This window comes from Streptomyces sp. C, from assembly GCF_000158895.1.
Lineage (GTDB): Bacteria > Actinomycetota > Actinomycetes > Streptomycetales > Streptomycetaceae > Streptomyces > Streptomyces racemochromogenes.
Map to the genome: position 1 here is coordinate 1,245,701 of NZ_GG657750.1, position 43,035 is coordinate 1,288,735.

Below are 43,035 nucleotides of genomic sequence, written 5' to 3' on the forward strand. Positions count from 1 at the left end.
CGCTGGTCACCGTACGGCCCAGGCGGCGATCCGGCCGCGCACCCAGTCAGCCACCGGGGCGACACCTTCGGGGCCGCGCAGGGACTGGAAGGCGACGGGCAGGTCGCCGCGCTGGGCGGCGGCGTCGCGGGCCATGCGTTCCAGGTCGGAGCCTACGTGGGGGGCGAGGTCGGTCTTGTTGACGACGAGGAGGTCGGAGGTGGTGACGCCGGGGCCGCCCTTGCGGGGGATGTCGTCGCCGCCGGCCACGTCGATGACGAAGATCTGGGCGTCGACCAGGCCCCGGGAGAAGGTGGCGGTCAGGTTGTCGCCGCCGGACTCGACGAGGATCAGGTCGAGGGGGGCGCTGCCGAGGAAGGCCTCCTCCAGTTCCTCCACGGCCTCCAGATTGGCGGAGATGTCGTCGCGGATGGCGGTGTGGGGGCAGGCTCCGGTCTCGACGGCGCTGATCCGCTCGGGGGGCAGGACGGCCTCGCGGAGGAGGAACTCGGCGTCCTCGCGGGTGTAGATGTCGTTGGTGACGACGGCCATGGACAGTTCGGTGCGCAGCGCGCGGCAGAGGGCGGCGACGGTGGCGGTCTTGCCGGAGCCGACGGGTCCGCCGAGGCCCACGCGCAGGGCGCGGCGGCTGCCGTCGGCGCGCAGCGGGGCGGCGCCGTGGGTGTGGCGGTGGGGGTAGGTCACGTCGTGGTCGAGGTGCACGGCAGTTCTCCAGGAGGGAAGGGGTGGGGGCGCTCGCGCTCAGGAGGCGAAGAGGCGTACCGCCCAGTCGGCATGTGCCTGTGCCGCGATTTCCAGCAGCGGTGAGGAGGCCGCGGGCAGGGCGTCCGCGCCCTCGGTGCGGGCGAGCTCGGCCGCACCGGCGGCCCGGGCGGCGACGGCGTCGAGGTCGGGGGCGAGGCGGGCGAGTACGGCGCTCGCCTCGAAGGGGTCGAGGCCCAGCAGCCGTACCGTCGCCGTGGCCGGCCCGCTGACGCTCTCGTACGCCGCCACCTGCGCGGCCTCCGGCGCCCCGAGCCCGGCGGCCCGGGCGGCGAGGCCGAGCACCACGGGCTGGTGCGCCCCGCGCGGGAAGGCGGCGGCCAGCGCGTCGAGTTCGGCGGCGGGCCAGGTGGCTCGGGCGGCCCGCAGCAGCTGCCGGCCGAGCCGCCGCGCGGCGGCGCGCAGCGCGGGCGAGGGGGTGCGGGCGTCGGCGGCGGCGTCGAGTGCGGCCGGGTCGAGGCCGAGGGCGGCGGCCGCGGCCAGCCCGGCGGCGGTGAGTCCGGCGGTGTGCAACCGGCCCCGGCAGAACTGCTCCAGGGTGGCGGCGTCGTGGATGCGGCCGGCCTTGCAGGCGGCCTCCGCCCCGCCGGAGTGGGCGTGCCCTCCGGCGGGGAAGCGGCCGTCGGCGAGCACGAGCAGCGCGGCGAGGCTCATCGTCGGGAGCCCGTCGGACGTCGGGAGACCATCAGGAGTCGGGAGCCCATCAGAAGAGGAAGTATCTCTGTGCCATGGGCAGTTCGGCAGCGGGTGCCGGCTCCACCGCCTCGCCGTCGATGGTGACGGTGAAGGTGTCGGGGTCGACCTGGACCCGGGGCATCGCGTCGTTGTTGCGCATGTCCGCCTTGCCGAGCTTGCGGGTGTTCTCGATGGCGGTGAACCTCTTGCCGAGGCCGAGGCGTTCGGGGAGGCCGTCGTCGAGGGCGGCCTGCGAGGTGAAGTTGAAGGAGTTGAGGGCGGGCGCGCGTCCGATGCCGCCGTACATGGGCCGGGGCAGGACCGGCTGCGGGGTGGGGATGGAGGCGTTGGCGTCGCCCATCTGCGCGTACGCGATCTGGCCGCCCTTGACGACGAGCTCGGGCTTGACGCCGAAGAAGGCGGGGGTCCACAGCACCAGGTCGGCGAGCTTGCCGACCTCGACGGAGCCGATCTCCCTGGCGAGGCCCTGGGCCACGGCGGGGTTGATCGTGTACTTGGCGACGTAGCGGCGGGCGCGGTGGTTGTCGGCGGGGCCGTCGCCGGGGAGGAAGCCGCGGCGCTGCTTCATCACGTGGGCGGTCTGCCAGGTGCGGAGCACGACCTCTCCGACGCGGCCCATGGCCTGGGAGTCGGAGGAGATGATGGAGATGGCCCCGAGGTCGTGGAGGACGTCCTCGGCGGCGATGGTGGAGGGCCGGATCCGGGACTCGGCGAAGGCGAGGTCCTCGGGGACGGCCGGGTTGAGGTGGTGGCAGACCATCAGCATGTCGAGGTGTTCCTCGACGGTGTTGAGGGTGTGCGGGCGGGTGGGGTTGGTGGAGCTGGGCAGGACGTTGGGCTCGGAGACCACGGTGATGATGTCGGGTGCGTGGCCGCCGCCCGCGCCCTCGGTGTGGTACGAGTGGATGGTCCGCCCGGCGATGGCCGCGAGGGTGTCGGCGACGAAGCCGGCCTCGTTGAGGGTGTCGGTGTGGATGGCGACCTGGGCGCCGGTCTCGTCCGCGACGCCCAGACAGGCGTCGATGGCGGCGGGGGTGGCGCCCCAGTCCTCGTGGATCTTGAAGCCGAGTGCTCCGCCGCGCAGCTGGGAGAGCATGCCCTCGCGGGACGTGGTGTTGCCCTTGCCGAGCAGGCCGATGTTGACGGGGTAGGCCTCCAGGGCCGCGAACATCCGGGCCAGGTGCCAGGGGCCGGGGGTGACGGTGGTGGCCTTGGAGCCCTCGGCGGGGCCGGTGCCGCCGCCGACGAGGGTGGTGATGCCGGAGGCGAGGGCCTCGTCGACGACGGTCGGGGAGATGAAGTGCACGTGGGCGTCGATGGCGCCGGCGGTGAGGATCTTCCCGTTGCCCGCGATGATCTCGGTCTCGGGGCCGATGACGAGTGCGGGGTCGACGCCGTCCATGGTGTCGGGGTTGCCGGCCTTGCCGATGCCGCAGATGCGGCCGTCCGCGATGCCGATGTCGGCCTTGACGACGCCCCAGTGGTCGAGGACGACCACGCCGGTGATGACCGTGTCGGGGGCGCCCTCGGCGCGCGTGGTGCGGGCCTGCCCCATGGACTCGCGGATGACCTTGCCGCCGCCGAAGACGGCCTCGTCGCCGGAGTTGCCGGGTCCGCCGCTGAGGTCCCGTTCGATCTCGACGAAGAGGGCGGTGTCGGCGAGCCGGATCCGGTCACCGGTGGTCGGCCCGAAAAGGTCGGTGTAGGCCCGGCGGGAGAGTTCAGCCATCGAGCGGCCCTCCGGTCTCGCCGCGCAGTCCGGGCACGGTGCGCAGTCCGCCGATGGGTACGAGTTCCACGGCGACGGGGATGCCCGGCTCGAAGCGGACGGCGGTGCCGGCGGCGATGTTCAGGCGCAGGCCGTGCGCGGCCCGCCGGTCGAAGTCGAGGCCGGGGTTGGCCTCGGCGAAGTGGTAGTGGGAGCCGACCTGTACGGGCCGGTCGGCGGCGTTGAGGACGGTGAGACGGGTGACGGGGCGGCCTTCGTTGAGGCGCACCGGGCCGTCCCCGTGGACGATCTCGCCGGGGATCATGCTGCTGCTCCCCCTCAGACGATCGGGTCGTGGACGGTGACGAGCTTGGTGCCGTCGGGGAAGGTGGCCTCGACCTGGACGTCGTGGATCATCTCGGGGATGCCCTCCATGACCTCCGCCCGGGTGAGCACGGTGCGGCCGGACGCCATCAGCTCGGCCACGGTCCGCCCGTCGCGGGCGCCTTCGAGGAGGTGCGAGGTGATCAGGGCGACGGCCTCGGGGTGGTTGAGGCGCACCCCGCGCGCCCTCCGCCTCTCGGCCACGTCGGCGGCCACGTGGATCAGGAGTCTCTCTTGTTCGTGTGGTGTCAATTGCACCTGTATCACCAAGCTTCCGGGACATGGTCGTCGTCGCGCCGGGGAGTGACCGTACCGGCCGTCAACTCTTTGTTGACCTGCGCTTATCCGTGCCAAGCGTCTCTTGCCCAACACAGGACGAGGCTTTCCGTCCCGATCACCGCCGCTTTACCGGAGCGTGGGTGATCATTGGCGGAAGAGCGAGGAACACACCGTAGGGCGCGTATTTTTCCGCCGAGTTAACCCACGTTTCGGGAAGGCTCTCGGTTCAATGCCGCCCCGGTCCCGGCGGGGCGGTTCGTATACGGCCGCCGGGTTCAGCAGCCCCTGAGGGTGCGCGCGGAGGCGTCGGCGGGCCAGGGCAGGGCGATCCACACCGTCTTGCCGCCGTCCTCGGTGGGGGTGACCGAGAGCCGGCCGCCGGCCTCGGCCGCGAGCCAGCGGATGATGACCATGCCGCGGCCGTTGTCCTGCTGGACGGCGGCGGGGAGCCGCTTGGGCCAGCGCGGGTGGCTGTCGGTCACTCCGACGCGCAGCCATTCCTCGCGTTCGAGGCGGACGTCGACGGTGAAGGTGGGCGACTGGCCGAAGGTGTGCTGCACGGAGTTGGTGGCGAGTTCGGAGACGATGAGCCGGACGGTGTCCGCGGTGCCCGCGTCCTCGGGCAGTCCCCAGTCGGTCAGTACCCGCGCCACGTAGCGGCGGGCGGCGGCCACCGACACCGGATCGCTCGGCAGAGTGACGGATGCTTCCAGCTGATCTGCCATGGCGACGTCCCTTTCCCACCGGGACGGAGCCGCCCCGGATCTACGCTGAGCGCCAGAGTGCCACCCATCGTGCCGCCGTTTCCGCCGTTCCCCCAAGATATGCATATATCTGTCGCTCAATGCGGTGAACTCTGCTACGGAAGAGCGTATTTGGACGGCAGACTGGTGCGAGGTGTGCCGGTGGAAGGAGAGCGGGTATGCAGCACGGTCCCGCGGTACGTCGGCGCAAACTCGGCGAGGAGCTGCGTGCCCTGCGCGACCGCTCCGGGCTCACCAGCGGCGAGGTGGCCCGCATCGTCGGCTGGCACCAGTCGAAGGTCAGCCGGATCGAAACGGGCCGCAGTGGTGTGAAGACGGAGGACATCCGGCTGCTGCTGGACGCCTACGGGGACGTGGTGAGCGCCCAGCAGCGCGCGCTGCTGGAGGCCCTGGGCGCCTCGGCGGCCGGTCCGGCGGCGAGCGGGGACGCGGCGCGGGGGCGGCAGTGGTGGCACGACTACCGGGGCCTGCTCCCGCAGGAGTACCGGGACTTCATCAGCCTGGAGGCCGGGGCCCGGTCGGCGCGGACCGTCGAGCTGTCGGTGGTGCCGGGGCTGCTCCAGACCCCGGACTACGCGCGGGCGGTGACCCGGGCCGCGCTGGGCGGGCTGCCGGAGCCGAAGGTGGACGCGCTGGTCGACGTACGGCTGGCCCGGCAGGCGGTGCTGCGGTCCGATCCGCCGCTGGAGCTGAGCGCCGTGCTGGACGAGGCGGTGCTGCGCCGGCAGATCGGCGGGCCGGGGGTGATGGAAGAGCAGCTGCGGCATCTGGTGGAGGTGGCGAGGCTGCCCCAAGTGCGGCTGCAGGTGCTGCCGTTCACCGTGGGGGGCCATCTCGGCCTGACCGGACCGTTCGTGATTTTCTCATTTCCGAACATCGCCGATCTGGATGTGGTGGTGCTCGACCATTTGACGAGTAGCCTCTATCTGGAGCGGAAGGAAGACCTAGAGGCGTACAGCGCCGCGTTCCGCACCATCCAGGCGCACGCCCTCCCGCCCCATGACTCGTCGGATCTGATCAGCTCTATCGCTGACGACGCGTAGAAGGAGGCACCCCCGTGTCCGCAACCCCCTTATCCACCAGCGGACTTCTGAACAGCGCGCGGTGGCGGCGGAGCAGCCGCAGCACCGGAATGAACAACTGCGTGGAAGCCGCCGCCCTCAGCGGCGGCCTGCTGGCCGTCCGCGACTCCAAGCGGACGGACGGCCCGGCCGTGCTCTTCACCGGGCCGGCCTGGGACGGCTTCCTCGCCTCCGTAAGGGCGGACGTGCGCGTGTGACGTGACGCCTAGCGGTCCGTGGCCCCGGCCGGAGCGGTCGCGAGGACCGCGGCGACGGCCCGACTGATCTCGTCCCCCGTGAGATCCGCCCGAGCCGTCAGCCGCAGCCGGGAGATGCCGTCCGGCACCGACGGCGGACGGAAGCACCCCACGGACAGACCTGCCTCGCGGCAGTCGGCGGCCCAGCGCAGTGCCGCCGAGGCCGACGGGGCCCGAACCGACACCACGGCCGCGTCCGGCCGGGCCGCGGTCAGGCCGGACGCGGTGAGCCGCCCGTACAGCTCGGCGGCCACCTCCCGGACCCGGGCCGCGCGCTCCGGTTCCCGGTGCAACAGGCGCAGGCTCGCCAGCGCCGCACCCGCGGCGGCCGGGGCCAGACCGGTGTCGAAGATGAAGGCGCGGGCCGTGTTGACCAGGTGCCGGATGACCTTGGCCGGCCCCAGCACCGCGCCGCCCTGGCTGCCCAGCGACTTCGAGAGGGTCACCGTGGCGACCACCCCCGGCGCGCCCGCGAGCCCGGCGGCGTGCAGCGCGCCGCGGCCGCCCTCGCCCAGCACCCCCAGCCCGTGCGCGTCGTCCACGACCAGCGCGGCGCCCTCGGCCCGGCAGGCGGCGTGGTAGCCGTCGAGCGGGGCGGCGTCCCCGTCGACGGAGAACACCGAGTCGGTCACCAGCAGCGCCCGGCCCCCGTGCCCGGCCAGGGTCTTGCGGGCCGTCTCCGGGTCGCCGTGCGGGGTGACCGCGACCTCGGCCCGCGAGAGCCGGCAGCCGTCGACGATCGAGGCGTGGTTCCCGGCGTCGGAGACCACGAGCGTGCCGCGGCCGCTGAGCGCGGTGACGGCGGCCAGGTTCGCGGCGTACCCGGACGAAAGCACCAGAGCGGACTCGAAGCCCGTGAAAGCGGCGAGCTCCCACTCCAGTTCGGCATGAAGTTCGGTCGAGCCCGTGACCAGGCGTGATCCAGTGGCACCGGCACCCCAGCGCTCGGCCGCGGCACAGGCACCCCGCACGGTCTCCGGATGCCGGGACAGCCCCAGGTAGTCGTTGCTCGCCAGGTCCAGCAGGGGCGAGGAGGCGGGCCTCGGGCGCAGGGTCCGCACCAGCCCTGCCTGCTCTCGGACGCGCTCCGCGCCGTCGATCCAGGCGAAGACGTCCTCGGGTTGCGGGGTGTGCTGGGTCATCGGCGGTCCTCGCGTCGCGTCTCGCGATGTGTCTCGCGTTTTGTCGGCAGTCGACAGATCTGCTCGACCCTATCGGCCGTGACGCGAGGGGCTGGTGTGGCGATCCACACACCTCCTTCCGGCCATGTTGTCCGATCTCTCCTTGGCCGGGAGTGGTCGCGTGGGACAGGATCGGGCGCATGGACCTGCTGAACACCCTGGTGGAAAAGGGACTGCGGCGCGAGCTGCCGACCCGCGAGGAGGCGCTCGCCGTACTGGCGACCTCCGACGACGAACTGCTCGACGTGGTGGCCGCTGCCGGCAAGGTGCGCCGCCAGTGGTTCGGGCGCCGCGTCAAGCTGAACTACCTGGTCAACCTGAAGTCGGGGCTCTGCCCCGAGGACTGCTCGTACTGCTCCCAGCGCCTGGGGTCGAAGGCCGAGATCCTCAAGTACACGTGGCTGAAGCCCGAGGAGGCCTCCCAGGCGGCCGCGGCCGGCGTCGCCGGCGGCGCCAAGCGGGTCTGCCTCGTGGCCAGCGGCCGCGGTCCGACCGACCGTGACGTGGCCCGCGTCGGCGAGACCATCGCCGCCATCAAGGAGCAGAACGAGGGCGTCGAGGTCTGCGCCTGCCTGGGCCTGCTCGCCGAGGGCCAGGCCGAGAAGCTCCGCGAGGCGGGTGCGGACGCCTACAACCACAACCTGAACACCTCCGAGGCCACGTACGGCCAGATCACCAAGACGCACACCTACGCGGACCGCGTCGACACGGTGCAGAAGGCGCACGCGGCGGGCCTGTCGGCCTGCTCCGGCCTGATCGCCGGCATGGGCGAGAGCGACGAGGACCTGGTCGACGTCGTCTACTCGCTGCGCGAGCTGGACTCGGACTCCGTCCCGGTCAACTTCCTGATCCCCTTCGAGGGCACCCCGCTGGCCAAGGAGTGGAACCTCACCCCCCAGCGCTGCCTGCGGATCCTCGCGATGGTCCGCTTCGTCTGCCCCGACGTGGAGGTCCGGATCGCCGGCGGCCGCGAGGTGCACCTGCGCTCGATGCAGCCGCTCGCGCTGAACATCGCCAACTCCATCTTCCTCGGCGACTACCTCACCAGTGAGGGCCAGGCCGGGCAGGCCGACCTCGACATGATCGCGGACGCCGGTTTCGAGGTGGAGGGCGCCGGTACGACCACCCTGCCCGCGCACCGCGCCGACGCCGCGGCCGCCGCCCCCGCGGGCGGCACGTGCGGTTCCGCGGCCGGCGGCTGCGGCTCCGCGGCCGACGCCGACGCCGAGTCCGGCGCCGGGGCCCACGGCTGCGGCTCCGCCTGCGGCGGCTGCTCCGGACACGCCGCGGAAACGCCGGCGCCCGCCCAGGCGGAGGCCGGAGAGGTCCGTTCGGACCTGGTGGCGGTACGCCGCCGCGGCGCGGGGACGGACATCGCCCCCAATGCGTGACCAGTTCCCGCTGCACGACCCGCTCGACCCCGCGTCGGACACGGCGGACCTGCTCGCCCTGGACCGGCAGCACGTCTGGCACCCGTACGGCCCGATGCCCGGGCGGCAGGAGACCCTCGTGGTCTCCTCCGCCTCGGGGGTCCGGCTGCGGCTCGCCTCCCCCGCCCAGGGGCGGGAGGAGCTGGTCGACGGCATGTCCTCCTGGTGGTCGGCGATCCACGGCTACAACCACCCCGTGCTGAACGAGGCCGCGACCTCGCAGCTGGGCCGGATGTCGCACGTCATGTTCGGCGGGCTCACCCACGAGCCCGCCGTCCGGCTGGCCGCCCGGCTGGTGGAGATCACCCCGGCGGGGCTGGAGCACGTCTTCCTCTGCGACTCCGGGTCGGTGTCCGTCGAGGTCGCCGTCAAGATGTGCCTGCAGTACTGGCGTTCGCTGGGCCGCACCGGCAAGACCCGGCTGCTGACCTGGCGCGGCGGCTACCACGGCGACACCTGGCAGCCGATGGCCGTGTGCGACCCCGACGGCGGCATGCACGAGCTGTGGCAGGGCCACCTGCCCCGGCAGGTCTTCGCCGACGCACCGCCCGGTGACTTCGACACCCCCGTGGACCCCGCGTACGCGGACCACCTGCGCTCGCTCGTCGCCGCGCACGCCGACGAGCTGGCCGCGGTGATCGTGGAGCCGGTGGTGCAGGGCGCGGGCGGCATGCGCTTCCACCACCCGGGCCACCTGCGGCTGCTGCGCGAGCTGTGCGACGAGTACGGGGTCCTGCTGATCCTGGACGAGATCGCGACGGGCTTCGGCCGTACGGGCGCGCTCTTCGCCGCCGACCACGCGGGCATCACCCCGGACGTCATGTGCCTGGGCAAGTCCCTGACCGGCGGTTACCTCACCCTCGCGGCCACCCTGTGCACCGAGCGGGTCGCCGACGGGATCTCGCAGGGCGAGGTCCCGGTGCTGGCGCACGGGCCGACCTTCATGGGCAACCCGCTCGCCACGGCCGTGGCCCTGGCCTCGATCGACCTGCTGCTCGGCCAGGACTGGGCCGGCGAGGTCAAGCGGATCGAGGCGGGCCTGCGCGAGGGCCTCGCCGAGGCCCGCGCCGTCCCCGGGGTCAAGGACGTACGCGTGCTCGGGGCCATCGGCGTGATCCAGCTCGACCACCCGGTCGACGTGTGGGCGGCCACCCGGGCGGCGGTCCGCGAGGGCGTCTGGCTGCGCCCGTTCCGCGACCTGATCTACACCATGCCCCCGTTCGTCACCGGCGACGCCGACGTGGCCCGGATCTGCCGCGCGGCCGTCGCAGCGGCGCAGGAAGGCTGAGATGACCGTAATCGTCGTGTCCGGAACGGGCACGGAGATCGGCAAGACGGTGGTCACCGCGGCCGTCGCGACCGCCGCCCTGGCCGCGGGGCGTTCGGTGGCGGTGCTCAAGCCCGCCCAGACCGGGGTAGGCCCGGACGAGCCCGGGGACGCCGCCGAGGTCGTACGGCTCGCCGGCCCGGCCGTGACCGCGCGGGAACTGGCCCGCTACCCCGAGCCCCTGGCCCCGGACACCGCCGCGCGGCGCTCCGGGCTGGCGACGCTGACCCCCGCCGGGATCGCGGAGGCGGCCGCGCGGCTGGCCGCCGAGCACGACCTGGTGCTCGTGGAGGGCGCGGGCGGGCTGCTCGTGCGCTTCGACGAGGAGGGCCACACCCTGGCGGACGCGGCGCGGCTGATGGCGGCGCCGGTGCTGGTGGTGGCCCCCGCGGGGCTGGGCACGCTGAACACCACCGACCTGACGGCGGAGGCCCTCGCGGCCCGGTCCGTCCGCGCGCTCGGGGTGGTGGTCGGCAGCTGGCCCGCCGCGCCCGACCATGGCCTCCCGGTGCAACCTCGCCGACCTCCCCAAGTCCGGCTCCCGCTGCTGGGGGCCGTCCCGGAGGGGTCCGGCGCCCTGGAGCCCGCCGCCTTCCGCGCGGCCGCGCCGGGCTGGCTGGGCGCCCCGCTGGACGGCACCTGGACGGCGGAGTCCTTCCTCGCCGAGTGGCCCGCCTGATCTGACGCGCCGACGGAGCCGGTCGCGGGGTCAGTGGCCCCCCGCCGGCTCCTTGCAGCCGCCCTCCAGGTACACCCCGTGCGCCTCGACGCGGGCGGGGTCCGCCGCCCGCCCCGACACGCACGGGCCGGTGCCGGGGAGCATCAGCGCGAAGCCGGGTCCCTGGCCGGCGCTCCCCTCGTACACGTCTCCGCCGCCGACGGGGTAGCCCAGGCGGCGCAGCAGCGTGGTCAGTTCGGCGGCGTCAGCCGCGCGCGGCGGCCAGCTCCGCCCTGATCCGGGCCGCGTGGGCCTCCCCGCGGCAGCGGGCGGCGGGGCTCAGCTCCGTCTGCTGCCGGTACGCGTGGTTCTCCGCGTACTTGCGCGACTCGGGATCCGTCGGCCCGCTCCCGCCGGCGGCGGCGGCCGTCGGCGAGGCGGTGGCTGCCGTCGGCGAGGCGGCGGCGCAGCGGGCCGCGACCTCCGCGAGGAACGCGGCGTTCGGATCGGCCGCAGGCGCCTGGGCCCGGGGTGCCGGCGCCGGGCCGGAGTCGCAGCCGGCGAGCAGGAGCGCCGCGGCGGCGAGCAGCGCCGCGGCCGTGCCCCCGACGGGTGCGGTGCGGGACGTCAAGCTCGTGCCCTCCTTCTGTGCGGGACCCCAAAGTGCGGTGGCCGGAGTGCCGATTATCGTCCGCGCCCTCTGAGGGAGGCGGTTTCGGGGCGGGCCCGGGTGGGGAACAGCCCCGAAGGGCACGCGCAGCCGTGTCGTCCGTCCGCCGCCCGTCCGCGCCCGGAGGCCCGCCATGCCCAGCCCCGTCCCCGATCCGGTCCACCACCCGTACTTCGCCCGGTTCTACGCCCGCGCCAGCACCGCCGCCGTTTTCCGCCGGCATCGGCGCCCTGCGCCGGGAACTCCTGGCGGGGGTCTCCGGGCGGGTCGTCGAGGATCGGCGCGGGCAACGGCCTGAACTTCGCCTACTACCCCCGCCGCCGTGTCCGAGGTCGTCGCCATCGAGCCCGGAGCGCACCCTGCGCCGGCTCGCCGCGGCCGCCGCGCTGCGCGCCGAGGTGCCGGTGGACCTCGTACCGGGCGTGGCCGAGGCGCTCCCGGTCAAGAGCGAGGCCTTCGACGTCGCGGTGGCCTCGCTGGTGCTGTGTACCGTACGCAACCTGCCGCGCGCCCTCGCCGAACTGCACCGGGTGCTCCGCCCGGGCGCCGAACTCCGGTTCCTGGAGCACGGGCTGGCTCCCGGCCCGGGGATGGCGGGCGTCCAGCGGGCGCTCGACCGGACGGTGTGGCCCCGCCTGTTCGGCGGCTGCCACACGGCGCGCGACCCGCTCGCCGCCATCGAGGCGGCCGGCTTCCGGATCGCCTCGCACCGCTCCTTCCGCCTGCCCGAGCGCGGTCCGGCGCTCCCCACGTCGTACTGCGTCATCGGCTCGGCACGCCGCCTGGACGACTGAACCGCGGGACGTTCCGGGACCCCTTCCGGCGGACCGGCGGTCGGACGCGCCCGGCAGGCACCACAATCGAGCCGGGGCCGCGCGGTCCAGCGCGGCCCGGGGTCGTCAGGAGTGGAGCGGAGGGGGAGCGTGGCACACGAGGCGCAGCCGGGACAGCTGGTCAACGACCGGTACCGGCTGGTCCGGGCCCTGGGGTCCGGCGGGATGGGGCGGGTCTGGAAGGCGTACGACGGGCAGCTCGACACCTATGTGGCCGTCAAGGAGCTGATCCTGCCCCCGGGGCCCTCGGCCCCGGATCCGGCCGACCGTCTGGAGCGCGCCCTGCGGGAGGCCCGCAGCGCGGCCAGACTGCGCGACCACCCCAACGTGGTCACGGTCCACGACGTCGCCCTCGTGGGCGGGGTGCCGTGGATCGTGATGGAGCTCGTCAGCGGCTCGACGCTGCAGGAACGCCTGCGGGTGGAGCACCGGCTGCCGGTGGAGGAGGTCGCGGAGGTGGCCGCGGCGCTGCTGAGGGCGCTCGGCGCGGCGCACGCGGAGGGCATCGTCCACCGCGACGTCAAGCCGGCCAACGTGATGCTGACCGAGGACGGCCGGATCCTGCTGGCCGACTTCGGGATCGCCCTCAACGAGGCGGACGACGGCCTGACCGGGACCGGTGTGGTCATCGGTTCGATGGCGTACCTGTCGCCGGAGCGCGCGCGGGGCGAGAAGGGCGGCGCCCCGAGTGACCTGTTCTCCCTGGGGACGACCCTGTACGAGGCCGTCGAGGGGGTGTCGCCGTTCAAGCGGGAGACCCGGATCGGCTCGCAGTACGCGGTCGCGCACGACCCCGTCCCGCCGCCGCGGCGGGCGGGGCGGCTGCGGCCGCTGATCGAGGGGCTGATGGAGAAGGACCCGGACGCGCGGCTGACGGTGGCCGGGGCCCTGGAACTGCTCGTACCGGTGCGGCCCTCCCCGCCTCCCGCGCCCCCCGCTCCCGCGTCCCCGCCTCCCACGTCCCCGGCTCCCGCGCCGGAGTCGCCGGAGCCCTCGGAGCCCTCGGAGCCGCCGGAGCAGCGGCCCGCGTCCGCGCCGGGGATCCGTCCCGCCGCGGCGGCCCCCTTCGCGAGCCGCCCCCCCACCACACGGCCGGCGCCCGCCCGGGCCGCGTCGGCGGGCGCCCGCATCCGCGCCGGGGGCCCGGCCGGGCGCGTGCCGTCCCCGCCGCCGCGACGGGCCCTGCGCGGCCTCGCCCTGTTCGCGCTGGCGGCGGTCCTGATCGCCGGGGGCTCGTACGCCGCCTACCAGTGGACCCGGACGCAGTACTTCGTCGGCGTCAACGACGGGCACGTCGCGGTGTTCCGGGGCCTCAACCAGGAACTGGGCAGCACGCCCCTGTGGGAGCTGGAGACCGACCACCCCGAGATCGAGCTGCGGTACCTGCCGGCGTACCAGCGCAAGCAGGTGGAGGCGACGATCACGACCGACGGTCCCGACGACGCGCGGGCCCGGGCGGCGCAGCTCGCCCTCCAGGCCTCGGCCTGCGCGAAGCACGCCGGGGAGAACGGGGAGGACTCCGTCCTCACGGAGGAGGAACGGACCCTGACGGCCCAGTGCGCGAAGTGAGCGCCGGGGCCAGGGCGGCCCGGGGCGGCTACGGGGCGACCTTGCCGATGCCTCCCGGTGCCTGCGCGGCGCGCCGGTCGATCTGCCACAGCTGGCCCTCGCGGTTGCTGACGTAGATCCAGCCGCCCTCCAGCGCGAGTCCCTCGCAGGTCCCGAGGCCGGAGGCGACCACCCGGTGCGCGCCGTCGGCGAGGGTGATCTCGTGGAGGAGGCCGTTCGCGTGGTCGATGGTGTACGCCCGGCCCGCGCCGTCGAGTTCGACGCGGATGGTGCGCGCCCCGGCGGGGAGGGTGGCCACGACGCGGGAGGCGCCGCCGGCCAGGGTGATCTCGTACAGCTTGGCGCCGTTGTCCTTCTGGCCGACGTACGCCTTGCCCCTGCCGTCCAGGGCCACTCCGGCGATGCCCTGCCCGAGGCCGGTGGCGATCGTGGTCTTCCGCCCGCCGGGCAGGTCGACGGCGATCAGCTGCCCGTCGGTCCAGTTGGTGACGTAGGCCCTGTTCGCCGCCGCGTCGAGTGCGACGCCGTAGGCCCCCGGCACGTCGGCGATCTTGCGGGAGGTGCCGTCGGACAGGTTCACCGCGAGCAGTCGTCCGCCGGCCCAGTCCGTGGTGTAGGCGGTGCCCTGACCGTCGACCTCGACGTCGCCGATGTCGCCCAGGGCGCTCGCGGCCACGCGCTGGGCGCCGGTGTCGGCCTTCACGGCGGACAGCCTCAGCCCGCCCCGGTCGGCGACGTAGACCGTGCCGTTCGCCGGGTCGGCCGCCACGCCTTCGGAGGTACCCAGCCCCGTCGCGACGAGGGTGTGGCTGCGCTTGTGGGCGATGAGCTTCGACAGGTCCGCCGGATTGGGCATGTCCTCGTCCCTGATGGTCACCCCGGGCGGTCCGAAGGCCTTCGTGGTGGACGAGGCCATCGCGGACGCCGACGCCGGGTCCGCGGTGACCTGGAGCTGCGCTGCGGCCGCGGCGCGGGTGCTCTGGAAGAGCGGGCCGAGGAAGCCCATGACGTCGAACGCCCCGTGGGCGGTCTGGCGTACGAGCCAGGGGTCGCGCTCGCTCTCCAGGCTGCGCACCTCTTCGGAGACGCTTCCCGCTCCGGGGGTGTCCTTGCCGAGCTTCTGGCCGGCCTGGTCTGCGGAACCGGCCTGGTCCCCGCCGTTGTCGAAGATGTTCTTGAAGGACATGGTCACTCCCCTAGAGCGGCTGCGGCTGCGTCTGGTAGTCGAGCAGTTCCGGCTGGAACACCCGGTGTTCCCCGGCACGGACCGCGACCCTCTCGGCCGTCCCCTTCTGCATGAAGCGCTTTCCCTCGTCGGCCAGGTCGAAGCGGCTGGAGTCGAGGGCGGCCTCGCCGAGCTTCCACGCGAGGACCTTGGAGTACCTCGGCTCGGCGCCCTGCTTGGCCGTCTCCTTGACCTCGACCGGCTCGGGGTAGTGCAGGGCGACCCAGCCGCCGAAGGTGACGGGGAACTCGTAGTCGAACTGGCGGACCTCGCGCCGGGTCGTGGCCATGACGTCGGCCCGGCTGCTGATCTGGAAGCTCATCGTCGACACGTGCTTCCACTCGGTGGTCAGCGAACCGCTGACGGATCCCGTGATCCCGAGGGCGAGTTCGCCCCACAGTTCCCCGGTGCCGGTGACGGAGCTGGTGGCGGTGGTGCTGCTCGTCGCCTCGGTCTGCGTCTCCGTGTTGACGCCCTGGTTGTCCTTGCTGTTGAGCAGGGTGGTCTTCTGGTACTGCTTCATCTCCATGCTCTTCGCCAGCTGCTGCTGGAGCGACGCGATGGACTTCGCCCCGAAGGTGAGCTTCACCTCTCCCTGGAGCGACCAGCTGATCGTGTTCGAGATCGTGAACTCGACGGTGTCCGTCACGGTGATCACGATGGGGTCGGTGCCGTTGACGTACGTCTGCTTGGACACCATGTCGGGCGGCGGCTGCAGGATGTCGGCGCGCTCCTCGATGACGGGTACGCCGACGTTCATGAAGGCGCGCCAGCCGCGCTCGTGTGCCGTCGGTTCGTCCGTGGGGAACGCGGCGTAGCGCTCCTTGTTGAGGGAGAACCCGACGGGGTCGAGCGGCTCGCCCCCGCCCTGGCGGTTGCGCCGGAACGCGCCGCGGCGCAGGTTGCGTTCCAGGATGCCGGCGGCCCTGGCGGCGATGTCCAGCTCCTGCTGGTTCTTCGTGGTCAGCGGGTGCCGCATGAACACGTCGTTGATGTAGGCCGTGCCGACGTCGTTCCTGACGCTGCCTTGCCCCATGCCCTGTTCCCCTCCCTGGTGGCTGGTCGGTGACGCTACGCAACCGGAGGAGGGGTGGACAGGGGCGGGAAGTCGCCACCGGGTGACAACCGGACAGATGCCGCTGACCAGGCACTTGATCACGCCGGGGCGGGGCGTGCGGCGGGGGCGGGCGGCCGCCCCGGGTGCGCCTTTGCATGATCCACTGAGGCCGAGATCCCGGGAGCCGCGCGGGGGCGGGCGGGCCGGACGGCCCTGCCGCGTGTCCGGATCCATGAGCACGGGGCTGGCTGGGCGTAGCCGGGGCGGCGCTTCCGGCTCGAATCGACCCCGGCCGCGCGTTCGAGGGGGCGGGCCGGACGTACGGGGTGGAGCAGGGCCGGGGGCGGGGCGGGGCCGGGGCGGGGGCGGGGCCGGGGCGGGGGCGTTCACCCGGACGGCCGTCCGGGCGGCGGCGGGTCAGCCCGCGAGCGGCTTGACCCAGCGGGTCCAGATGTCCTCGGGGCCGTAGCCGGCCGCCCGCCACGCCCCGTGCGCCTGCTCGTTCCCGTCGAGCACCATCGCGTCGGCGCGCCGGCCGCCCAGCGCGGCGAACCGCTCCTCGGCGGCCGCCAGCAGTGCGGAGCCCGATGCCCTGCCGGCGGTGGTCCGGGTGCACGGCGAGCCGGGTACAGGTGGCAGCGCCAGCCGTCGAAGCCCGCGATCACGGTGCCGACGAGCTCGCCGTCGCGCCGGGCGAGCAGCAGGGCCTCGGGGTCGCGCGCGTGCAGCCGTTCGACTCCGGCCAGGTCGTCGCTGATGCTCGCGCCCTTGGCGGCGTCCTTCCAGAAGTCCAGGACGGCGGGCAGGTCGGGGGCCGAAGCGGGGCCGATGTGAAGATCGTTCATTCCGGGATCCCACCATCCACGGCCGCTCGCCCAAAAGGATGACCCATTCCCTTTGCCTTTCCTTTACCATGTGGTGAACGGTTTCCCCGATCGACGACGAAAGGTGTGAGCGTCCGCCCATGGGCGAGCCTCCCAGTCACCGACACCCCGGTCCGCGACATCGCGCGGCCCCCCTCCTCCTGACCGAACATGGGACGGAGGTGAACGACCGATGACCGAGGTACTCCTGCTCATCGTGGCGCTGCTGCTCTGCCTTGCCTGTGGAGCGTTCGTCGCCGCCGAGTTCTCGCTGACGACCATCGAGCGCAGCGAGCTCGAACGGGCCGTCGAGCGCGGCGAGCGCGGAGCGGACAGCGCTCTGGCCGCGGTCCGCAGCCTCACCTTCCAGCTCTCCGGAGCGCAGCTCGGCATCACCGTGACCGGCCTGGTCATCGGCATGATCTCCAAGCCCTCGATCGCGGCCCTGCTCACGGGCCCGTTCCAGGACCTGGGCCTGTCGGCCGGCGCCGCCTCCTCCACCGCCCTGGTCCTCGGCACCGTCCTGTCGACGGTGGTCCTGATGGTCGTCGGCGAACTGGTCCCCAAGAACTGGGCGATCTCCTCGCCGCTGGCCATCGCCAAACGCGTGGCGACCATGCAGCGGGTCTTCTCGCGCGCGTTCAGGCCGCTGATCAGCCATCTGAACACCACCGCCAACCACATGGTCCGGCGCATGGGCATGGAGCCCGCCGAGGAGCTGGCCTCCGCCCGCAGCCCGCAGGAGCTGGTGGCGCTGGCCCGGCACTCCGCCAAGGCCGGCGCGCTGGAGAAGGACACCGCCGAGCTGTTCGTGCGGACCCTGAACCTCGCCGACCTGATCGCGGAGAACGTGATGACCCCGCGCGTCCAGGTCACGGCCCTCGACGTGCACACCACCGCCGAGGACGTGGCCAACGCGACCATGGCCACCGGACTGTCGCGCTTCCCCGTCTACCGGGGCAGCCTCGACACCGTGGTCGGCATCGTCCACATCAAGGACGTACTGGCCCTGCCCGCCGCCGAGCGGCACCGCCATCCGGTCTCCGGGCTGCTGCGCGAGCCGCTCCTGGTACCGGAGTCGCTGACCGTGGACCGGCTGCTGGACCGGCTGTCGGGCAGGCAGACGATGGCCGTGGTGATCGACGAGTACGGCGGCACGGCCGGAGTGGCCACCCTGGAGGACATCGTCGAGGAGGTCGTCGGCGAGGTGCGCGACGAGCACGACCCGCACGAGACCCCCGACCTTGCCCCGGCCGGCACGGACGAGGCGGGCCGCACCCTGTACTCGGCCGACGGCGCCGCGCGCACCGACCAGCTCCGGCGGATCGGCCTGCGGGTGCCCGAGGGCCCGTACGAGACCCTGGCCGGGCTGATAGCCACCGAGCTGGGCCGGATCCCGGCCGTCGGTGACCGCCTGGAGCTGGACGGCTGGCGCCTGGACGTGGTCGACGCCAGCGGACGCCGGGCCGCCCGCGTGCTCCTGCACGAGCCGGCCGGACCCGTCGGCGACGAGACCGCGGAGGAGACCCGATGACCGCGATCCAGCTGCTGATCGGCCTGGCGACTCTGGTCGTCAACGCCTTCTTCGTCGGCGCGGAGTTCGCGCTGATCTCGGTCCGGCGCAGCCAGATCGAGCCGTACGCCGAGCAGGGCGACCGCCGGGCCCGGGCGGTGCTGTGGGGGCTGGAGCACGTGTCGGCCCTGATGGCGGCGGCGCAGCTCGGCATCACCCTGTGCACCCTGGTGCTCGGCGTGGTGGCCGAGCCGGCCATCGCGCACCTGCTGAGCCCGCTGCTCGACGCGGTCGGGGTGCCGTCCGGAGTGACGCACGCGATCTCCTTCGTCATCGCCCTGGCGCTGGCCACGTACCTGCACATGCTGTTCGGCGAGATGGTCCCGAAGAACGTGGCACTGGCCGAGCCGGTGCGCACCGCGCTGGCGCTGGGGCCTCCGCTGGTCGCCCTGACCCGGGGCCTGAGGCCGGTGATCTTCGCGGTGAACGCCTTCGCCAACGCCCTGCTGCGGCTGCTGCGGGTGGAGGTGAAGGACGAGGTCGCGGCGACGTTCTCGGACGACGAGCTGGCCCGGATGGTCAAGGACTCCAGTGACGCGGGGCTCATCGACGACCGGGCGAGCGAGCGGCTGCACGACGCCCTCGAACTGGGCCGGCGCCCCGTCGCCGACGTGGTGCTGCCCGTGGACCGGGTCGTCACGGCCCGGCAGGGCATCACCGCGGCCGCCCTGGAGGCCCTGTCCGCCGAGTCGGGGTACTCCCGGTTCCCGGTGGTCGACGCCCGGCAGCGGATCCTGGGGTACCTGCACGTCAAGGACGCCCTGGACGTGCTGGAACGGGACGAGCCCTTCCCGCGGACCGCGCTGCGCCCGATCGCCCAGGTGCGGGCCGAGACCCCGCTGGACGACGTGCTGACCGCCATGCGGCGCAGCCGTACGCACCTGGCGGCGGTCCTCGGGGCGGACGGGGCGCTGGCGGGGCTGGTGACGATGGAGGACGTGCTGCGCGAGCTGTTCGGCCGGCCCGCCTCCACCTAGGGGGTGTCCGCAAAGTGGCGCCGTCCGCCCGGAGGGCGGGCCCCGCGGCGTCCGGTGCGTGCTCTCGGCGTGCCGGGAGGAAGCCCGCGTACTGTCCGTGCTTGGGCTTTCGTCCGGTGCGGCGAGAGCGCGTGCCGGGCGTCGCGGGGCAGGCGAGACTTTGCGGACACCCCCTAGGGCCCTGGGAAGGGAGCCGTACCGCGCGGTAGCATCGCTCCGCCATGGAGATGAATGCGTCGTACACCAGTTTTGTCGCGGTCGGGGACTCCTTCACCGAGGGGATGTCCGACCTGCTGCCGGACGGCTCCTACCGGGGCTGGGCCGACCTGCTGGCCGCCCGGCTCGCCGCGCGCGAGCCGGGCTTCCGCTACGCGAACCTGGCCGTGCGCGGCAAGCTGATCGGCCAGATCGCCGAGGACCAGGCCCCGGCCGCCGCCGCGATGGGCGCGGACGTGGTGACCCTGGTGGGCGGGCTCAACGACGCGCTGCGCCCCAAGGTGGACATGGGCCGGGTCCGGGCGCACCTGGAGGGTGCGGTGGAGCTCCTCGCGCCGTCGTGCAAGCACCTGGTGCTGATGCGCTCACCCGGCCGCAACGGCCCGGTGATGAAACGCTTCCGGCCGCGCATGGAGGAGCTCTTCGGCATCCTCGAAGAACTCGCCGGGCGCCACGGGGCGCTGCTGGTGGACCTGTACGGGGCGCCCGTGCTCGGGGACCCGCGGCTGTGGGACGTCGACCGGCTGCACCTGACCCCGGAGGGTCACCGCAGGGTGGCCGAGGCCGTCTGGCAGACTCTGGGGCTGCCGGCCGAGGAGGACTGGCGGGCGCCGCTGCCTGCGGCCACCGCGCCGGGCTGGCCCGTGCGCCGGGCCGAGGACCTGCGTTTCGCCCGGCAGCACCTGCTCCCCTGGATCGGGCGCCGGCTGACGGGCCGGTCCTCGGGGGACGGCCGCCCCGCGAAGCGGCCGGAGCTGCTGCCGTACGGGACCCCGCCGCTCTCGTAGTAACCCACAATCCCGAGGGCTGCCTCTACCTGCGTAAACGCACAGCCGCGGCCCAAGTAGAATCCCTACACGTGACTGCCAAGCCCCGCATCCCCAATGTCCTGGCCGGCCGCTACGCCTCCGCGGAGCTCGCCGTCCTGTGGTCCCCCGAGTACAAGGTCACGCTGGAGCGGCGGCTGTGGCTCGCCGTGCTGCGCGCCCAGAAGGACCTCGGCATCGAGGTCCCCGACGCCGCCCTCGCCGACTACGAGCGCGTCCTGGAGACCGTCGACCTCGCCTCCATCGCCGAGCGCGAGAAGGTCACCCGCCACGACGTGAAGGCCCGGATCGAGGAGTTCAACGCCCTCGCCGGCCACGAGCACGTCCACAAGGGCATGACCTCCCGCGACCTCACCGAGAACGTCGAGCAGCTCCAGATCCGGCTCTCGCTGGAGCTGGTGCGCGACCGCACGGTCGCCGTCCTGGCCCGCCTCGGCAAGCTCGCCGGCGAGCACGCCGAGCTGGTCATGGCCGGCCGCTCCCACAACGTGGCCGCGCAGGCGACCACGCTGGGCAAGCGCTTCGCGACCGCCGCCGACGAGCTGCTCGTCGCCTACGACCGCCTGGAGAACCTCCTCCAGCGCTACCCGCTGCGCGGGATCAAGGGCCCGGTCGGCACCGCCCAGGACATGCTGGACCTGCTGGGCGGCGACGCCTCCAAGCTGGCCGACCTGGAGCAGCGGATCGCCGCCCACCTCGGCTTCGCCCAGGCGTTCACCTCGGTGGGCCAGGTCTACCCGCGCTCGCTGGACTACGACGTGGTCTCGGCCCTGGTCCAGCTGGCCGCCGCCCCCTCCTCGATCGCGAAGACGATCCGCCTGATGGCCGGCCACGAGCTGGTCACCGAGGGCTTCAAGCCCGGCCAGGTCGGCTCCTCCGCGATGCCCCACAAGATGAACACCCGCTCCTGCGAGCGCGTGAACGGTCTCATGGTCATCCTGCGCGGCTACGCCTCGATGACGGCCGAGCTGGCAGGCGACCAGTGGAACGAGGGCGACGTCTCCTGCTCCGTCGTCCGCCGGGTGGCCCTGCCCGACGCGTTCTTCGCCTTCGACGGCCTGCTGGAGACCTTCCTGACGGTCCTCGACGAGTTCGGCGCCTTCCCGGCCGTCGTGGCCCGCGAGCTGGACCGCTACCTGCCCTTCCTCGCCACCACCAAGGTGCTGATGGGCGCGGTGCGGGCCGGTGTGGGCCGCGAGGCCGCGCACGAGGTCATCAAGGAGCACGCCGTGGCCTCCGCCCTGGCCATGCGCGAGCAGGGCGCCGAGCGCAACGAGCTGCTGGACAAGCTGGCGGCCGACGAGCGGATGCCGCTGGACCGCGCGCAGCTGGACGCCCTGATGGCCGACAAGCTCTCCTTCACGGGGGCCGCGGGTGACCAGGTCGCCGCCGTGGTCTCTCGTATCGAGGCCATCGCCAAGGAGCACCCGGAGGCCGCCGGTTACGCTCCGGGGTCGATCCTCTGACCCCCGACGAGCTCGAAGCCGCCCGCGGCCGCGTCCTCCCGGACGTGGTCGCGGGCGGTCTGCGTGTGCTGTTCTGCGGGATCAATCCGGGTCTCCTCTCCGCCGCGACGGGCCACCACTTCGCCCGCCCCGGCAACCGCTTCTGGCCGGTCCTGCACCTGTCGGGCTTCACCCCCCGCAGGCTCGCCCCCGAGGAGCAGCAGGAGCTGCTGTCCTACCGCCTGGGCATCACCAACGTCGTCGCCCGGGCCACCGCCCGGGCCGACGAGCTGAGCGCCGAGGAGTTCCGCGAGGGCGGCCGGATCCTGACGGCCAAGGTGGAACTGCTGCGCCCCCAGTGGCTCGCCGTGGTCGGCGTGACCGCCTACCGCACGGCCTTCGGGGAGCGGAAGGCCGTGATCGGCCCCCAGGAGCGCACCATCGGCGCCACCCGCATCTGGGCCCTGCCCAACCCCAGCGGGCTGAACGCCCACTGGACCGCCGAGTCGATGGCCGAGGAGTACGCCCGCCTGCGTCGGGCCGCGAGCTCCGACGGCCCCTGAGTCCCGCCGCCGGCTACGGCGGGTCGACGACGGTGACCCCTGCCATCAGCATGAAGGGGAACTCCTTGTCCCATTGGGCGACGCAGACCACCAGCCACCGCTCCCCGGCCCGCCACAGGTGCACATGGTCGGTGATGTTGCACAGCTCATCCCACGGTTCCGGTATCTCCTCCCCGTCGAACCCCCGGTCCAGCAGCGATCCCAGGGCGAATATCTGGGGCGGCCCCCACCGGTCGGTCACCGCCTGGGCGAGCGCCGCGTACTCGGCGCTGATCTGATCCTCGGCCTCCTCCCAGCCGGATCCGTCGTCGTCCCAGAAGTCCCGGGTCCGGCTGAGCTGGACCAGGTGGTAACCCGGGCCCGCGCTCTGTTCACCGGACACGGCCGGCCCGGACGGGAACTCCCGCGTTCGCAGCCGGTCGATCGTGTCGAGATGGTCTGCCGTGGTCATGCCGTCAGTATCGGGCGGGCCACTGACAACTGGCCCGGCGTCACGCGTCGCGCCGACGTACTGCCAGCCAGCCCGCGGTCAGGGCGGCGAGGGCCCACAGCCCGGCCACCGCGAGCCCGCTCCAGGGCCCCAGCGCCCCGTCCGCCTGCGCCCTCATCACCATCTGGCCCGCCCGGTCCGGCATGAACCGCATGGCTCCGCCCACGACCTGACCCACCACGAAGGGCACGATCAGCAGGAAGGGTATGAGCAGGCTCATCACCAGGGTGCCGCTGCGCACCAGGGCGGTCAGGCCGGCCGACAGCAGGGCGATCAGAGTGAGGTAGGCACCGCTGCCGAAGACGGCACGCACCGTCCCGGGGTCGCCGAGGGACAGGGCGTCGTCCCCCATGAACGCCTGCCCGGCGACGAAGGTGACGAGACCGGTGACCTGTCCGACGATGAAGGCGAGTCCGGCCACGGCGGCGGCCTTGGACAGGTACAGCCGGGTCCTGTTGGGCACGGCGGTCAGCGAGATCCGCAGGGCGCCGGCCCGGAACTCGCCCGCGAAGGCGGTCGCGCCGAAGGCGATGGCCGCTATCTGGCCGAAGTTGACGCCGAAGAAGGCTCCGAGGAGGCGGTCCTCGCCCATGGCTCCGGGCTCGGAGGTGCCGATGGCGGCGGCGGTGAGGACGGTGACGCCCGCGGTGGCGGCGAAGACGGCCACCAGCGATCCGAGGACCGCGCGGGCGGACCGTATCTTGATCCATTCCGAGTGCAGGACGGGGACGGTGGGCAGGGCGGCGGCGGTCACGGCGGTGGCTCCCATCGGGTCAGGCGGCGGTGGCGGAGAAGGGGGTGCGGTCGGCGGTGAGGTCGAGGTAGGCCTGCTCCAGTGAGGCCCGCTCGTCGGAGAGTTCGAGCACGGCGATGCCCTCCCGGGCGGCGAGGGCCCCGATCCGTTCGGCCTGTACGCCGTCGACGGTCCAGCGACCGTCCTCGGCGGCGGCCATGCGCAGGCCCTCGCGGGCCAGGGCGGCCGCCAGCCGGTCCGGCTCGGCGGTCCGCAGCCGCACCCTGGGCGTGCTGCGGGCGTCGATGAACTCCTGGAGCGGGGTGTCGGCGAGCAGTTGGCCCTGCCCGAGGATGACGAGGTGGTCGACGAACGAGGCGGACTCGGCCATCAGATGGCTGGAGACGAAGACCGTGCGCCCCTCGGCGGCGAGGCTTCGCATCAGCTCGCGGATCCAGATGATCCCTTCCGGGTCGAGGCCGTTGGTCGGCTCGTCCAGCAGCAGGACCCCCGGGTCGCCCAGCAGGGCGGCGGCTATGCCCAGGCGCTGGCGCATGCCGAGTGAGAAGGTGCCGATCCGGCGGCGGGCGACCGCCGCGAGGCCTGCCCGTTCGAGGACCTCGTCCACCCGGGCGGCCGGGATGCCGTTGCTGACGGCGAGCGCGAGGAGGTGGTCCCGGGCCCTGCGCCCGGCGTGGGGCGCCTGTGGGTCGAGCAGGGCGCCCACCTCGCGCAGCGGGGTCCGCAGGTCGGTGAACCGGCGCCCGGCGATGGCGGCGCTGCCGGCGGTGGGCCGGTCCAGGCCCAGGACCAGGCGCATGGTGGTGGACTTGCCGGCCCCGTTGGGCCCCAGGAACCCGGTGACCCTGCCCGGCAGGACGTCGAAGGTGAGGTGGTCCACGACCCGTCGGGTGCCGTGGTCCTTGGTCAGTTCGCGGATCTCGATGCGGTTCATGGCTCAAGGTTCGCCGTCCGCCCCGGTGCGCTCCCTCCCCCGTGCGAGGGTGCCGTCTCCCCCACGTGGGGGAGACGGCACCGGCCCACGCGCTGCCACGATGGGGGCATGATCCGACTGCTCCGTGCCCCGTTCCGGCCAGTGACGTACTCGCGCTGGCTGCACCTGTGCGTCCCGGTGCTGCTGCTCGCCCTGTGGATGTTCATCAACCCGCGCGCCCCGTGGGTGCCGCTGCTCATCGTCATACCGTTCGGCCTCGTGCCGTGGGTGCGGCTGGCCGAGGGGCTCCAGGCGCAGTTCCTGCTCACCCCGCAGGACCGGGACGGTGGGGAGGGTCTCATCGGCGGTGCTCCGTCGGCGCGTTGGGCGGACCGGTGGCGGACCGTGCTGTGGCTGGAGATACGCCTCGTCGTCGCCGGGGCGGCCATGTTCGCCACGGTGTGGCTGCCGGTCCAGGCCATCGAGCTGACCACGATCGCCCTCGGGCACCCCCTCAGCTCGGACCTCGCCGCGGCGTTCACCCCACCGCGCTGGGCGGCGGCCCTCCTCGTGCCGGTGCCGCTCCTCCTGCTCGTCCTGATCGTGGTCCTGCTGGGCGAGCTCATCACCACCATCGCCCGGCGCCTGCTGGGGCCGTCGGCCGCCGAGCGGCTGACCGCGCTGGAGGCGCGGACGGAGCAGCTGCTGGAGCGGACCCGGATCGCGCGCGAACTGCACGACTCCATCGGGCACGCCCTGACGGTGGCGGTGGTCCAGGCGGGTGCCGCGCGGGCCGCCGGCGACCCCGAGTTCACCGACCGCGCGCTGAGCGCGATCGAGGAGACCGGCCGGGCCGCGCTGGAGGATCTGGAGCGGGTCCTGCTGGTCCTGCGGGAGTCCGCGCAGCAGCCGTCGCAGCGGCCGACCCTGATGGAGGCGGACCGGCTGCTGGAGTCGGCCCGCGCCTCGGGGGCGGAGGTCGACGCCCGACTGACGGGCCCGCTGGAGAAGTTGCCCGGACCGGTCACCCGTGAGGGGTACCGGATCCTGCAGGAGGCGCTCACCAATGTGCTGCGCCACTGCGGCCCCGTTCCCGTCCGGGTACGGGTGGACATGGCCGCGGGCCGGCTGGAACTGGAGGTGACGAACCCGCTGCCGGAGCGTCCTTCCGTCACGAGGGGCGGCGGGAGCGGTCTGCGGGGGATGAGGGAGCGGGCGGCGCTGCTCGGCGGTGAGGCCGAAACCGGTCTCCACGGGGGTGGTTGGCGGGTGTGCGCGCGGCTTCCGCTGGAGCGAATACCCTGACCGGATGCCGGTTACCGTACTGCTCGTCGACGACGAGCCCCTGGTGCGCGCGGGTCTGCGTGCCGTCCTGGAGGCCCAGCCCGACATCGAGGTGGTGGGGGAGGCCGCGGACGGGGCGTCCGTCATCCCCCTCGTGCGGCGGTTGCGGCCGGACGTGGTGGCGATGGACGTACGGATGCCGCTGCTCGACGGGATCGAGGCGACCAGGGCGGTCCTGCGGTCGGTGGACTCCCCGCCGAAGATCCTCGTGGTCACCACCTTCGAGAACGACGAGTACGTCTACCAGGCGCTGCGCGCCGGAGCCGACGGCTTCCTGCTGAAGCGGGCCCGACCCTCGGAGATCGTGCACGCGGTGCGGCTCGTGGCCGAGGGCGAGACCCTGCTCTTCCCCGCGGCCGTACGGGCCCTCGCCGCCGAGTACGGGAACCGGGAGGCCCGCGCGGTCCTGGAGCGGGCCGCGCTGACGGAGCGGGAGGAGGCGGTGCTGCGGCTGATGGCCCGGGGGCTGACCAACGTGGAGATCTCCCGGGAGCTGATCGTCGGGACGGAGACCGTGAAGTCCCATGTGAGCGCGGTCCTGGGCAAGCTGGGGGCGCGCGACCGGACCCAGGCGGTGATCGCGGCGTACGAGTCCGGCTTCGTCTCGCCGGCCTGAGACGGGGCCGGTTCCCGCCGGCGGGGGGCCGCTTCTCGCCGCCGCACCGGGGGCGCAGTACGATCCGCCTGACAAGGTCGTTAGCTGGGAGGACACACGTTGGGGCAGCTGACCGGCGGGGATCCCTCTCTGCTCCGGCGCATCAATTCGGCCGTGGTGCTTCGCGCGCTGCGGGCGGCCGGATCGCCCACCCTCACCGACCTCACGCGGTTGACCGGGCTCTCCCGGCCGACCGTCGAGGGGGTCGTGGAGGGGCTGATCGGCACCGGCCTGGTGGTCGAGGCGGTCGCCGAGGAAGGCGCCCGCCGCCAGGGCCGGCCGGCCAGGAGGTTCCGTTTCCGCGCCGAGGCGGGGCACCTGCTCGGCATCGAGATCGGTTCGCACCGGATCGCGGTGCTGCTGTCCGGGCTCGACGGCCGGGTCATCGGGGCCGGCACCAAGGACGTGTCGGAGACCGCTTCGGCCGATGAGCGTCTGGAGCGCGTGCGGACGGCGGTCGCCGATCTGCTGCGCCGGGCCGGGATCCCCCGCGACTCGCTGCGCGCGGTCGGGGTCGGCAGCCCCGGCATCGTCGAGGCGGACGGGACGGTCCGCCTGGGCACGGCCCTGCCGGGCTGGACGGGACTGCCGCTCGGCGAGCGGCTGCGGCGCTCGTTCCGCTGCCCGGTCCAGGTGGAGAACGACGCCAACGCGGCGGCGCTCGCCGAGCACTGGAAGGGTGCGGCGCGCGACATCGACGACATGGTGTTCGTGATGGCCGGGCTCAGCCCGGGCGCCGGTTCGCTGATCGGCGGCAGGCTGCACCGGGGCTTCGGCGGGGCGGCGGGCGAGATCGGCGCGCTGCACCTGCTGGGCCGGGAGGCCACCCCGGAGCGGCTGCTGTCGACGACGGGCGAGCCCCTGCACCCCCTGGACGAGCCGGCGGTCGCCGAGGTGTTCGCGATGGCCAAGCGGGGCGACGAGCGGGCGGTGGCCGCGGTGGACCGGTTCCTCCAGCGGCTGGTGCACGACGTGGCGGCGCTGGTGCTGGCGATGGACCCGGAGCTGGTGGTCGTGGGCGGCTGGGCGGCCGGACTGGACGGGGTCCTGGAGCCGCTACGCCAGGAGCTGGAGCGGTACTGTCTGCGCCCGCCCCGGGTGGCGCTGTCCATGCTCGGCGAGGCCGCCGTGGCGACGGGCGCCCTGCGGCTGGCCCTGGACCACGTGGAGGAAGAGCTCTTCGCGGTGGAGCGGACGGTCACCGCCCGCCGCTGACCCGGCCGTGGACGCGTCCGGGTACGGAAAACCCCGGGGCCTTGTGGCTCCCGGGGTCCGTGTGCGGGGCGGTCAGGAGGCCGCGCGGGTCTCCGTGATCTCCACGCCCGAGTCGCCGAAGGTGAGGCGGCAGGTGTCGGCGCGGTACGTGGCCACCGAGACGGCGGCGGTGCCGGCAGCGGTGAAGTAGCGGGTGGTCACCAGGAGCACGGGCGCACCGGGCAGCCGGTCCAGCTCCTTGGCGTCGTCGGCGCGGGCGGAGCCCAGCTCGACCGAGCGGTCCTGCCCCTCCAGGGGGAGCCGCTGGAGTTCCCGCATGACGGCCCGGGCCCGGGCGGGGCCGGCGGGGGCGTCGATGGCGGAGAGCCCGGGCACGGAGGCGGCGGGTACGTACAGCAGCTCGGCGGCGACGGCCTGGCCCTGCGTGACGCGGGTCCGGCGCACGGTGTGCACGGGCTCGTCGGCGGCGGTCCCGAGGACCCCGAGGACGGCGGCGGCGGGGACGGCCTCGACCGCGTCGACGGCCTCCCAGCCGTCGGAACCCTCGCCGGGCCAGCCCTGCTGCGCGCTGCCGACGGCGACACCCACGCGCGGCGGGGCCACGGTGGTGCCGACGCCGCGGCGGCGCTGCAGGCGGCCTTCGAGTTCGAGCTGTTCCAGGGCCTGCCGCAGGGTGGCGCGGGCGACCCCGAAGCGCGCGGCGAGCTCACGCTCGTTCGGCAGGACCTCGCCGACCGCGAAGTCCTGGTCCAGCGCGTCGCTGAGCACGGTCTTCAGGTGCCAGTACTTCGGCTCCGGCACCGATTCGAGCTGCGTCGTCCCCACCCTGGCTCCTCCTGCAATCACCGCTGTCACCGTGTCCGGCACCGCCGTGTTCCAGCGGCGGTTTCGCGCCGCAGTTCCGCGCCCTTGTTTATTAAAGGTTCCTGCACTATCCGCGACGATAGGACGGCGCACCCCCTTGGTCAAGACCAATCCTCGCCGCTTTGCCGGGCAGATCGGGCATATGTAGCAACACGTTCACAGGATGTTCTCGCTCGGCACCCGCGCGTCGCACAGACTTCGCAAAGGCTTGTAGCCGGACGCTACTCGACGGTAATCATGGACGCAGTCGTTACTGACGGCCTGTCTCATACGCGTCCACCCGACGAGGAGCAGCATGACCGCCACGGTCTCCTTCACGATCGATTCGCCGCTGGGCCCCCGCACCGCCACCGTCGCCTACGAGCGCAAGGGCGCCGGCGAACCGCTTCTCCTGCTGCACGGCATCGGCCACCACCTCCAGGCCTGGCATCCGGTGACCCAGGTCCTGGCCGCCGACCACGACGTCATCGCCGTCGACCTGCCCGGATTCGGCGCCTCCGGACCGCTGCCCGCAGGCGTCCCGTACGACCTCGCCACCGTCACCCCGGCCCTCGGCGCGCTCTGCGCGGCGCTCGGGGTCGAGCGCCCGCACGTCGCGGGCAACTCCCTGGGCGGGCTGCTCGCCCTGGAGATGGGGCGCACCGGTCTCGCCCGCTCGGTCACCGCCCTCTCCCCCGCCGGGTTCTGGTCCGAGCCCGAGCGGCGCTACGCCTTCACCACGCTGCGCGCCATGCGCGCCGGGGCCAGGGCGCTGCCCCTGCCGGCCCTGGACCGGCTCTCGCGCAGCGGACCGGGCCGCGCCGCCCTCACCGGCACCATCTACGCCCGCCCCGCCCACCGCGCCCCGGAGGCGGTGGTGGCCGAGACCCTCGCCCTGCGGGAGGCCACCGGCTTCGAGGAGACCCTGGCGGCGGGCGGCTCCGTCCGCTTCACCGACGACGTGCCCGGCGTCCCCGTCACGATCGCCTGGGGCACCCGGGACCGGCTGCTGCTGCGCCGCCAGGGCGTGCGGGCCAAGCGCACCGTCCCCGGGGCGCGGCTGGTCCGGCTCCCGGGCTGCGGGCACGTTCCTATGTCTGACGCACCCGCTCTGGTGTCACGGGTCATCTCCGACACGTGCCGCCAGGCCAGCTGACGGCTTAGCCCGTGCGCAGGTATCCACCGATTGCGAGATGAGGATACCGAGGTCAGCATGGGTTTCATGGGCACCAAGGACACGATCGGTGTCCTGTTCCTTGAGCGAGTCAGCGTCTTCAAAGGGGCTCTCAAGAGCGACAGCATCGAGGCTCAGGATCTCACCCTCTTTGAGCGGCTACGGCGGGAGCAGGCTGACGGCCGTCCGCTAAAGCATGCGGGCACAGCCGTGGACAAGGGCGTGTCCGGCTACAAGATCGATATCTTCGATCGTCGGGGCCTGGGTGAGTGGCTGGAGCCCGACAAGATGGGGCTCTGGGATGAGGTCTGGATCACCAAGCTCGACCGTTCCGTACGGCGGGCTCGGTGGTTCCTCATGTTCAACTGGATGCTCAAGGACAACGGCAAGAAGCTCGTCATCCTGAACGATCCCGGCTTCTCCTTCGAGACTGCCGAAGACGAGGTCATGGCCCACATGAAGGCCGTGTCACCTCAAAAAGAAGTCGAGGCGATCACCGAGCGAGTCACCGACTCACACGCTCGCAGGCATCGCACGGCAGCCTGGCAGTCCGCAGCCACTCCGTACGGGTACGAGTCCGTATTCCGGATGATCGACACCCCGAATGGCCCCAAGAAGCGCAAGACTCTCGTGCTGCACAAGCACACGTACGACAGGCTGCACGACATCCGTAACTGGATCGTCCACGACGATCTCTCACTGACCGACGTGATGAACAAGCTCAACGACATGGGTGAGCTGACGGCAGCGGACTGGGTGCGAGTACGCGAGGGAAGGAAGCCGGGCGAGCGGCTGCATCAAGAGGAGGGTGTTGAGCCCCAGCCTGCTGAATGGAGCCTGAGCACGGTCGTCCGGATGCTCAAGAGCCGACGACTTCTCGGTGTGAAGATGACCGGCACAGGCAAGGGCGTCAACAAGCTGGGCACGCCGACCCTCAACGACGACGGTACGGAGTACCGTCCCTTCCCCGCAGTCTTCACCGACGAGGAGTTCGATGAACTTCAGTCGGTCCTCAAGGAGAAGGAAGGCACCCCCCACTCCTCCGAGCACACCCGCGACCGCATCCGGGGAACTGCCTTCTGCGCCCGGTGCGGGTACGCGATGAACAGGCAGATCAGCACCAAGCCAAACCACCAGTACGTCTACATCCGATGCCGGAAACGCAAGGGCAAGCCAGCCTGCCCGGGTGTGGGGATGCCCTCGGACAACGTGGAGCGGTTCTTGTCTGCCGAGTTCCTGAATGAGGAAGGCGAGCACCGCGACCGCCGCCGCATCTGGGACTCGGGCGAGGATCACTCGACCCGCATCAAGGAGCTGGAGACAGCGATCGGCAACCTCACCGAGCGTCTTGCTCTGGTTCCGGTGGGACCTGCTCTGGACTCCGTGACGGCAAGCATGAAGCGACACTCTGATGAGCTGGAAGCGCTCAAGGCCAAGGGCTCTCGCAAGGCCGGCTGGATCTACATTGAGGAGGGCAAGACCTTCGGGGAGATGTGGCCCGACATGGACTGGGAGGAGCGCCGCCGACTGCTCATCAAGCGCGGCGTGAAGTTCTTCATCAGCGAGGACGACTGGTGGCTAGAGGTGCCCACCTACTGGCCTGGCGAGGAACCCGACGATGAGGAAGAAGTGGTCGGGGAGGTACAGCAGCGAGTGGCTTGATCGACCAGGAGAACCCCCGGCCGGCGCCGGGGGTTCCCTCTTCGACTACCTGAGCGCGATCACCGCGACGAACGCACCCACCACTCCAGCTACCGAGCCGATCACGGTCCAGACACGAGTGCTGGACCACCACCGCTCACCGCGCGGTTCACCCGCAGTGCCACTTGACCGTGCATGAAGATCGGGCGCGGTGAGCGTGACGGGCGAGTTGTCTCCAACGCTGATGTTGATGATCTGCGCGGCGTACCGGTGCTGCTCCGGCGCGCGGACATGTTCATCGGCCTGCATGTCGTCCCTCCCTGAGACGGTTACGGCCGTCTTCTTCGAGAGAGGGAGGGGACTACAAGTCCCAACCTCAACGAAGGCAGACGGTGTGTCTGTCCTTGAACACAGCGCCCGCGACTGTGCCGCTCCTGTAGTCAGGAGCGTTTCGTTGAGGTCGTTGAAAAATCCCGCGACCGGTCTAGCTGAGAACGGGCGTCGCCCGGGGACTAATCCGCCAGGCACCGGAGCGTCACCGCTTCCGGGAGACACAGGGGGAGAACCTCCCGCCCGCGCCGACAGTCGTGTCTTCCACGTCACGGAGGTTTACCCTCCGGCGCTTCCATTCTGACCGTCTGGGACTATTCTACAGCCGCCGAAGAGCACCAACAACGGGCGCTTCAGGAAGAGTTCAGGGTCTTTCGGACAGCACGAAGCCCCCAGCCGCAGCCGGGGGCTCCAGTCATCATGGTGGTGTCAGCCGTTGTCCCACTCGCCCGTCGCGTAGACGTCAGGGAAGATCGGGGACCGTGTTACGAGCGACCTGCCAGCATGAGCGCCAGGGGGCCGGCGGGGAGGAGGAAGCGACCCTCTCGCACGGCTTCGATCACGTCGTCCATCGACCACCAGGACAGGATGAAGTCGGTTTCCGACGGTTCGAGCTGCTGCGGGCCGATGGTCAACTGTCGGGCCTCGAAGAGATGAACCCGTGCGGTGCTGGCCAGGGTGATGGCGTATGAACCAAGCGTTCGCCACTCATCCGCGGTGATGCCGGCCTCTTCGAGAAGCTCTCGCCTCGCGCACTCCTCCGGGGTCTCATCCCCTTCGACTCGGCCACCGGGCAGGAACAGGTATTCGCCACCATGTCGGACGAAGTCCGAGCTGAGGATGGCCACGCCGCCCGCCTCATCGAGGGCCACGATCACGGCGGCGTCCCGCATGCTGTCGGTCATCGGGAGACCTCCGCTTTCCCGTTGATCGGTACGGCTTTGATCTTCGTGCGCATCGCAGCCCGCCGTTCCCTTTCCACTTCCCGACGAGCCGCGACCAGCCCGGGGTCGTACATGTCCCAGGAGTGCAGACCTCGATGCGAGGCGAACAGGACACAGGCGTCGTCTTCTCCGGCGGGTAGACAGTTGCCCTCACCGCAGTCCGGGAGGGCTTGCAGCAGCATCGTGCCGCCGTCGCGCCACACACCCCAGATCATCTTGGCTTCGGAGTCGATGTACTCCACGGCGCCGTAATGCTTGCCCTCGTGCGGTGACAGTTCACAGGTGACCGTCTTGTCGAGCATGCAGGCAGGTGTGGCATCTGTTCCGGACATGAACTCAATGACGCTCCTGAGTTCATGAGGCAGTGATGTGACGGCCCCGCACGCTTGAACTCCGGAAGTCTTCATTGCTCCTCGCGCACTGCTGGTGGGGGGTAACCCACTCCCGCCGGAGGTCTCACCAACCCTGACGGGCTGGGCCTTCCTCGTGGCCACCCCGGCGGGAGTGGAGTCTTGTGGGCTCCCAGCTACAGCTACGTCGTGTACTCCAGCTCGGTCAGCGAGGCGTCGCGGAGAACGCCGGCCACCGCTGCCGGGTCGAGCTGCTGGAAGTACCGGATGATGCCCTCCCTGACGGCGGACACCTCGTGGGCCAGGCCCTCGTCCTTGAGCTGCTCGGGGAGGATGACCCGGCGGAATTCGGGGTCCTTGATGGCGTCCTGGACGAGGCGCTCGGCGATCCAGAACGGGGTGCGTTCCCGGATGGCGAAGGTCAGGTGGACGCTGCGCTCATTGGTGTCGAGCACGGCAGGGTTGTGGACCCATCCCCTGGGGAGCAGCATCGACTGGCCTGCTTCGAGGTGGATCTCCAGATCCGGGCCCGCGGCCTCCCAGGTCGGGATGTACTCCTGCTTCCAGACCCGCCAGCTCTCGTTGAACTCGCGCATGGGCGCTTCCACCGGGGGCTTCCAGAGCTGCCAGCGCTTCACTCCCTCAAGCTGGACGATCACCGCCATCTGCTGATCCCAGTGGTGGCGGAGCCCCTGTTCACCGGACGGCGTGACGAACGCGTGGATGTAGTTCGAGTAACCCGTCTCCTGCTGGATGCCGTGGGAGATGTCCGCCATGAGCGGCATGACTCGCTGGAGGTTTCCCAGGCGGACCGTGTGTCCGGACTCGTACAGCTTCCGGAGCTTGGCGGGGTCGGTGCGCCCGTTGGTCTGGAAGACCAACGGGTTCAGGGACGGGTTCGGGGCTCGGACGACGGCGATCTCGGAGGCCGGCGCACAGCCCGTCTCCATGTACGCGTCGAGGAGCTTCACCACGTGGTCAAGCTGGTCCACGTCGCGCTGGTAGACACGCGGCTCATCGGGCCACGTAGTCATGAGTTCCTTCACGCCCTCTTCGGGCAGCAGGAGCCGTAAGGACACCTGTCTCTTCCTCTCAGCCAAGCGGCAGGGGGCACGCAAGCTCGGGGTGGGAGTGGTTCGGGCAGCAGACGACCGAGTAGGACACCATGCGCTCAGCGCCCGCGAAGTAGTACACCCACGACACGTCTTGCCCGAGCCCCAGGCACTCCCTGGCGTGGGTGATCTTCGACTCCAGGTCGAGATACCCCGGCTTCCCGCCGACTTCCCCGGGCGGGTTCTCCGCGTAGATCCCCTTCAACCAGATCACGGCCTCTTCGGGGTCCGTCCACATCTGATCCGAGCGGTGAAACGACCTGGTCTTGAGGAGCCAGTGCGCAGTCGTCATCGGCGGCAGGTCACCGTTCTGGAACTCGTTCTTCGCGTCCGTGTACCGGGCGTAGAGCTTGGGGTCCAGCTCCCTGTCCGGAACGATCTCGTGGACGGGCCTCCGGTTGTGCTCCTGGGCGTACCTCTTGCTGCTGCCGATCCACGGGCCGTATCCGTGGAAGTGCCCTCGCCTAACCAATGGATGTTCCTCGTAGACTTGAAGTGGGCCGCCCCCAATTGCGATGGGGGCGGCCTCCTTACTGGGTGGGACGGAGAGCGTGGAGCGTCAGATGCTCAGGCCGCGCTTCTCGGCGTAGCCGAGGACGAAGTTGTCCAGCTCCTCGGTGGTGAAGCGGAGCTGCTGGCCCGCCCCGCCGGCCTTGGTGTCGGTGAGCACGAAGCCCTCGGTGGAGCCCGGGATCGCGGCGTACTCGACGCACGCCTCGTGGTCGCCCTGGAGGTTGCCGCCGCAGTGCTTCGTGAACTCGGCACCCTCGATGGGCAGCGAGTACAGGTCCTGCTGAGCCATGGTTTCTCCTCTGTCGCGGAGTGCGGAGAGACGGTCTCCGTACCGTCGTGCGCCCGGCCTTTCTGATGCCGGGGTCGTGCTTCTCTCACCGCCGGGGGTGGGCTGGGCACGTCAGCCCAGTCGGGACACGGCCTGTCCCTGCCCTCGCCTTGTCCGGTCGGGAGACCTGCCGCACCGCGATGGATGTGGCAGGAGCCTTTGGTGTTCAGTGGCCGGTGATTCCACAGGGGCACGGCGGGAAGCGGAGCGGGTTGGCCGTGACTTCTGCGTCCATGACCTCGGGTATCGAAACGCCGGGTCGACGGTCGCGGACTTGGCCGCCGGGGGTCACGGTGTAGACCGCCAGGCGCATCCTGGGCTGCGGCTCGGGGTCTACCGGGTGGTCCGACATCGCGATTCCTCCGCCCGTTTGAGTCTGTCCTGCGGAACGCACTCGGAGAGCATCGACCCTCGGAGGGGTCGGCCTCAACGAACTTGCACCTGCTTGCAGATCCTTCACCCGAGTGCGGCGACAGCTTGCGCGATGAGCGCTCGGGCGTCCTTTCCGTGCACAGCGATGGACGCCAGTTCCGCGAACACGCGGGCGTAGAGTTCGATCTCCGTGGGCTGCTTGATGGTCACCTGCGCGGAGGCAAGCTCGATCACCACTTGGGTGTCGTCGTAGACCCAGAAGCCTTCAGCCGGCCACATGCCACGGTCGGCGCTCATGGGGACGATGCCGAGGCTGACGTGCGGCAGAGCAGCCACCTGGAGCAGGTGCCCGAGCTGGGCTGCCATCACGTCGGGTCCGCCGAAGCGAGATCGCAGGGCCGTCTCTTCGAGGATGACTCCGAACCTTCGGTGCCCGTCGCGCAGGAACCGTTGCCGGTTGATGCGGGCCGCGACCGCAGCGTCCAGGTCGTCAGGCATCCGGAGGAACGTGATCACCCGCTGCATGAGCGCCCTGGCGTAATCAGGGGTCTGGAGCAGCCCTGGCACTACACCCGGCTCGTAGATCCGAAAGTGCCGGGTCCTCTCGTACCGAGGCAGGGCTGCTTCCTGTACCGGAGCGAGGCCGGCACCCTGTACCCGGCGCCACTCCACGTACATCTCGTCGATCGTCGCTGAACTGGCCACTAGGTCCCCGTAAGCGTCGGGCTCGCCACTGAGCGAGGCATAGATCATCAGGTCGTCATCGCTTGGCGAGGTCTGACCGTGCTCTATCCGCGACACCTTGGACTCGCTCCAACCGGCACGGGCCGCGAAGGCCCGTGCCGTCCGGAACCCTCCACGCACCCGAAGCTCGCGCAGCCGTGTACCGAGGACACGACGAGCTTCATCGACAGTGGAGAGGGGGGACGCAGCCATGTCTGGTCGGGCTAGCTCGGAACGTAGTCGGAGTGGGGGGTGGCACGCTCCCACACGGCTTCGAACGCTGAAGTGCACAACTCGAGAATTCGCTGATCTGTCGTCAGCTCACGCCAGTCGGCCTGGATCTCCCCGTCTCCGGAGAAGTTCAGGACGAGCACCTTCTCGTTGTCGAACACCCAGAAGTCGTTCCCGGGGAACGCGATGTCCATCGCCTTGCGCCGAGACAGCCAGCGGATCTCCTCGCCGGCCTTCACGTTCGCGTCGGAGATGAAGTGCTCCCACCGGATGTAGTCGCTCTCCGGCGTGGAGAACACCCGCGCACGCTGCACCCGCACTCCGCGGTTGGTGGCGTCCCGCACCCAGCCCAGCCACATCTGGAAGTCTTCGTCCCCGGCGAGGTGGTCCTCGCGGGAGCCTGCCTTCCAGGCGTCGAAGGCCGGGTCCGGCATGTAGCTGTCCCGCATCTCCAGGTGGACAGCGGACACGCGAGCGGACGCCAGCAGATCCTTGAACCTAGGCGTCGCCACGATCCTCCTTCATGAAGAACTGCACCATCCGGCGCGGGATCTCGATCACGTCCTCGTTGTCCGGCAGGTTCATCTCGGAGCGGCGGCCGTCGTTTACCTTCCACCCCTGGACGAGGTAGTTGTCCGTCTCGTCGTCCAGGTAGACCGTGGGGCTGTCTCCGGTCTTGCTCTCCGGGTCCTTGCCAAGCATGTGCAGAGCCATGGTGCCCTCCTCGCTCGGAAATGACGATCTCAGGGTTGAAGCTTGCACCCGAAACGAGCCTGGGTGCATCGAACTTGCACTCGCTTGCACGACCAGTTTCATCGGTGGTCGTACGGCTTCGGATTCTTGCTGGCTGATGGGGTCCGGCCGCCGTGGGCGCCGACTCACAGGCGGCCGGACCGGGCTCCCGTCAGGCTGGCAGGTGTCAGCTCCGGGAGCGTGACCCACGCGGACGGGGAGGGGTGGTCGCGTGGGTGATCTAGGGGTCTAGCTGATCCATACGGCGCAGAGGAGCACGCCAATCGTGAACCAGATGATGAAGGTGATCAGGCGGTACGCCACGATCTCCGACTCCTCCACTAGTGCCTCCCCTCACTCGGGGTGATGACTCGGGAAGGCCGGCGTCTGGTCGCCCGGTCTTCGACGGGTACGCCGGACATCGAGCAGGGGTCGATGAGCCCGTAGTCCGTGTGATCAGCGATGCGCCCCCGCGCCACGGAGGCAAGCCGACCGCAGGCCGCCCCCGGGCACCGTAAGGCGTAGATCCGCTGACTCTCCGGATCACGGAAGACCTGGTGTGGGTATCCGAGGTCTTCTGCGGAGGTGGTGATGAGGACGATCCGTGCCATTGCTTCCGTCTTGGGGTGGGCGTCAGAGGTGTCGGTAGACCTTCTCGGCGTCCTCCGCCGCTCTGGCTCTGCCGTTCTCGAAGATGAGCGTTCTGGCCCCGCCGAACCCTCCCCGCATGTCGCGGATCGGCAGGAGCCGGCCTTGGAGGAAGGCGAAGTCCCCGACCCTCAGATCGAAGGGCCGCACGTTCTCGTACGGGATGGTGCCGGGGGGAATCCTGAACGGCTCGCCGTTGGCCCGCTTGATGACGGCAGGCTTCCGCTTCTCCACCGCCGAACAGTTCTCCTTGGCTGCGAGCCACGGGACCCCGGTTCCGTTCTGGAGCTTCATCAGGCCGCCCACGGGATATACGTAGACCACCTCGCCACGTTCCTGACGGCCGTTGTCGAACACCTGCTGGTGAAGTCTGAACATGAGCAGCTCAGCCCTTCCGGCGCGGCAGAAGCGGCTTCTCGTTCCTGCCGCTGATCACACGCTCGACAACCTCACCGACGATCACCGCGGCCTCCTCCTCCGAGGCGTACCAGCACTCCTCCCGCCTCGCGGTCCAGGTGGTCTCGCCGGGCGGCCGGACGAGCTTCAGGGTGTCGCCACCTTCGGGCATCTCCGCGATGCGACCGACCTGCTGACTCTGGCCGTCCACGACGATGTCCAGAAGCCGGAAACTGTCCACCCTCACCACCTCCATCGACCTTGTTTGTCCGTCTGAGGTAAGAGCGTGGCGCAGCACCCTTACGATCACCAGGAGTTGAGTTCCGCTACGGGAGCGGGGAATAGGGCATATGCCAAGACTGCGAGAACCAGACCCCTCGGGCTCGATCGAGGAGTACATCGGGGACCTGGTGAGGAACGCTCGGGCGCAACTGGGCTGGACCCAGGTGGAGCTGGCCGGGAAGGTGTTCAGCAACAAGACGCGCATCTCCGAGGTGGAGTTGGGGGACGACCCACCCGACTTGGACCTGGCGCTGAAGCTCGAAAGCGTCCTCGGTGTCCCGCGCGGCAGCCTGAGCAACCTCGTGCGCATCCTCAACCAGGAGAACGTCCGGGACTACGCGAAGCAGTACCTGAAGCACCAGCTCGAAGCGACGTCCATCCACGAGTTCTCGCTCGGCATCCCCGGACTACTCCAGACCGAGGGCTACGCGCGTGGCGCCATGGCGGCCGGACTGGCCGGCGGGCCCGCACAGATCGACCTGTACGTCTCGGAGCGATTGGAGCGACAGGCGATCCTGAGCCAGGCCGAACCGCCCTGGCTGGTGGCGATCATCGATGAAAGCGCCCTGCGTCGCGCGATCGGTGGACGGGATGCCATGCGCAAGCAGGTCGAGCACCTACTCAAGATGAACGAGCAGCCTCACATCAACATCCAGGTCCTACCGCAGGGCGGCGTCGCAGTCGCGGGCTCTTTCACCCTGCTCACGCGATCGACGGGGCAGCGTACCGCCTACACCGAAGGCTTCAACACCGGTTCGTACATAGAAGATCAACGCGAGGTGCAGCGCTTTCAACGGGTCTATGATCTGGTGCAGCAGGGTGCCCTGGGCGCCCACGATTCCGTAGAGCTGATGCACGCCGTGAAGGAAGCCCATGGCTGAGAACATTGCCCCCAACTGGCACAAGAGCACGTACAGCGGCAACACCAACGACGCGTGCATCGAGGTTGCGGACAACGCCCCGTCCGTGCGCGTGCGCGACACGAAGGACTACGGCAAGGGTGAGCTGACCGCTTCCCCGGCCGCCTGGTCCGCCTTCGTCCACCAGGCCAAGACCTACACGGTCTGATGGTTCCACCGGGTCCGACACGGCCCGCAGTACACGGGTTGGACCCCACGAAGAGCCCCCTCCGGCAGCAGTCGGCGGGGGCTCTTCACGTTGCAGGGGGACCTTGGTCCTGTGGCCGGCAAGGCCGTAGGTCCTACCGCGGCCCCGGGGCTGGATCACGAACCGGGCTCGCTTCCCTGAGGGAACAAGCCCGGTTGGAGAAGACCCGTCGGTTAGAAGTCTTCCGCTGGCACGTAGTCCCGAGCACTCACCATGCCGTCCGCCAGAGTCCAGCCCGCCCGGTCGTGCGAAGGGTAGAGAAAGCTGGAGATTTCGTCACGGGGTTCTGCGGCCTGGGCCGTGCCGGTCATGGTCAGTGCGGCGCCTGCGAGGGCGACCGCTGCGAGTACGCGCTTCATGTTGTTCATAGCCTGCGAACGATCATGCTGACCAGCGGTCACGAAGAAGCCCTCCCGGTTCAAGCCAGGAGGGCTCTCGTGTGGCCACGCGGCACCTACGCCCAGCCTCCGTACCCATTGTCCCAGTCGTTGAATTCGATGAGTCCATCCTCATACATGTCACCACGATGTGAGTCGGCATGCGCAGCAGGGGCGAAGGACAGCGCGGCCGCTGCAAGGGCGACCGCTGCGAGGAAACGCTTGATGTTGTTCATGCCCGAGCCAACGATCACGGTTCCCACAGGTCACGGCGGGGAGTCAGCCCAGGTCTCAGGGCCTCCCCCGCGCCACTCGAAGAGCGCTTCGTCCGTGAGGTTCACGGCGTCCGGGTCAGGGTGGCCGGCCTCCCGCAGGAACTCGACCACGTCACTCGCCTGGTAGGCCGTGCCAAGGATCTGCCCGTCGTACCGGACCTTGCGCCACCCGCGCTCGTCGGGCGGGTAGACGACCACTCGTCGCTCCATGGCCCCAGCCTCCGGGAGAGCGCCAAGAGGGCCACGTGCCGATGAACGACGACCCGGCGCTGGTGGCGCGCGTCATCCTGGACACGGCGAAGGCGCAGCGGGACGACAGGGGCAACGGCGTGCCGCACATGACCGGCTGACGGCTGTTCATCCACGGTTCGCGTGGGCGACGCGGTCGGTCCCGTGTGCGAAGGCACACTGGTCCGGCCCGCCCCCGCCGGCCCCTGGAGACGCAACCCATGGCACCGATGCCGCACACCCGCCGGACCCTGCTCGGCGGTTCCCTGGCCGTCCCGCTGGGCCTGGCCCTGTCCACCGCGCTGGCCTCGCCCGCCCTGGCCTCCCCCCGCCGGGCCGCCGCCCTCGTCCGCTCCGGCCGCCCGGCGGCTCTGTGGGGCACCCAGTCCGGAGAGGTCACCTCCTACTCGGCCGCCATCTGGACCCGCTCCGACCGTCCCGCCCGGATGTACGTGGAGACCTCCCCGAGCGAGTCGTTCCGCTACGGCGTCCGCCGCCACGGCGGTCCCTTCCTCGGCCCCGCCACCGACCACACCGGCACCACGACCCTGCGGGACCTGCCGCCCGGCCGGCGCGTCCACTACCGGGTCGTGCTGACCGACCCCGACGACCCCCGCCGCTCCGGCGAGCCGGTGCACGGAAGCTTCCGCACCACTCCCGCCTCCCGCCGCCACGACGTGCGCTTCCTGTGGTCCGGTGACCTGGCGGGCCAGGGCTGGGGCATCAACCCGGAACTGGGCGGCTACCGCGTCTTCGACGAGATGCGGCTGCGCGACCCCGACTTCTTCCTCTTCAGCGGGGACACGATCTACGCGGACGGGCCGATCAAGGCCGCCGTGCCGCTGCCCGACGGGCGCGTCTGGCACAACGTCACCACGGAGGAGAAGTCCAAGGTCGCGGAGACCCTGGACGAGTTCCGCGGGAACTTCCGGTACAACCTGCTGGACCGCAACCTGCGCGACTTCTACGCCCAGGTCCCGGTGGTCGCCCAGTGGGACGACCACGAGGTGCGCAACAACTGGTACCCCGGGCAGCTGCTCGACGACCCCCGCTACACCGTCAAGGACGTCGACACCCTCGCCGCCCGCGCCCGCCAGGCCTTCGGCGAGTACTTCCCGGTCACGGACCTGCGCGGTGGGCGCACCGAGGGGCGGATGTACCGGGTGCTGCGGCACGGTCCGCTGCTGGACGTGTTCGTGCTGGACATGCGGACGTACCGCGACGCCAACTCCCCCGGCCGCCAGACCGAGGACCGGGTCGGCATCCTCGGCGCCGAGCAGCTGGCCTGGCTGAAGCGGGAACTCTCGCGCTCCCGCGCCACCTGGAAGGTGATCGCCGCGGACATGCCGCTCGGCATCGTCGTCCCCGACGGCGCGGTGGACTTCGAGGCGGTGGCCCAGGGCGACCCGGGGGCGCCGCTGGGGCGCGAGCTCCAGATCGCCGAACTCCTGCGGCACATCAAGCACCAGCACATCACGGGCACGCTCTGGCTCACCGCCGACGTCCACTACACCGCCGCCAACCACTACGCGCCCGAGCGCGCGGCCTTCTGCGACTTCGCGCCGTTCTGGGAGTTCGTGTCCGGGCCGATCGGCGCGGGCGGCTTCCCGGCGGGCCGGCTCGACGCGACCTTCGGCCCGAGGACGGAGTTCGTCCAGTCGGCGCCGGTCGCCAACATGTCCCCGGCGGAGAACCCCCCGTACTACGGCGAGGTCGAGATCGACGGCGGCAGCGGGGAGCTGACCGTCCGGTTGCGCCGCCAGGGAGGCGGCGTCCTCTTCACCCGGGTCCTGCAGCCGGGCCGCGTCGGACAGTCCTGACCAACATCCGGCGACCGGCCGGCGACGCTCCGGCGACCGGCCGGTCACCAGCGGAAATCCGCTGGAAAACCAGGCGAAACCGACCAGATCGACGCTTAACCAGTCGGTCACAGATCGTTCGCGATCACGCACACCCCCTGAGCCAGAAGTGTGTGCATGACTGACCGTAACCCCGCCTCCGCCGCCCAGCGCCCCCACCGCCACCACTGGCGCCGGGACCTCGTCGAACTCGCCGCCCTCTTCTGCGCCGTCGCGGTCGCCGACGGCCTCGCCAACCTCGTCGCGCACGGCCCGGACGGCCCGGTCCTGCTGGTCGCCTCGGCCGTCGCGCTCCTGGTCACCGCCGCCTTCCACACCTGGTGGGCGCGCCGGCACAGCCATGCGCCGCCCCCGGCGGCCAAGGCCCCCTCCGATCCGGCCGTCTCCGGTCCCGCCGCCTCCGCCCCGGGGGCCGCGCCCGCCAACCCCGCGCTCTGGCGGATGCGGACGACCGTGCGCGACGAGCCCGGCAGCCTCGCCGCGCTGTGCACCGCGCTCGCCCGCGAGGGCGTCGACATCCTGACCCTGCAGACCCACCCCCTCCCCGAGGGCGGCACGGTCGACGAGTTCCTGCTGCGCACCCCGCGCGAACTGGCGGCCGCCGGCCTGACCCGCGCCGTCGCCCAGGCCGGCGGCCGCAGCACCTGGATCGAGCGCGCCGACGCCCACGACCTGGTGGACGCCCCCACGCGGGTCCTCGGCCTGGCCACCCGCACCGCCCTGGACGCTGCCGAACTCCCGCTCGCGCTGCGCCAGCTGCTCGGCCGCTGCACCATCCAGTCGATCCCCGCCACCACCCTCTCGGGCCGCCCCAACGCGGGCGCCGACGCCCCCGTCGAGGGGCGTCCTGGAGGCCACGGTGATGCGGCTGCGC

General features: G+C 71.5%; 48 protein-coding genes and 3 pseudogenes. 21 read left to right on the plus strand and 30 right to left on the minus strand.

Translation table 11 applies throughout. The features are described 5' to 3' along the window. Positions 1–6 precede the first annotated feature (6 nt). From ureG to SSNG_RS05405, 6 genes are all read right to left on the minus strand, one after another. Positions 7–702, minus strand: coding sequence for an urease accessory protein UreG (gene ureG, locus SSNG_RS05380; RefSeq protein WP_007262784.1), 696 nt, complete (start codon positions 700–702; stop codon positions 7–9). 39 nt (positions 703–741) lie between these two features. After that, positions 742–1,416, minus strand: coding sequence for an urease accessory UreF family protein (locus SSNG_RS05385; protein WP_007262785.1), 675 nt, complete (start codon positions 1,414–1,416; stop codon positions 742–744). Positions 1,417–1,465: 49 nt separating this feature from the next. After that, positions 1,466–3,187 carry an urease subunit alpha gene (locus SSNG_RS05390; protein ID WP_007262786.1) on the minus strand — a complete coding sequence of 574 codons (1,722 nt, stop codon included), beginning with the start codon at positions 3,185–3,187 and terminating at the stop codon, positions 1,466–1,468. After that, complete coding sequence (locus SSNG_RS05395; protein ID WP_007262787.1) at positions 3,180–3,491, minus strand: urease subunit beta; 312 nt, start codon at positions 3,489–3,491, stop codon at positions 3,180–3,182. Before SSNG_RS05395 ends, SSNG_RS05390 begins: the two co-directional genes overlap by 8 nt. A 14-nt stretch (positions 3,492–3,505) precedes the next feature. Beyond that, positions 3,506–3,808 (minus strand): urease subunit gamma, encoded by a 303-nt coding sequence (locus SSNG_RS05400; RefSeq protein WP_042802987.1) that lies wholly within the window; start codon positions 3,806–3,808, stop codon positions 3,506–3,508. Between the two features lie 296 nt (positions 3,809–4,104). Then, a complete protein-coding gene (locus tag SSNG_RS05405; protein WP_007262789.1) occupies positions 4,105–4,554 on the minus strand; it encodes an ATP-binding protein in 450 nt (149 codons plus the stop codon). A gap of 197 nt (positions 4,555–4,751) precedes the next feature. Between SSNG_RS05405 and SSNG_RS05410 the strand changes: the two genes are divergently transcribed. Together SSNG_RS05410 and SSNG_RS05415 are read left to right on the plus strand one after the other, a co-directional pair. Next, entirely contained in the window at positions 4,752–5,636 is an 885-nt protein-coding gene (locus SSNG_RS05410; RefSeq protein WP_007262790.1) for a helix-turn-helix transcriptional regulator, read from the plus strand. 14 nt (positions 5,637–5,650) lie between these two features. After that, positions 5,651–5,872 (plus strand): DUF397 domain-containing protein, encoded by a 222-nt coding sequence (locus tag SSNG_RS05415; protein WP_007262791.1) that lies wholly within the window; start codon positions 5,651–5,653, stop codon positions 5,870–5,872. A gap of 8 nt (positions 5,873–5,880) precedes the next feature. Here SSNG_RS05415 and SSNG_RS05420 read toward each other — a convergent pair whose 3' ends face one another. Next, complete coding sequence (locus SSNG_RS05420; protein ID WP_007262792.1) at positions 5,881–7,053, minus strand: 8-amino-7-oxononanoate synthase; 1,173 nt, start codon at positions 7,051–7,053, stop codon at positions 5,881–5,883. 179 nt (positions 7,054–7,232) lie between these two features. Between SSNG_RS05420 and bioB the strand changes: the two genes are divergently transcribed. Genes bioB through bioD form a run of 3 tightly spaced genes read left to right on the plus strand, consistent with a single transcriptional unit; the run spans position 7,233 to position 10,528 of the window. After that, positions 7,233–8,483 carry a biotin synthase BioB gene (bioB, locus tag SSNG_RS05425; protein WP_007262793.1) on the plus strand — a complete coding sequence of 417 codons (1,251 nt, stop codon included), beginning with the start codon at positions 7,233–7,235 and terminating at the stop codon, positions 8,481–8,483. Next, a complete protein-coding gene (locus SSNG_RS05430; RefSeq protein WP_128636877.1) occupies positions 8,476–9,810 on the plus strand; it encodes an adenosylmethionine--8-amino-7-oxononanoate transaminase in 1,335 nt (444 codons plus the stop codon). Before bioB ends, SSNG_RS05430 begins: the two co-directional genes overlap by 8 nt. 1 nt (position 9,811) lies before the next feature. After that, positions 9,812–10,528 carry a dethiobiotin synthase gene (bioD, locus tag SSNG_RS05435; RefSeq protein WP_007262795.1) on the plus strand — a complete coding sequence of 239 codons (717 nt, stop codon included), beginning with the start codon at positions 9,812–9,814 and terminating at the stop codon, positions 10,526–10,528. Positions 10,529–10,558: 30 nt separating this feature from the next. Here bioD and SSNG_RS41840 read toward each other — a convergent pair whose 3' ends face one another. Continuing rightward, on the minus strand, positions 10,559–10,714 hold the full coding sequence (locus SSNG_RS41840; protein WP_007262796.1) for a hypothetical protein: 156 nt from the start codon (positions 10,712–10,714) through the stop codon (positions 10,559–10,561). 58 nt (positions 10,715–10,772) lie between these two features. After that, positions 10,773–11,138, minus strand: coding sequence for a hypothetical protein (locus SSNG_RS37760; RefSeq protein ID WP_007262797.1), 366 nt, complete (start codon positions 11,136–11,138; stop codon positions 10,773–10,775). Positions 11,139–11,310: 172 nt separating this feature from the next. Here SSNG_RS37760 and SSNG_RS05445 point away from each other — a divergent pair. Together SSNG_RS05445 and SSNG_RS37765 are read left to right on the plus strand one after the other, a co-directional pair. Next, positions 11,311–11,971 (plus strand): annotated as a pseudogene (locus tag SSNG_RS05445) (methyltransferase domain-containing protein). 129 nt (positions 11,972–12,100) lie between these two features. Then, positions 12,101–13,579 carry a serine/threonine-protein kinase gene (locus SSNG_RS37765; protein ID WP_050779552.1) on the plus strand — a complete coding sequence of 493 codons (1,479 nt, stop codon included), beginning with the start codon at positions 12,101–12,103 and terminating at the stop codon, positions 13,577–13,579. Between the two features lie 28 nt (positions 13,580–13,607). Here SSNG_RS37765 and SSNG_RS05455 read toward each other — a convergent pair whose 3' ends face one another. The 3 genes and pseudogenes from SSNG_RS05455 to SSNG_RS05465 form a co-directional block, all read right to left on the minus strand. Further along, complete coding sequence (locus SSNG_RS05455) at positions 13,608–14,765, minus strand: PQQ-binding-like beta-propeller repeat protein (protein WP_042800574.1); 1,158 nt, start codon at positions 14,763–14,765, stop codon at positions 13,608–13,610. A 10-nt stretch (positions 14,766–14,775) separates the two neighbouring features. Next, positions 14,776–15,840, minus strand: a complete 1,065-nt coding sequence (locus SSNG_RS05460) for a hypothetical protein (protein ID WP_007262801.1) — start codon at positions 15,838–15,840, stop codon at positions 14,776–14,778. Positions 15,841–16,278: 438 nt separating this feature from the next. Then, positions 16,279–16,706: pseudogene (locus tag SSNG_RS05465) on the minus strand (GNAT family N-acetyltransferase). A 211-nt stretch (positions 16,707–16,917) separates the two neighbouring features. Here SSNG_RS05465 and SSNG_RS05470 point away from each other — a divergent pair. The 5 genes from SSNG_RS05470 to mug all read left to right on the plus strand — a co-directional run bounded on the left by SSNG_RS05470 (position 16,918) and on the right by mug (position 22,325). Continuing rightward, on the plus strand, positions 16,918–18,258 hold the full coding sequence (locus SSNG_RS05470) for a hemolysin family protein (protein WP_007262803.1): 1,341 nt from the start codon (positions 16,918–16,920) through the stop codon (positions 18,256–18,258). Beyond that, on the plus strand, positions 18,255–19,274 hold the full coding sequence (locus tag SSNG_RS05475) for a hemolysin family protein (RefSeq protein WP_007262804.1): 1,020 nt from the start codon (positions 18,255–18,257) through the stop codon (positions 19,272–19,274). The genes SSNG_RS05470 and SSNG_RS05475 overlap by 4 nt, the downstream gene beginning before the upstream one ends. Before the next feature lie 221 nt (positions 19,275–19,495). Continuing rightward, complete coding sequence (locus SSNG_RS05480; protein WP_007262805.1) at positions 19,496–20,278, plus strand: SGNH/GDSL hydrolase family protein; 783 nt, start codon at positions 19,496–19,498, stop codon at positions 20,276–20,278. 71 nt (positions 20,279–20,349) lie between these two features. After that, positions 20,350–21,783 (plus strand): adenylosuccinate lyase, encoded by a 1,434-nt coding sequence (purB, locus tag SSNG_RS05485; protein WP_007262806.1) that lies wholly within the window; start codon positions 20,350–20,352, stop codon positions 21,781–21,783. Then, positions 21,780–22,325 (plus strand): G/U mismatch-specific DNA glycosylase, encoded by a 546-nt coding sequence (gene mug / locus SSNG_RS05490; RefSeq protein ID WP_007262807.1) that lies wholly within the window; start codon positions 21,780–21,782, stop codon positions 22,323–22,325. The genes purB and mug overlap by 4 nt, the downstream gene beginning before the upstream one ends. Positions 22,326–22,338: 13 nt before the next feature. Here mug and SSNG_RS05495 read toward each other — a convergent pair whose 3' ends face one another. From SSNG_RS05495 to SSNG_RS05505, 3 genes are read right to left on the minus strand one after another with little or no spacing between them, the layout of a single operon-like run. Then, the gene (locus SSNG_RS05495) at positions 22,339–22,776 is read right to left on the minus strand and encodes a hypothetical protein (RefSeq protein ID WP_007262808.1); all 438 of its coding nucleotides are present in this window, start codon (positions 22,774–22,776) and stop codon (positions 22,339–22,341) included. 40 nt (positions 22,777–22,816) lie between these two features. Next, entirely contained in the window at positions 22,817–23,584 is a 768-nt protein-coding gene (locus SSNG_RS05500; protein ID WP_042800575.1) for an ABC transporter permease, read from the minus strand. A 4-nt stretch (positions 23,585–23,588) separates the two neighbouring features. Further along, positions 23,589–24,503 (minus strand): ATP-binding cassette domain-containing protein, encoded by a 915-nt coding sequence (locus SSNG_RS05505; protein WP_007262810.1) that lies wholly within the window; start codon positions 24,501–24,503, stop codon positions 23,589–23,591. Positions 24,504–24,611: 108 nt separating this feature from the next. Between SSNG_RS05505 and SSNG_RS05510 the strand changes: the two genes are divergently transcribed. From SSNG_RS05510 to SSNG_RS05520, 3 genes are all read left to right on the plus strand, one after another. Further along, complete coding sequence (locus SSNG_RS05510; RefSeq protein ID WP_007262811.1) at positions 24,612–25,787, plus strand: histidine kinase; 1,176 nt, start codon at positions 24,612–24,614, stop codon at positions 25,785–25,787. Positions 25,788–25,791: 4 nt separating this feature from the next. Next, complete coding sequence (locus SSNG_RS05515) at positions 25,792–26,442, plus strand: response regulator transcription factor (RefSeq protein ID WP_007262812.1); 651 nt, start codon at positions 25,792–25,794, stop codon at positions 26,440–26,442. A 99-nt stretch (positions 26,443–26,541) separates the two neighbouring features. After that, positions 26,542–27,696, plus strand: coding sequence for an ROK family transcriptional regulator (locus SSNG_RS05520; protein ID WP_007262813.1), 1,155 nt, complete (start codon positions 26,542–26,544; stop codon positions 27,694–27,696). Between the two features lie 72 nt (positions 27,697–27,768). On the opposite strand, the gene SSNG_RS05525 is transcribed toward SSNG_RS05520, so the two are convergent. Next, entirely contained in the window at positions 27,769–28,521 is a 753-nt protein-coding gene (locus tag SSNG_RS05525; protein ID WP_042800577.1) for a GntR family transcriptional regulator, read from the minus strand. 334 nt (positions 28,522–28,855) lie between these two features. Here SSNG_RS05525 and SSNG_RS05530 point away from each other — a divergent pair, with 334 nt between their 5' ends. Continuing rightward, on the plus strand, positions 28,856–29,695 hold the full coding sequence (locus SSNG_RS05530; protein WP_007262815.1) for an alpha/beta fold hydrolase: 840 nt from the start codon (positions 28,856–28,858) through the stop codon (positions 29,693–29,695). Between the two features lie 66 nt (positions 29,696–29,761). Then, entirely contained in the window at positions 29,762–31,375 is a 1,614-nt protein-coding gene (locus tag SSNG_RS05535; protein ID WP_165364975.1) for a recombinase family protein, read from the plus strand. Positions 31,376–31,420: 45 nt separating this feature from the next. On the opposite strand, the gene SSNG_RS41085 is transcribed toward SSNG_RS05535, so the two are convergent. From SSNG_RS41085 to SSNG_RS05590, 11 genes are all read right to left on the minus strand, one after another. Continuing rightward, positions 31,421–31,663, minus strand: a complete 243-nt coding sequence (locus SSNG_RS41085; protein WP_007262818.1) for a hypothetical protein — start codon at positions 31,661–31,663, stop codon at positions 31,421–31,423. Between the two features lie 506 nt (positions 31,664–32,169). Beyond that, positions 32,170–32,589, minus strand: coding sequence for an NUDIX hydrolase (locus SSNG_RS05540; RefSeq protein WP_007262819.1), 420 nt, complete (start codon positions 32,587–32,589; stop codon positions 32,170–32,172). Continuing rightward, positions 32,586–32,930, minus strand: coding sequence for a hypothetical protein (locus SSNG_RS05545; RefSeq protein ID WP_050779553.1), 345 nt, complete (start codon positions 32,928–32,930; stop codon positions 32,586–32,588). Before SSNG_RS05545 ends, SSNG_RS05540 begins: the two co-directional genes overlap by 4 nt. A 230-nt stretch (positions 32,931–33,160) precedes the next feature. Then, positions 33,161–34,057, minus strand: coding sequence for a cupin (locus SSNG_RS05550; protein ID WP_007262821.1), 897 nt, complete (start codon positions 34,055–34,057; stop codon positions 33,161–33,163). A 13-nt stretch (positions 34,058–34,070) separates the two neighbouring features. Further along, positions 34,071–34,562, minus strand: a complete 492-nt coding sequence (locus SSNG_RS43520; protein ID WP_007262822.1) for a hypothetical protein — start codon at positions 34,560–34,562, stop codon at positions 34,071–34,073. 87 nt (positions 34,563–34,649) lie between these two features. Continuing rightward, the gene (locus tag SSNG_RS05560; RefSeq protein ID WP_007262823.1) at positions 34,650–34,892 is read right to left on the minus strand and encodes a DUF397 domain-containing protein; all 243 of its coding nucleotides are present in this window, start codon (positions 34,890–34,892) and stop codon (positions 34,650–34,652) included. Between the two features lie 495 nt (positions 34,893–35,387). Next, positions 35,388–36,239 carry a DUF5753 domain-containing protein gene (locus SSNG_RS05565; RefSeq protein ID WP_007262825.1) on the minus strand — a complete coding sequence of 284 codons (852 nt, stop codon included), beginning with the start codon at positions 36,237–36,239 and terminating at the stop codon, positions 35,388–35,390. Positions 36,240–36,250: 11 nt separating this feature from the next. Continuing rightward, positions 36,251–36,769: a DUF6879 family protein gene (locus SSNG_RS05570; protein WP_007262826.1), complete on the minus strand. Its 519-nt coding sequence runs from the start codon at positions 36,767–36,769 to the stop codon at positions 36,251–36,253. Next, complete coding sequence (locus SSNG_RS05575; protein WP_042800579.1) at positions 36,756–36,971, minus strand: hypothetical protein; 216 nt, start codon at positions 36,969–36,971, stop codon at positions 36,756–36,758. Before SSNG_RS05575 ends, SSNG_RS05570 begins: the two co-directional genes overlap by 14 nt. A gap of 651 nt (positions 36,972–37,622) precedes the next feature. Further along, on the minus strand, positions 37,623–38,015 hold the full coding sequence (locus SSNG_RS05585; RefSeq protein WP_007262829.1) for a hypothetical protein: 393 nt from the start codon (positions 38,013–38,015) through the stop codon (positions 37,623–37,625). A 7-nt stretch (positions 38,016–38,022) separates the two neighbouring features. Further along, positions 38,023–38,289, minus strand: a complete 267-nt coding sequence (locus tag SSNG_RS05590) for a hypothetical protein (RefSeq protein WP_042800580.1) — start codon at positions 38,287–38,289, stop codon at positions 38,023–38,025. Positions 38,290–38,383: 94 nt separating this feature from the next. On the opposite strand from SSNG_RS05590, the gene SSNG_RS05595 reads away from it, so the two are divergent. Next, entirely contained in the window at positions 38,384–39,196 is an 813-nt protein-coding gene (locus SSNG_RS05595) for a Scr1 family TA system antitoxin-like transcriptional regulator (RefSeq protein WP_007262831.1), read from the plus strand. Next, positions 39,189–39,383: a DUF397 domain-containing protein gene (locus SSNG_RS05600; RefSeq protein ID WP_007262832.1), complete on the plus strand. Its 195-nt coding sequence runs from the start codon at positions 39,189–39,191 to the stop codon at positions 39,381–39,383. Before SSNG_RS05595 ends, SSNG_RS05600 begins: the two co-directional genes overlap by 8 nt. Before the next feature lie 212 nt (positions 39,384–39,595). On the opposite strand, the gene SSNG_RS05605 is transcribed toward SSNG_RS05600, so the two are convergent. The 3 genes from SSNG_RS05605 to SSNG_RS05610 form a co-directional block, all read right to left on the minus strand. Beyond that, positions 39,596–39,790: a hypothetical protein gene (locus tag SSNG_RS05605; RefSeq protein ID WP_042800582.1), complete on the minus strand. Its 195-nt coding sequence runs from the start codon at positions 39,788–39,790 to the stop codon at positions 39,596–39,598. Between the two features lie 86 nt (positions 39,791–39,876). After that, entirely contained in the window at positions 39,877–40,035 is a 159-nt protein-coding gene (locus SSNG_RS41845) for a hypothetical protein (protein ID WP_007262834.1), read from the minus strand. Between the two features lie 30 nt (positions 40,036–40,065). Then, on the minus strand, positions 40,066–40,284 hold the full coding sequence (locus SSNG_RS05610; protein ID WP_007262835.1) for a hypothetical protein: 219 nt from the start codon (positions 40,282–40,284) through the stop codon (positions 40,066–40,068). 248 nt (positions 40,285–40,532) lie between these two features. Here SSNG_RS05610 and SSNG_RS05615 point away from each other — a divergent pair, with 248 nt between their 5' ends. Next, positions 40,533–42,122, plus strand: coding sequence for an alkaline phosphatase D family protein (locus SSNG_RS05615; RefSeq protein WP_042802995.1), 1,590 nt, complete (start codon positions 40,533–40,535; stop codon positions 42,120–42,122). Between the two features lie 156 nt (positions 42,123–42,278). Then, positions 42,279–43,035 (plus strand): annotated as a pseudogene (locus SSNG_RS05620) (GNAT family N-acetyltransferase); the annotation flags it as partial.

Excerpts from the sequence above, each read along its gene's own strand:
- SSNG_RS05385 (WP_007262785.1), bottom strand. The coding sequence starts at position 1,416 with ATGAGCCTCGCCGCGCTGCTCGTGCTCGCCGACGGCCGCTTCCCCGCC.
- SSNG_RS05390 (WP_007262786.1), bottom strand. The coding sequence starts at position 3,187 with ATGGCTGAACTCTCCCGCCGGGCCTACACCGACCTTTTCGGGCCGACC.
- SSNG_RS05395 (WP_007262787.1), bottom strand. The coding sequence starts at position 3,491 with ATGATCCCCGGCGAGATCGTCCACGGGGACGGCCCGGTGCGCCTCAAC.
- SSNG_RS05405 (WP_007262789.1), bottom strand. The coding sequence starts at position 4,554 with ATGGCAGATCAGCTGGAAGCATCCGTCACTCTGCCGAGCGATCCGGTG.
- SSNG_RS05410 (WP_007262790.1), top strand. The coding sequence starts at position 4,752 with ATGCAGCACGGTCCCGCGGTACGTCGGCGCAAACTCGGCGAGGAGCTG.
- SSNG_RS05420 (WP_007262792.1), bottom strand. The coding sequence starts at position 7,053 with ATGACCCAGCACACCCCGCAACCCGAGGACGTCTTCGCCTGGATCGAC.
- bioB (WP_007262793.1), top strand. The coding sequence starts at position 7,233 with ATGGACCTGCTGAACACCCTGGTGGAAAAGGGACTGCGGCGCGAGCTG.
- SSNG_RS05430 (WP_128636877.1), top strand. The coding sequence starts at position 8,476 with ATGCGTGACCAGTTCCCGCTGCACGACCCGCTCGACCCCGCGTCGGAC.
- bioD (WP_007262795.1), top strand. The coding sequence starts at position 9,812 with ATGACCGTAATCGTCGTGTCCGGAACGGGCACGGAGATCGGCAAGACG.
- SSNG_RS05455 (WP_042800574.1), bottom strand. The coding sequence starts at position 14,765 with ATGTCCTTCAAGAACATCTTCGACAACGGCGGGGACCAGGCCGGTTCC.
- SSNG_RS05460 (WP_007262801.1), bottom strand. The coding sequence starts at position 15,840 with ATGGGGCAAGGCAGCGTCAGGAACGACGTCGGCACGGCCTACATCAAC.
- SSNG_RS05470 (WP_007262803.1), top strand. The coding sequence starts at position 16,918 with ATGACCGAGGTACTCCTGCTCATCGTGGCGCTGCTGCTCTGCCTTGCC.
- SSNG_RS05475 (WP_007262804.1), top strand. The coding sequence starts at position 18,255 with ATGACCGCGATCCAGCTGCTGATCGGCCTGGCGACTCTGGTCGTCAAC.
- SSNG_RS05480 (WP_007262805.1), top strand. The coding sequence starts at position 19,496 with ATGGAGATGAATGCGTCGTACACCAGTTTTGTCGCGGTCGGGGACTCC.
- SSNG_RS05495 (WP_007262808.1), bottom strand. The coding sequence starts at position 22,776 with ATGACCACGGCAGACCATCTCGACACGATCGACCGGCTGCGAACGCGG.
- SSNG_RS05500 (WP_042800575.1), bottom strand. The coding sequence starts at position 23,584 with ATGGGAGCCACCGCCGTGACCGCCGCCGCCCTGCCCACCGTCCCCGTC.
- SSNG_RS05505 (WP_007262810.1), bottom strand. The coding sequence starts at position 24,503 with ATGAACCGCATCGAGATCCGCGAACTGACCAAGGACCACGGCACCCGA.
- SSNG_RS05510 (WP_007262811.1), top strand. The coding sequence starts at position 24,612 with ATGATCCGACTGCTCCGTGCCCCGTTCCGGCCAGTGACGTACTCGCGC.
- SSNG_RS05515 (WP_007262812.1), top strand. The coding sequence starts at position 25,792 with ATGCCGGTTACCGTACTGCTCGTCGACGACGAGCCCCTGGTGCGCGCG.
- SSNG_RS05530 (WP_007262815.1), top strand. The coding sequence starts at position 28,856 with ATGACCGCCACGGTCTCCTTCACGATCGATTCGCCGCTGGGCCCCCGC.
- SSNG_RS05535 (WP_165364975.1), top strand. The coding sequence starts at position 29,762 with ATGGGCACCAAGGACACGATCGGTGTCCTGTTCCTTGAGCGAGTCAGC.
- SSNG_RS41085 (WP_007262818.1), bottom strand. The coding sequence starts at position 31,663 with ATGCAGGCCGATGAACATGTCCGCGCGCCGGAGCAGCACCGGTACGCC.
- SSNG_RS05540 (WP_007262819.1), bottom strand. The coding sequence starts at position 32,589 with ATGACCGACAGCATGCGGGACGCCGCCGTGATCGTGGCCCTCGATGAG.
- SSNG_RS05545 (WP_050779553.1), bottom strand. The coding sequence starts at position 32,930 with ATGCTCGACAAGACGGTCACCTGTGAACTGTCACCGCACGAGGGCAAG.
- SSNG_RS05560 (WP_007262823.1), bottom strand. The coding sequence starts at position 34,892 with ATGGCTCAGCAGGACCTGTACTCGCTGCCCATCGAGGGTGCCGAGTTC.
- SSNG_RS05565 (WP_007262825.1), bottom strand. The coding sequence starts at position 36,239 with ATGGCTGCGTCCCCCCTCTCCACTGTCGATGAAGCTCGTCGTGTCCTC.
- SSNG_RS05575 (WP_042800579.1), bottom strand. The coding sequence starts at position 36,971 with ATGGCTCTGCACATGCTTGGCAAGGACCCGGAGAGCAAGACCGGAGAC.
- SSNG_RS05585 (WP_007262829.1), bottom strand. The coding sequence starts at position 38,015 with ATGTTCAGACTTCACCAGCAGGTGTTCGACAACGGCCGTCAGGAACGT.
- SSNG_RS05590 (WP_042800580.1), bottom strand. The coding sequence starts at position 38,289 with ATGGAGGTGGTGAGGGTGGACAGTTTCCGGCTTCTGGACATCGTCGTG.
- SSNG_RS05595 (WP_007262831.1), top strand. The coding sequence starts at position 38,384 with ATGCCAAGACTGCGAGAACCAGACCCCTCGGGCTCGATCGAGGAGTAC.
- SSNG_RS05600 (WP_007262832.1), top strand. The coding sequence starts at position 39,189 with ATGGCTGAGAACATTGCCCCCAACTGGCACAAGAGCACGTACAGCGGC.
- SSNG_RS05605 (WP_042800582.1), bottom strand. The coding sequence starts at position 39,790 with ATGAACAACATGAAGCGCGTACTCGCAGCGGTCGCCCTCGCAGGCGCC.
- SSNG_RS41845 (WP_007262834.1), bottom strand. The coding sequence starts at position 40,035 with ATGAACAACATCAAGCGTTTCCTCGCAGCGGTCGCCCTTGCAGCGGCC.
- SSNG_RS05610 (WP_007262835.1), bottom strand. The coding sequence starts at position 40,284 with ATGGAGCGACGAGTGGTCGTCTACCCGCCCGACGAGCGCGGGTGGCGC.
- SSNG_RS05615 (WP_042802995.1), top strand. The coding sequence starts at position 40,533 with ATGCCGCACACCCGCCGGACCCTGCTCGGCGGTTCCCTGGCCGTCCCG.